Source organism: Brevibacillus sp. FSL K6-2834 (genome assembly GCF_038592925.1).
Classification (GTDB): Bacteria; Bacillota; Bacilli; order Brevibacillales; family Brevibacillaceae; genus Brevibacillus; species Brevibacillus borstelensis.
Map to the genome: position 1 here is coordinate 1,078,701 of NZ_CP151945.1, position 56,889 is coordinate 1,135,589.

Below are 56,889 nucleotides of genomic sequence, written 5' to 3' on the forward strand. Positions count from 1 at the left end.
TTCTATAGCGCGTTTTACGTGTTCATCATGCTGATCGTCGATATGTTGTACAGCGTGATCGATCCGCGAATCCGTCTGGCTTCGGGAGGGGAGTGAGAACATGCAGCAGCAAGAAAAAGCGAGTCTGGACCATTTATTTCGACCCGCCAGCGTCAGCGCGAAAGAACCGGAAAAAATTTCACGGCCCCCTCTCACAGCCTTTCAGGACAGCTTTCGGAGGCTGCGGAAAAACCGGGCGGCCATCGTCAGTCTGATCATCCTGATCCTTTTGGGGGTGCTGGCCATCATCGGGCCGTGGATGACGTCCTATACGTATTACGATACCGACTACAGTGCAGTGTACAAGGCGCCGAACGCCGATCACTGGCTGGGGACGGACAAGTTCGGCCGCGATCAATGGGCCCGCATCTGGGAAGGCACCCGCATTTCGCTGTTGATCGCTGTGCTGGCAGCGGTGCTTGATCTGGTGATCGGTGTCGCGTACGGAGCCATCTCCGCCCTGATCGGCGGCAGAGTGGACAATGTCATGCAGCGGATCGTCGAGATCATCATCGGGATTCCGAGCCTGATCATCATCATTTTGCTGATGATGGTGATGGAGCCGGGGATCATGACGATCATGCTGGCGATGGTCATTACCGGATGGGTAAACATGGCCCGTCTGGTGCGTGCGCAAATCCTCAAGCTGAAGGAGCAGGAATATGTGCTCGCGGCTCGCTCCCTGGGAGCATCCAATACGCAAATTATTTTGAAGCATTTGATTCCCAACACGATCGGGATTATCGTGATCAATACGATGTTTACGATTCCGTCGGCGATCTTTACCGAGGCGTTTTTGAGCTTTATCGGCCTTGGCCTGCAAGAGCCGATGGCTTCACTGGGCGTGCTGATTCACGACGGATATCAGGCGATCAATACGCAGTACCATTTGCTCCTGTATCCGGCTATCGTGATCATCGCCATCATGGTTACCTTTAACATCCTGGGCGACGGTTTGCGGGACGCGCTTGACCCGAGAATGCGCAAATAGCATCATGACGAGGAGCGAAGCGACATGAACAAACTACTGGAAGTCAGGGATTTGGAAGTGTCCTTCTCGACGTATGTCGGGGAAGTGAAGGCGGTGCGCGGCGTCAGCCTGGAGCTTGACAAGGGAGAGACGCTCGCCATCGTGGGCGAATCCGGCTCAGGCAAGTCCGTCACCTCCAAAAGCCTGATGCGTCTTTTGCCCAGCCCGATGGCACGGATCAAGAACGGAGAAATCCTGTTCGAGGGCAGGGATGTGGCCAAGCTGTCGGAAAAGGAGATGCAGGACATTCGCGGCGCGGAAATCTCGATGATTTTCCAGGACCCGATGACCTCGCTCAATCCGACGATGACCGTCGGGAAGCAGATCGACGAAGTCATTTTGAAGCACCAAAAGGTAAGCAAGGCAGAGGCGGCAAAAAGGTCGGTCGAGCTGCTGGCGCTGGTCGGCATCCCGCAGCCGGAGACGCGGTACAAGCAGTATCCCCACCAGATGTCCGGGGGCATGCGGCAGCGTGTGGTGATCGCCATGGCGCTGGCCTGCAACCCGAAAATTCTGATCGCGGACGAGCCGACGACCGCACTCGACGTTACCATCCAGGCGCAAATTCTCGACCTGATGAGAGATTTGCAGGAAAAGACGGGGACGGCCATCATCCTGATTACCCATGATCTGGGGGTCGTCGCCAACATGGCCTCGCGCGTGGCGGTGATGTACGCGGGAAAAATCGTCGAGGTCGGCACGGTGGACGAAATCTTTTACCAGCCAAAGCACCCGTATACGATGGGACTCTTGGCCTCCATGCCCAAGCTGCACATGCAAGAGGAGCAGTTGATGGCGATTCCGGGTACGCCGCCGGACCTCTTGGACCCGCCGAAGGGCTGCGGATTCGCCTCGCGCTGTCCGTACGCGCTGGAGATCTGCCTGTCGTATCAGCCGGAGCACATGCGCTGCTCGGATACGCATCAGGCGGCTTGCTGGCTTTTGGATGAGCGGGCGCCGAAAATGGATGACACGGTCGGCTGGAGAGAACGAAGCTTGACCTGACAGATAAAGGGAACGAGACGGAAAAGGGTGAAGAGCATGGACTGGATGGATGAGGTACAACGGCGAAAAGAGGAGCTGCTGGAGGATTTGGGCGGCCTTTTGCGCATCCCGAGCACGTACGACCTGTCGACGGCAGGACCGGATCAGCCGATGGGGGCCGAGGTGGCGCGGGCGCTGAGCTATATGCTCGAGCTGTCCAGCCGGGAGGGCTTTCGCGTAAAAAATGAGGCGGGCTACTACGGCTACGCCGAGTACGGCCCGGGAGCGCCAGATGACGACTATATCGCCGTCCTCTGCCATCTGGATGTCGTACCGGCGACCGGAGAATGGACAAGCCCGCCGTATGAGCCGTCCATCCGCGACGGAAAGCTGTATGCGCGCGGCACTATCGACGACAAGGGACCGACGCTGGCTGCTTTTTACGCGTTGAAAATCGTCAAGGAGTCCGGGCTTGCCCTCAAGCGGAACATCCGCCTCATTTTCGGGACCAATGAAGAAAATCAGTGCCGCTGCATCGAGCACTACAAGGTGATGGAGAAGAAGCCGCTGACCGGCTTTGCGCCCGATGCGGACTTCCCGATCGTCCATGCGGAGAAAGGGCAGATCAACACGAGAGTGGTTTTGCGGCAAATAGGGGCAAGCGCCTCGGCAAATGAAAACGACCGATCCGGGCTTTTCCTGGCATCGTTTTTTGCAGGCGGCGTTCCCAATATGGTGCCGGAAGCGGCCCGGGCCAGGGTAGCAGGTCCAGAGGAGAGGCTGGAGGCGCTGGCAGAGGAGTTTCGCTCCTATCTGGCTGCTTGCGGCCGCCCCGGACAGGTGCTGCTGGAAGACGGAGAAGCGAGCTTTCATTTGGAGGGCAAATCAGCCCACGGGATGGAGCCCGACCAAGGGATCAACGCGGGCCTTCTGCTGATTCATTTTCTCAAGGACTATTCGTTCCAGGAGGATGCGCAGCGCTTTTTGGCCTGCACGGATGCCTATCTGTTCGAGGATTGGCGGGGCCGGGCGCTGGGAATCGCCAGCGAGGACGAGATTACCGATCCGCTGACAATCAACTCGGGGATCATCCAGTACGAGCCGGAGGGCGAGTCTTTCTTCCATATCAACCTCCGCTTCCCCGTCTGCGACGATGACAGCCGCATCCTGCCGCAGATCGAAAAGAGCGTCGGCAAGTACGGCTTCATCGTTGAGCCGCCGATCATCAAAAAGCCGCACCACGTAGACCGCTTGCATCCGGTCATCCAGGTGCTGCAGCGCGTCTATCGTGACGCCACGGGCGAAGAGCCCAAGCTGCTCTCCACCGGGGGAGGCACATATGCCGCCCACATTCCGAACGGCGTCGCTTTCGGACCGCTGTTCCCGGGCAAAGTGTCGCTTGCCCACCAGCCGGATGAGTTTATCGGGCTGGACGATCTCTTCAAGTCTGCGGCGATGTATGCGAGGGCAATGTATGAGTTGGCTAACGAGGATTTGTAAGTTGAGAGGGAATAGGTAAGGTAGTGAATATTGAAACCTTACTACCATATTGAAACGATAACTACCAAATTGAAATTTTTATTGTTATAGTCAACTTGCTGCAACTTTTTTAAGAATTGCATGTGATGCGACTATCTATCCGTAAAATGAGAGACTGTTCCGCGAGTAGAAATTTTCTATTTCGGAGCGGTCTTTTTTACAAGCATGTTAAATTTGTCATGTTCGTTTTCATCAACTGGTCAAAACCAGCCAAAGCATTTCTGATCCACCGCTCATGTATGGTAAGCTGGTAACAACGATACCTGCAAAAGGAGGAACAAACCATGCATAACAAGGTCATCCTGCTCGCTTCCGACCAATTCGGAAAAGGAGAGCCCGAGCTCGGAGAAATCGTGATGGAGACCTTTCTCGTACACGTCAAACAGGCAGAGCAAAAACCGGCCGCCATCTTCTGCATGAACCGCGGCGTCTTCAACCTGACAGAGCAATCGCTCGCCCATCTTCATTTAAAGGAGCTGGAGAAGCAGGGAGTCCCCGTGTACGGATGCAAGACCTGCGTGGAGCATTACGGGGTGGCGGACAAGCTGAAAGCGGGACAGATCGCGGGCATGAACCTCTTTGTCGAGCTGTCCGGCAAGCATGAAGTGTTCACCATCTCCTGATCGGAGCTATTGTCATGGACATCAAGCAGCTTCAGTACTTCGCCGAGGTGGCGAAGCAGAAAAGCTTTACCCGGGCGGCAGAGGTGCTCCATGTCTCGCAGCCGTCCATCAGCAAAATGCTCAAGAGCCTGGAGACGGAACTGGATGTTATCCTGCTCGACCGGACCGAGCGGAAAATCGAATTGACCGATGCCGGACAGCTCGTCTTTGAGTACGCCCAGCGAGTCCTGCAGATCATGGGCGACTTGACGGCTTCCATCGAAGAGCTGCGCCAGGTGGAGCGGGGATTCGTCAAGCTTGGCTTGCTGCCGACGGTAGGTGCGTTTCTGCTGCCGGCGGCTATTGCCGGCTTCAAAAAGCGCTACCCGCATATCGAGCTTGAAATGAGGGAGTACAGCGCGAGGCCATTGGAAGTACAGGTCGAGCAAGGCCATATCGACATCGGCTTGACCGTGCTGCCCGTGGACGAGGGACGCTTCGAGGCAATCCCGCTGCGGTCCGAGGAGATGGTCGCCATCGTGCACCAGGAGCACTGGCTGTACGGGAGAGAGAGCGTCGATCTGAAGGAGCTTGAAGACGAGTCATTCGTCTTGTTTACAGAGGAGTACGCGATGCATGACGTGGTCCGGCAAGCGTGCTTGCGGGCCGGCTTTGAGCCGAAGGTCGCCTACATGAGCTCGCTGTGGGATTTTGTCGGGGAGATGGTCGCCGCGCAGATGGGCATATCCCTCGTACCGCGGTCCGTGGCCGAGCGCCTGAACAAAGGCCGCCTTCACGTCGTCGCCCTTTCCTGGCCGCCCATCGATTGGACGTATGCGCTGATCTGCCGCAAAGATCGTTATTTGTCCCACGCCGCCCGGGCGTTTATCGGATTTGTCCGCGAGCACGCCTATGTATAACTTTTTTGCATAGATTTGATGATGTTTATATATTGTACGAATAGCAAGAGGGCCCCTTACAATGGTGCTATCAGTTAGCTGGCACCGGGGGTGGTCTCGATGAAAAAATGGCTGACGGCATTGCCGCAGATATTGATTTTATTTGTGTTTGCCTGGCTGGGAAAAGCGGCAGCAGCGTTTTTCCAGCTGCATATACCTGGCAGCCTGATCGGCCTTGGCCTGCTGTTCGCGGCCCTGCAATCGGGCCTGATCCGCCTGAAATGGGTGGAAGCGGGAGCGGCTTTGCTGCTGTCCGAAATGATTCTGTTCTTTATCCCCTCGATTGCGGGCATTGTCCAATACCCGTGGATGCTGGGTGTAAAAGGGCTTCTCGTTTTGGCCGTGGTCGTCAGCGGAACGGCCTTGGTGATGATCTCCACAGGAGTTCTGGCCCAGCGGCTGTTCCGATGGAGCGGGGTGAGCGAGCAGCGTGATTCTGTGGAAAACCTGTAGCGTTGCTGTTACCCTCGCCTTGTATTGGGGAGCCAAGCGCATCAGCGCCAAAAAGGCGGGTCTGCTCTTTTCTCCGGCCATCCTGGCACCGCTGGGAATCGTCTTGCTCGTTTTGCTGTTCGATCTCCCCTTTGCAAGATACAAAGAAGCGACGTCGTTCTTTGCAGACATGCTCGACGTGGTGACGGTCGCCTTCGCGATCCCGCTCTATCGGAACTGGCCGATACTTGCGGCAAATTGGCGGATGATCGTCGGCAGCCTGGCGCTCGGCTCTCTGTCGGCTGTATTGGCCGGGGTGGTGAGCACCTTCTTCCTCGGATTGGGGAGTGAAGCCGCCGTCAGCGTCATTCCTCGCTCGATTACCATGCCGGTAGCGGTCAATCTATCGAAGGCGTTGGGCGGAGAGCCTGAGCTGACTGCAGCATTTGTCATGCTGACCAGCTTTGCCGGTGTCTTTCTCGGACCGAAAATCATCAAGCGCATGCGTCTCCGGCATCCGCTCGCCGTCGGGCTGATGTACGGGATGGGCGCCCATGCGCTCGGCATGGCAAAAGCGTTCGAGCGCGGTGATGTTGAGGGAAGCAGCGCCACGCTGGCGGTCATCGCCGGGGCGATGATCACGGTTGTTTGGGCGTACGTGTTTTTCCCTGTCGTGCAGTCGTGGTTGTTGTGAGGGATGGAAAAAGATAAGAGTAGTTAAGGATAGAGAGGCAAGGGGAAAGTTCTTGCTGCTCTATCTTTTTATTTTTTAGGATTGGAATGATAGTTTTCATTTCTATACTTTTGCTTTACTGAACTTGGGTAATAAAAGAAACCTTCAATTTACAAAACAAATGCACAAATGTTAATATTTGGGTGAAAACTGACTGTTAGAGAAATGGGAACAGTTTATTGGAAGGTGGCAGTCGTGAAGGAAAGTGTACATACACTTGAATTTGCAACCATCGGAGATGTCCTAAAAAAATATAGAAAACAGTCTAACTTAAGTATTTCACAACTAGCTAGATTGACGGGTGTTCACAAAGGAGTCATTGCAAAGATTGAAAACGGAAGTACCAGGCGTCCGGGATTAAAAATAACAATGCCCTTAGCTAAGGTATTGAATATTCCGACTGATAAGATTGTTGAACTCTATATTGAAATCGATAAACGTCCTGAGGTGCTATTTGGACTGCTTAATGAGGCAATTCGGTTGTTCAATGTTCCACTGGCCGCAAGAGTTGCTCAGCGGATTCTTGAGACACCTTATGAGGAAAGCTATTCCTTAATGGAACGACTGTACAACTTTGTTTCCTCTTTATCAGATCTAAGATTTCAGCTGCCGCTATACCACGTAATTATAAAGTATGCCAGAGAACGTGGAATGCAGCGGTTTCTGGCAAAAGGACTATTGAACAAATACCTGATAGAAAGAGATGATTTCAATCGATTAGAAGAGACCTATTACACCGGAGAAGAAATCTTGCACTATGTTGATTTTTTGAGTAATGAGGAAAAGGTAACCATTTATTACAAAATGGCTTTTCATGCTCATGCTATGAAAAAGTATGAAAAATGTATTGAGTTCGGAAAGATGGGACACGCCGCAGATCTTACACACAATGAGCTAAAAGAGCGAGTAGCCTTGGCAATCTGCAATTCATATATGTTCCTTGGAGATTATAGGGCTTTAGAACAACACCTTGATTTATTTGAAAAGCTAAATTACCGATTTATCATTGAACGGATTAAATTTTTTCGCGGGACTGTTTATTCAAGAACAGGCAAATATGAGGAAGCTATTCCCTTGTTAAGGGAATGTCTGGTTGAGACCACAGAAGTTAACCGGATATTTAGACTCACCGAGTTATTTGATGCACTGTGCAAAGTGAGTGACCTTAATTCGATTAAAAGTTTTCTTGAGGAAGAGGAGAAAAAAATTCAGATTTTCGATAACGACCCCTATCAATATTCTGAGTTAGGGAGATTTTACAAGCTAAAAGGTAATTATTTCATGACGAATGGACTTATTGATGAAGGGATGGAAGCCTATATGCAAAGCATCTATTACTTTGAGAAGATCGGTGCCCTGAAATTAATAATGTAAGCATAGTGTTTCCCTATAAAAAATGGATACCCCTCTCGATTAGTGGTCAAGACCCCATTTAGTGGACAGTAAGAAAAAACCCGACCGTTAGACCGACAGCTGACGTCTGAATTCAACAGGCGTCAGCCTTTTTAATTTTCGTTGTGGTCGACTTTGGTTGTAGAATTGAATATATTCCTCAATTCGCCTTTGTGCCTCATCCACACTTCGGATATCATAAGGGTAGAGCCCTTCCGTTTTGAGATGCGAGAAGAAGCTCTCCATCGAGGCATTATCATAACAGTTGCCTCTCCGAGACATGCTGATTTGGGCGCCAACCTTCGGCAACATGTCGTGGTAAGCGTAGGACGTGTACTGGAATCCCTGATCGCTGTGAACGATCAGTCCAGTCACGTCTTTCGTCTTTTTAAAGGCTTTCTCAAAGGTCCGTAGGACCAACTGATTGTCGTTGCGAACTCCAATGTGGTAAGCCACAATCTCATTATTAAACAAATCCTTAATAGCAGACAGGTAGAGCCACGTATCCGCGACACGATACTGTGTGACATCGGTTACCCATTTTCGATTAGGTGCATCCGCTTTGAAATTCCGCTGCATCACATTCTCAGCGACTCGTCCACCTTCGGTTGAAGCATAGTGACCTCGATATTTGCGGCGTATTCGAGAACGGAGCTTCATTTCTTGCATCAGACGTAGTACCTTCTTATGGTTGACCCATACCCCGTGATCTCGTAAGAGAAACAGCTGGGTTTGTCGATACCCATATTTACCATCATACTTCTTATAAACTACTTTGATGAGGTCTTTCACGGGCTTGTCCCGGTCCGCTTGTTGCCGTTTCAAGTATGCATAGTATCCACTTCTTGAGACTCCAAACAGCTTGCAAAGTTCACTAGTCGTATACTCACCAGCTACTTGCTTGATCGCCTCATACTTATGGGCTGCACCTCCCGCATCCAGATTTTCAAACACTTTTTTAGCATCGAGTTCTCTCGTTTTAGCTTTTTAACATATCGATCTTGATCAACATATTCTTCACGTCTACCTCGTTGATCCATCAACCCAAATTCGCCTAACTGTTTATATTTTTTCATCCATACTTTAAGCCGGTGGCGGTCCGGAATCCCCAGATGCTCCATGATTCGACGGTATGTCCATCCTTCTTCGATATGCAGTCGTATGGCTTCCACCTTTAATTCGTGAGAATAACTTCTAAACGTTTGCCCCTTTTTCACCATAAAAAATGCACCCCTTAAATTTCATCGGATTTACCAGGGGTTTAATCCAATGTCCATTCTAAGGGGTGCACTTCAATTAGGAGATGGGGTATTTTTTTATCAATTAGACGAATTTTGTTGAATTTTGTAAAACGTCTATAATTATCCGATTGTTAAATGAATTTTGCGACAGAATTTATAATAAAAACTAAGTATGTCCTAGAACCTATGAGAAGACTCCAATTTTGGGGGAATTGAAATTGGAACAGAATAAACTAATATTCCAAATAGAACAGTTACGAATGCAATTATGCAACCTTGCAAAGGAAAAAGGCATCTCCCATCATTCTGTAATTGAATTAAGTCAAGAACTTGATAACTACATTGTTCAATATGTTCGACAATATGGGGGGAGAAATTCAAAAGCTGGGGAGCAGTCATTATCTCGATCTTCCAGTTTACCGGATTAGATTTCTCTTTCCGTGACTTCTGCCTCTTCAGAATCAAGTTCCCATAGCTCAGAAAATCACGCTAAAAAATAGGAATCAGCTTCTTATTCCTGTATTTGTACATGTCAGGACTCGAGTCTGTCTCTTGACGCACTTCAAAGAAAAGGTCATCGGTTACGCGAACACTATCTGCCCCATGAAGTTGTTTATTCAGGTCAGTAAAAAGCAGATGTCCGTCTTCCATTCTGTACAAGGTTGTATGGAATGAGGTGGTTGCCACAAAAGAACCGATGATGATCTCATCTCCGTCAAGCTTCCCTTCATAAACCGTACCATTGTGATCACCCGAGCCTTATTATGCCGCATCTACGATTAACCAAACGAGCGGAATAAAGTCTAAAGTCCCTTCTATTCCAAACCTTGGCCGATAAGCCGCCAAAATTTGTAGTATAATCATTCAATATTTCAAATCTTCCACCAAGGTGATGAGACGATGGACATTCGTTCTTTCCAGATGACAGACTATGAGGCGGTAGTAGAGCTATGGATGCGTGCAGGGCTGACCCTGTCGCCCTCCGACAGCCGGGAAGCGATCGAAAAAAAACTGCAGCGCGACCCGGAGCTGTTTCTGGTAGCCACCGAGCAAGACCAGTTAATCGGTGCCGTCATGGGTGCTTTCGACGGTCGCCGGGGATGGGTCTATCACCTGGCCGTCGATCCAGAATCCCAGGGCAAACAAATCGGACGCCTGCTTATGAACGAGCTGGAGGAGCGGATGAGGGCAGTCGGCTGCGATAAGATGAATTTATTGGTGGCGCAAGATAACGTGCGAGTCGGAGCGTTCTATCAAAAGCTAGGCTTCACCCGCGATGACGTATTTTTCATGGGAAAGTGGATCAATCGGCTGTCATAAACCTAGAAAACACCAAACGCTGTAGAGATGAAAAAGGGAGAAAACAGCGAAGGTCTTTGGGACACAATCCCAGGCAGGTCAGCCCCATGCGGTGTCCCACCGAACCTGAAGCGTTTTCTCCCTTTTTCATCTCCTCCACTGCAGCCGGAACTACGAACGTTTTTCCCAACGCCGAGCCAGAAAAGTGATAATCCCGCCCAGCCTGCATACAGTGTAGCAATGCGTCAGGAAGGGGGAATATCAGGCGTGATCAGTATCGCAGGAATGCCAGTCGACCCGGCGGCATTGGCCAGCGAATGGCGTTTGAACAGCGTCCAGCGCGAGACTGTCGACAGAATGGCTCGGGCGGGGGAAGTGTTTGACTATCCAAATGCCGAATTGCTCCGCTACGAGCTCAGACTGCGCAATCAAATTGTCGTTTCCTCCCTGCAGCTGTTCCGGAGCGGCCTGGCTTTTGCCACCTTTGAGGAGACGAGATGCAACGAAAGGTTTTGGGTGCGGACGGATTACGGAGGGTGCATGCTCCGGCCCGAGGTGCCTCCGTCCATCGCTATCGAAGACATTTTCCGAAACGGCCATGCCTATGCGTTTGAATGCGCGACCGCAATGGTCATTATTTTGTATCACGCAGTTTTGCAGACGATTCGCAGGGCAGATTTTGACCAATTGTTCAGAGGCATTTTGCTTTATGACTGGAGGTATGATCAGGATCTTCGGCTGACTACAGAGCAAACGCGCACCTTTTTGCCAGGGGATATTCTCTACTTTGAAAATCCCGAGTACCGGCTGGATGAGCCGGAGTGGCAGGGGGAAAATGCCGTCGACTTGGGCAATGGCAGATATTTTGGGCATGGGATCGGTGTCGAAACCGCGGAGGGGATCCTCCATCATCTGAACGGCAAGCGCAGACCCGGAGCGACGAGACGCGCCCAACTGCTGAGCCAGGCGACGCGGCCTGGTTTTGCATACCTGGCTGCTTTTGAGGATACCGGGGGAATCCGCTTCATGTCTGGAAGCACGGAGACAGAAGCCGGGAAAATCAGGGCGGAGATCGGGTCGGCAGTATGGGAGCTGTGATGAAAGCCGTTACGAAAGCCGTTATGAAAGCCGTTATGAAAGCAGGCCGGTAGAGGTTTCTACTCTTCCCGGCCTGTTGTTGTTATGGGGCGCCTACCAGCGGCCGATGGCAAAACGGGACAGGTCATGGACCGCAGTTCCGCTGGTCAACAGCTGACTGGCAGCCTCTCCGACCGCGCTTGCAAACTTGAAGCCATGTCCGGAAAAACCGGCGGCAATGACGATGTGCGGGTACTCTGGATGCTTGTCGATGATGAAATCCTCGTCCGGAGTAAAGGTGTACAAGCATACCTTGCCTTGACGCAACGGCCCGGCTGCCTGCGGCATGAATTTTTCCAGAAACGAGCGGGTATCCGCTTCGTCGGAAGGACACGTCCCAAACGTGCGGTCGAGTTGATCGGGGTGCACCGGTTGGCCGCCGTCATGGCGCCCAATTTTGACACCAGCCCCGTCAAAGCTGGGGAAGCCGTAAAAGATCGAGTCCGGCAAATCAAAAATAAATGCGGGAAACCGGTCGGAACGGTACAGGCTCTCGTCTGCTTCAAACCAGGAGACCGTTTTTCGCGTAGGCGTCAGTGGCAGGGAAAGGCCGAGAGAAGTCAGTACATCCGGGTTCCATGCTCCGGCGCTGATCAGCAGCCTGTCGCAGGCGTAGGTGCCATGTTCGGTTGCGACCACCGCTCCATCCGGCGCCGCAGAAATTTCTTTTACCCGTTCGTTGACCAGAAGCTCTGCACCGTGGAGAAGCGCTTGCTGGCGATAGGCCCGGATGCAGTCTTCGCTGTAAAGGACACCGGAGGTAGGCTCGTAGCACCCGGTGAAATCGTCTGGCATGTGTATCCCCGGCCAACGCTTAGCTGCCTCTTTCGCGCTGAGAACCTCCAGCGGAAGCGAATAGCGCTCTGCACTCTTTTGCACATTTTGCACGAAGCGAGAGTCGCGAGGACCGCCGCTTAGTACGCCTGTCTGTACAAACAGGCGCTTTCCTGATGCCTCCTCCAGCTCCTTCCACAGCTCCATGGCCCGAATCGTCAATGGCACATACAGCTCGCCTTCTCCGTATGCATGACGGATGATGCGCGTGTCGCCGTGGTGGCTTCCCATCTGGTGCGGCGGGTCGCCGGCGTCGATCAGCAAGGTATGGACCCCTTGCCTGGCCAGGTAGTAGCCGGCTGCCATTCCCATGGAACCGGCCCCGACAATAATGACATCATAGTGTTTCACAGTGGCTTCCTCCTCTTCCCACAGTGCTGACTCATACTGTTTTTCAAACTATTATCCTACAGATGCATCGCGAGGTCGAGGCGGCATTGTTGGTACTTTCAGAAAGTTTTCTCCCTCTGGTTTCATTTGTAAAAAAATCGGGAAATACATAGCAAGCTAAACCAAAAAATTTAACCGAACGAAGCGGGTGGTTGCATGAAAATGACCATAGGGAAATAATTAAGCGGGGCTTTTTCGATCTTGCTTGTCATCATGATCCTTTCCGGTTTTTTGGCCGTATACAAAATGCACAAGCTGAACGAGAAGGTTTCGGAGTTTACCGACGGCTGGATGCCCGGTCTGCAGGCGGTGCTGGAAATAAATGCCGCACTCCAGACGATCTACGCCTACGATCAAAGCCTGTATGCCACAGTAAATGCGGCCGACAAAGAGAAAATCGTCAAACAAATCGAAGAGCAGTTTCTCTATGTGGAGGAAAAAACCAAGGATTACGAAAAGACGGTTCAAACCAGTGAAGATGCTGAAATTTTTGGGAACCTGCAAAGAACCCTTGAGGTTTATAAGACGTTCAATAATCGCATTGTCGAGTCCGGGAAGGAAATAGACGTGTCCACCGTGGCTACGCCGGAGGATTTGAAGCGGTTGGAAGAGCTACGCCTGCAAGCCGACATGCTGTTCAAGGAACGGCAGCAATACGTGGATGAATTAAAGAAACGAAACAGCGAGGGGGCCAATCAAGCGGTCGCGGAAAGCTATCAGCTTTATCGGGACGGCATGCGGGATACACTGCTCCTGCTTGTCATCTCGCTCGCTGGCGGGATTCTTCTGGCGGTTGGTTTGACCAGAAATATCCGCAATCCGCTCGTTAAGCTGGTGGCAAACGTAAAAGAGGTGGCGTCTGGAAATTTGCGCGTGGAACCGTTGATCATCAAGAATCGGGACGAGTTTGCCAGCCTGACGCAGTCCTTTAATGAAATGACAGCCAGCTTGCAAACCTTGATCCGTCAGGTGAGCACGTCATCAGAGCAGGTGGCGGCGTCTGCCGAGGAGTTGACGGCAAGCGCGGAACAAACGAGCAAGGCGACAGAACAAATTGCCGTGACCGTTCAGGAGGTAGCAGCAGGAACGGACAGGCAGGTCAGGAGCGTCGATGAAGGCTCCAGAGTGGTTCGTGAAATGACAGCCAGCATCCAGCATATCGCGGCCAATGCGCAGAGTGCGTCTTCTACAGCTGTTCAGGTGGCGGAGCTGGCAGGCGAAGGAAATCAGGCTATTCAAGCCGCGGTACAGCAAATGAGCGCCATTCACGATTCCATACGCAATCTGACGGGGGCTGTAGAAGGACTGGGCAAACATTCCCAAGAGATCGGCCACATTATCGAAGTGATTACGGGAATTGCAGAACAGACCAATCTATTGGCATTGAATGCGGCGATTGAGGCGGCCCGCGCCGGTGAGCACGGAAGAGGCTTTGCCGTCGTAGCGGACGAGGTCCGCAAGCTCGCCGAGCAGTCTTCCCAGTCGGCCGCACAGATTGCCAAGTTGATCAATACGATTCAGGAGGAGACCGTGCGGGCAGTCGATTCCATGCAGGCGGGGAATCGGGAAGTGCAGTCCGGCATCGCGGCCGTTCATCAGGCAGGAGAAACCTTCGGACAAATCCAGTACTCGATCCAGGATGTCACCGAGCAGATCCGGGATGTCTCCGCCGCAGTTCAGCAGGTGTCAGCCCATACCGATCAGGTAGTCGAAGTGATCAGCTTGATCGCCGAAGGATCCGACGTCACGGCAGACGGCACGCAAAATGTCTCGGCCGCTACGGAAGAGCAACTGGCTTCCATGGAGGAGATAGCCGCTTCCGCGACATCGCTGTCCAAGCTGGCGGAGGAGCTGCAGGATACTGTCTCCGCATTTAAAATATAGCGCCAGTCGTTGGTTGAAGAGCTGGATGGATGCAGATTGCTGCATAGAACGCGAATAGTTTGATGAATAGTTTGGTGTAAGGCTGTAGGGCGGTAAGTCTCTACGGCCTTTTTCATGTAAATCCGGATGATAACAGCTTGTTTCAAAAAACAACAGAAGGCGGAGCTCTTGCAGACAGGTACAATCGGCAAGATCTTCAAGTTTTTTTCGCAAACACTTGTAACCGAGAAGACGGAGGCATATAATAAGTTGTAACTGATAATGAAAATCATTGATAACGGCATGAATCAACACAGTGGAAGGATGGAACCGATGGGAACCGATTGGAATACAGCCGTACTTGAGCAGAAATACCGCATCTCGTTTGCCGATGAGATCAATGCTCCGCTTGTCTTTTCAGCCGAAGGTCTGCTTCGAAAAGAGACAAGCATGATGTTTCTGCGGCAGGTAGGAGAACAGATCGGATCTCCCGGCAGCGTTGTGACGGCATCCCTCTTCTTTAAACGGTTCCTCGCTCTGATGACCGGCGCTCTGCATGCCATGTCCCATGATTCGGTGGGCTTGCAGCTTTCTCTTGCCAATGTTGTGTTAACAGGAGAAAAAAGCTGGAGCATTCCGCGATTTGTCCTGCTTGATCAATCCGTCAGCAGACCGGAAGACGGAAGCCGCGCACAGTGGCGGGAGCAGGTCGTCCGCGAACTGTTTGCGGGTACGATCCAGCCATTGATTGCCGCGCTTTGTGCAGCTACTTCTGTTAAAGCCCATGTTCTGTGGGCCCACGCTTCGTACCTTGTGCATTTTTACTACAAGCGCTGGCAGGATGCGGCGGAGTCTGCAGAGCTCAAGAGGCAGATTGCCGACGACTATCACTACCTGACCAAAGCAGCCGATCCGTCCGTGTTTGGCCTGAAAAAAGGCCAGCCCCTCGACACTTCCTATACGATGATTCCCCATCCGTCGGGCAAGGGAGAGCCGATCCAGATCCGGCACCAATGCTGCTTCCAATACCGGCTGGAGGGCGGGCGATGCTGCTATACATGTCCGCACCTCAATGAAACCCAGCGCGTCGAGCAGATTCTCGCGCTCGGCCACTAAGCATTGCCACTACGATCATAAACAGTGCTGTCTGATGACGGCACTGTTTTTAGTTTTGTTCACTGATAGGTCCCCGACATGTATAAAATCGCGATTTCGTCGTATAAGTACAGGGATGGCAGTGCAGGACCTTGGCATATTCGCAAGTTTTTCCACGGACTTGTGCATCCGTGATATGATGTTGGAATCATCGTACTCGGCCCTGGGGGTATATTCATGGAACAACTGGTAGTGGGCAGTTTATTATCTGCATTGGCAACGGGAGCAGGCGCTCTTCCCATTCTTTTCTTTAAACAGGTTACCCATCGCTGGCGGGATATTTTATTGGCGTTTACAGCCGGAATCATGATGGCTGCTTCTACGTTCAGCCTGATCCCGCAGGCATTGGCAAATGAACGCTTGATCGTCGTCTGTCTCGGGGTGTTGACGGGAACCATCCTCTTGACGCTGCTTGAGAGCGTCATTCCGCACATCGATCTCGAACACACGCGGGCGAATATCTCGATGGACTCGCAGTCATTGCTCATTTTGTCGGCCATTACGCTGCATAACATTCCGGAGGGACTCTCCGTCGGCGTCAGTTATTCATCCGAACAGAGCGGCCTGGGCGGCCTGATCGCCTTTGCCATCGGCGTCCAGAATGCGCCGGAGGGCTTCCTCGTAGCCTTGTTTTTGATCAATCAGCGGGTCAGCCGCTTTAAAGCCTTTTTGCTCGCGACTCTGACGGGATCAGTCGAGATTGTGTCTTCGTTTGCCGGGTATTACCTGACGTCCTTCGTAGAGGGATTGGTGTCTTACGGACTGGCGTTTGCGGCCGGAGCGATGCTGTTTATCGTGTACAAGGAACTGATTCCCGAAAGCCACGGAGACGGCCATGAGCGCTCCGCTACCTTTTCCTTTATCGTCGGACTGCTCGTGATGATTTGCCTGATCAGATGGTTTGGATGAGGTTTTTCACAAAACTGTCCCGATTTTCCGCAACTTTCTCTCACAACCGACGGCAGAATTACCGAAACCATATATAGAGATATTTTTCGAACACGGTAGTTAGGGAGTGTCACAATGGAAAAATCGACCTTGCTCGGTATTGTATTAGGGATTATTGCAGTTGTCGTCGGGATGATCTTGAAACACGCGAGTCCGAGTGCCTTGCTGAATCCGGCAGCCTTCATGATTATTATCGTCGGTACGGTTGCGGCTCTGATGAACGCGTTTCCCCTTTCGGAAATCAAACGGATTCCTGCACTCTTCAAAATTTTGTTCACCGAACAGAAGCTGCCGTCCAAGCGGGAGCTGATCGACCAGTTTATGAACTGGGCTTCCATCGCTCGCCGCGAAGGCCTGCTGGCGCTGGAAAACACCTCGGACGAGATCGAGGACCCGTTTCTGAAAAACGGCATGAAAATGATCATCGACGGCGGAGAGCCGGAGTTTGTCCGGGACGTCTTGAATGAAGAGATTTACGCCATCGAAGAGCGGCACCAGTCCGGCGCACTGATCTTCAGCCAGGCGGGAAGCTACGCGCCGACGCTCGGGGTATTGGGTGCGGTAGTCGGCTTGATCGCCGCCCTGGGGAACCTGAGCGATATCGATGCTCTCGGCGTGTCGATTGCGGCGGCATTCGTGGCGACGCTGCTGGGGATTTTCACCGGGTACGTTTTGTGGCACCCGTTCGCGACCAAGCTGAAGCGCAAATCCAAGCGCGAGATCGAGATCAAAAAAATTATGGTGGAAGGACTCCTTTCCATTCAAGCGGGTGTTTCCCCTGCGGCTATCGAGCAGAAGCTCCTTGTCTACATTCCTTTGCAGGAACGTGCAGCAGTGAAGGAGGAGAAGAAGGAGGAGGAGGCCGCAGTAAATGGCTAAGCATTCCAAACGTCACGGCAATCATGAAGAGCACACGGATGAATCCTGGCTGATTCCTTACGCGGACCTGCTGACCTTGCTGCTGGCCCTGTTTATCGTATTGTTTGCCTCCAGCAAGATGGACGCGAAAAAATTCGACCAAATGGTTCGTTCCTTTGATGTGGCGCTGAATGGCGGGATCGGCGTGTTTAACCAGCCGAGCCCCGTGCCGCTCGACCCGTCGCTGCCCCAGCAGACCTTGCATATGGGCAAGGAGACGGACGACAAGGAAAAGACCGAGGAAGAAAAGAAGATGGAAGAGGCCATCCGCAAAGAGACGGAGGATCTGAAGAAGCTTCAGCAGCGCATGGAAGACTACATCAAGGCAAACAATCTGGGAGACAAGCTGCAGACTCAGCTGACGGACGAAGGCCTGCTGATTACGATTTTGGACAATGCCCTGTTCGATTCCGGAAAAGCAGACCTCAAGCCGGAGGCCCGCAAATTGGCCGCAGAGATGGCTTCCATGCTGGTGCCGCATCCGAAAAAGGTGACGGTTACCGGCCATACGGACAACGTTCCGATCCATCGTGCCGAATTTCCGTCCAACTGGGATCTCAGCGTGAAGCGCTCCGTCAACTTTTTGAAGGTCCTGCTCGAAAACAGCAATTTGGACCCGTCCAAGTTCAGCGCGACGGGAATGGGCGAGTACCATCCGGTGGCATCCAATGCGACACCGGAGGGAAGAGCGAAAAACAGGCGCGTAGAGGTGGCGATCCTGCGTGATCTGGCATCGCCGCCAAAGAGCAGCCCTCCGCCGGCGACCGAGTAGATGAAAACAAAAGACCAACTGGCTAAAGGACAGCGGTTTTTCGCCGCTGTTCTTTTTTCTTGAAGGGCTTGGCTGACCAGGCAGGAAGCCTTGACAATCAAAGAGGAAAAAGGAATAATACAGATGTATAACAAAGTAAATTAATCGGAATACTTTTAATAAAGAGGGGGAGTTCAGGTGAGATATGTAGAACGGTCGGTTCGGATTCCTTTTGACCAATATGAGCTGGCTGCCACTATTCATGAGCCTGAGCTGGTACGGAAAGACGACAGCCTTGCTGATACAACATTGTTGATATGTCACGGATTTGTGGGCAACCGGATTGGGGTGGACCGGCTCTTCGTCAAAGCGGCCCGCGATCTGGCAGTGTCTGGTCTGACAGTGGTCCGATTTGACTACGGCGGATGCGGGGAAAGCGAAGGAGATTACGGTGCCGGAGGACTGGAGCTTTTGGTCAGACAGACTCGTGAGGTGCTTGCTTATGTACGCTGCCGTGAGCAGGGCCGTGCTGCCCGCAGAGTTATTCTGCTGGGACACAGTTTGGGCGGAGCCGTTTCTGTCATTACGGCTTCATTGGAGCAGAACATCGACGGCTTGATCCTCTGGGCCCCTGTCCCGCGTCCGTTTGAGGATATTGTGCGGATTGTGGGCGAGCAAGGGTACGAGGAGGCTGTGCAATACGGCCGGACCGATCACCGGGGGTACTCCTTGCAGGAGACATTCTTCCAGTCGCTCCATGCCTACGACCCGTTGCAGCAAGCGGGTCAATTTGACGGTGATGTCCTGCTGCTTCACGGAAACAGGGACGAAGTCATCCCGCTGGACTCTCTCTTTCACTATGAACGCGAATTTCGTCTCCGCAAGAGCGGACACTGCGAGACGGAGATTATCGTACGGGGGGATCATACTTTTTCGGCGCAAGACGCCTACCAGCGGCTGGTCGGGAGAACGAGCAGCTGGCTGAGCGTATTTGCCGGAAGCGAAACCGTGGCGATATAAGCAAAGGGCCAGGGGTTTGGCTGAAGAGATTCTGCCTTGGCACAAAAGATTTTGGTACAAAAGAGGTTGACACAAAAGAGAAAGAGACAAAGATCGCAGGGAACGGTCTTTGTCTCTTTGTTTATAATCCTCTTTGTCTTCAGTACCAATCTGGAAAGAGCTTCTCTCTCGAGTGAGGTTACTCTTGTTTTTGTTCGAGCAGACCAAGCGCTCTCTGAGCCATCTCCATGTGTTCTTCTTTGCCCGTGTGCAAGGCGAACATGCCGATCAGCACCGGATAGGCGGCCCATTGCTCGGCGATATGCTCGCGCATGCGGGGCCACACTCGGCCGCCAAAAGCCTGGTACTGGTTCAACAAGACATCAAGTCCGCTTTCTCCAAACAGCGCGTAATAAATGGTGAAATCCGTTCCGGGGTTCGTTACTTCTGCTTCTGTCCAATCCAGAAGTCCCGTCACCTGATTACCCTCGTTTATCAGAATGTGCGGCGGGTGCAGGTCGCCATGAACCAGCACGGAATGCTGAGGCCAGTAGCTATCGTCAGCTATCCATCTTTGCCACCTGTCCCACAGCGTATCAGACACTCCGATCTTGCGCTTGATGTCATCCATATTTTTAGCGAAGGTCTCTCGTGCTTCGGCTGGACTCTTCACGCGGATACCGGCAGAAGCCGCCAGATCATGGTCAACCCCATGCAGGGTGGCGAGTGCCTGGGCCAGAGAGCTGACAAAAGCGGCGGGCAGCGGGTCGTGCTCCATTTTCCAAGCGTATCCATTGGACACCGGATCTACCGTTGCAGCGGGAGTTCCCTCCAGCAACGGATAGGCGATCAGCTCAGACGTGTATACACGCCAGTTCGGAACGGCAACAGCCAGATGACGTTGGAGTAGCTGCAGAACCTTGTATTCATTATCCGCTCTGTCCATTACGTCGGGCCGTCTTGGCTTGCGTAAAACCCAAGGCTTGCCGTCTTCATCGGTTACGAATGCGACTTGAAAGTCCATGCCGGACTCATTGATCTCTACGCGACTCGGATCAATCCGAAGACCGTTGTTTTTGGCGATACGCAGCATATCAGCGACAACTGTTTCATGATTTGTTGGTTGAATGGGGTTCATAAGGGCGAGTCCTCCTTTTATTTTGCTCTTGTCTGGCAGTAAAACTTGCTCTCTTGGCTGCCCGAGAACTGCGCCAAAACGAAAAAACACAGGCTGCTGCTGCCTGTGTTTGGGATAATCGGAAGGGATGGGACAGCTACAGGAGGAGTCGCTTGTTTACGGAAAGCGAAAAACACTCCTGACGGCTGACTGATTGGCCGAGATCAAATGAAATGAACAGTAACCACCGACAAGTGCGGTATGTTGACAGGCACGATTCCTCTGACGTCCACACCATCCCTACTGCGATGCGAGGTGCAAAAAAGCGATGAGGACACAAAGCGGCCTTCAAGACCAAAACCTGGAATTGTTCAATTATTCGATCATGCGTGTAGAAACAATGAGTACAAAGAGGAGGCTGCAAGGCCATCTCATTTTGCAACTTAGTTAGATTAGGTTACGAAAAATAGGCAGACCAATCCCGATTACCCTGCACACAGGCAGAGCCTTTGAGCACTATGATTTTTTAGTGGCGCAAAGTTCGCAAGCGGGAAAAATGGTCTAACACACGTAACCCTCCGTTCCTGTAAGATTGTTTAATTCTAACAGATTTTCGTTCCAGTTGCAATACTTGGAAAATGACGTCCATTATGTTCGTGCATAGGGAAAATATCATACAATTTTACTTGTGCATTGAGGAAGGCGGTGAGGTCATGTATGACAGGCTGACAGCTTGATCTCCTCGATGGAAGAGATGGAAAAGATCAAAAAAGGCCAGGAGCCCGTATTGGATCAATATATGCACTGCCGGTCCTGATATGATCGGGAGAAAGAAGCAGTACGCATTCCTTTTACTGACACAGGGTACAGATTTAATCCGTTACATGGAGGCATTTCGCAATCTGAAGCCGCTCGTAAATGTGATGTCTGGAGCTCAAGACCTGGACGTTGTTTTAGATGGTGTTTCAGAGGAAGAAATGACGGGGTTAGCCGCTGAAGTAGCCTTCCTTCTCCAGCCGTTCAGCCAATGGATAGATATGCTTGCGGAAAATGTATCCGTAAGCGGCCAAGATGATGCCGTAGGTCAGCCAGCTTCCGAGGGATAGCGCCGATAGGTACACGCCGTAGCCCTCGATGCCGAACCGGCTGATGAGCAGCGCCCGGATCCCGGCTTTGACAAAGACCGGTAGTCCCATAAGGAAGGTAAGCAACAAAAACCAGCGATATGCCTCCGGGTGTCGAAATAACCGCAGGCTGCTCTGAACGGGATAGCCTATGGAAGCAGCGACATCAACAGAAAAGAGCATAGCGGCGGGTTCTTTTTACTGCAATCGACAGAAAAAAGAACAGGCCGAGTGCTGCATCGGTGTATATATTGTTCCGCAGCAGCCATTCAGGGGAATCGGAAAGTAGGTCGAGGAAACGGGGGATAAGCAGTGTCGCGAGCAAAAAGACACCCGTAAACGTGAAGCGCCGGTCTTTGAACAGCACGTAAAGGCCATAGCAAAAGCCTGGCAGCCCTGACAAGAGAATCGCGCTGTAGTCCCCGAGGACAGGCCTGCCGTAAGACCACACGAGGAGAGGCAGCGCCAGAAAAAAAGCAGCTTCCAAAAAGACTCTTTTCATCTGTAACACTCCACTCCCGAAAAACAGCCTTGAAGCTACAGGATTTACCACATGATTATAGACAAGAAGCGATACCTATGCCAAGTGAAATCTCTCACTTAGCCGGGGTTTCGCTCTTTTTGATTTCCTCCAATAACCCCCGGCATCCAGCTTCCACTAGCTGATATACATACTCAAACCGTCCGGTATAATACGGGTCCTCGACGTCTCTCTCCGGCAAATGTGCGGCAAAGTCCATCAAGCGGTGGACATGCACTCCTGGAGGGGCCATCCGCTTTAGAGCGGCCAGATTTTCTTCATCCATGCAGACGATGTAGTCAAAGGTGGAAAAGTCGTCTTGGGTGATCTGACGAGCTTTCAGGCTTTCGTGGGCGATTCCTTTCCCGGACAGAACCTTGCGCGTACCGCTGTGGGGTGGCTCACCGGCGTGCCAGCCCCCGATACCCGCCGAGTCGATGGAGATCTGGCCGCTCATCCCTTCCGACGCGACCATATGGCGAAAAACGGCTTCGGCCATCGGAGAGCGGCAGATGTTGCCCAGGCAAACAAATAGGACATGTGTCATGGCTGTTGCTCCTTTCCTTGCAAAACGTTCTCGAAACTTCTGTATGATAGAATACCATAGAGAGGGACAAAAAGAGAGGGACGGGAAGGTTATTGTGAAGTCATATGTGTACCGCATCCGCTTTATCGTGTCCGTCATCGCCGTTACCGTTCTGCCCATCATCGTGACAGGAGTTGTGCTGTTGAAAGCGGCGGAGCAGGCGCTCTTGCAGGAGAAGGAGAAAAAGCTGCTGGCGATCACAGAGCAGCTTGATTTTGCCCTGTCGCAAGATTTTGAAAACGTATTGCGTGAAGAGGGGCTGCAGAACGCCTCGCGCGAGCAGCAGATCGCAGCGCTGAACCGGAAGCTTGAGCAGCTAACCGATCAGATCGCAACCGCTCATCCGGGCATCGGTGTCGGCTATTATGCGAGGCGGCTGGACGCGATCATTACATACGGCCCCAGCCGGGAAATGGGCCAGCATGTGGGCATGCCCATCGCGCCGGATCATCCGGGAAGACAGGTGATGAGCCGGCGGTCAGCCGATGTTGTCGTCGGTCCGCAGGTGCGCGGCGAAATTATGAATGCGATGTATCCGATCGAACGGAACGGAGAGGTGATCGGCTACGCATGGGCAAATGAACTGATGCAAAGCATTGATATACAGCTCGCCGGAATGCGCCAAGGCATCTACTCCATCGTAGGGATTGGCTGTGTGATTGCAGCCGTAGCCAGCGGACTGATGATACACAGAGGCGAGATTATTTTGCAGGAAATCAAAGAAGGCTTGCGGCGGCTCAGTCTCGACCTTTCCTTTCGGATGAAACCGGCGAAGGGCGAACCGGGCGAGATATTCGAGGCGATCAACAAAATGGCAGGCGACCTGCAGGCGAGCCGCAGCCATACGGAAACGATCATTCACAGCATGGAGAGCGGTGTCATCGCACTGGACCACCGCGGCCGCGTCACGGCATGGAATGAAGCGGCGACCCGCATTACAGGGGTCAGTCTGGAACAGGCGATGGGCCGGGACTACGAGGATGTGTTTCGCGGAGAAGAGGAGATTTTGAAAGCGCTGTCCGATGCGCTTGGCGAGGGAAAAACGACACGGGATGCGGAATGGAGCCCTCGGGGCGCGGGCAGAGCCAGACTGTTCGTAAAAATCGGCACGTTTATCTGGAAGAGTCCGATGGAGCAGGTGCTTGGCGCGATCATTGTGATGGATGACCGAACCGAATGGAAACGGATGGAGTCGAGTCTGGCTCAGGCCAAAAGGCTGGCGGTGATCGGGGAGCTGGCGGCCAGCATTGCTCATGAAGTCCGCAACCCGCTCACCTCGATCAAGGCTTTTGCGCAAATCATCGAGGAGGAGCTGCCTGCTGGGCATGACAGTCGGGAATACACGGGGATCATCGTCGACGAGGTGGAACGGCTGAATCGGTTTGCCGATGAGCTGCTGCTCTTTTCCCGGCCCAATGAAGAGCATCATGTGCCCTCGCGTGTCGGAGAGGTGCTCGATCAGACGCTGCTGCTCATCGAGCGCCGCGCCGTCAGCCAAGGAGTCTTCTTGCAAAAGGTGTATCGGGATGCGCCTGCAACTGTTCTGGCTTCACCCGAGCTGCTCAAGCAGGTATTTCTCAATATTTTGATCAATGCCCTGCAAGCATTGAGGGACGGGGGACTGCTGCTGGTGGAGACAGAGGCAGTGGATGGACATGTTTGCATTCAGATCACCAACGAAGGACCGCCTATCGCGGAAGAGCATCTGTTGACCGTGTTTGAGCCGTTTTTTACGACCAAAAAGTCGGGAACCGGGCTCGGCCTTGCCATATCGCAACGGATCGTGCAGGCGTACGGCGGGCAAATTTTCGCCCGCAATGTGGACATGGGCGTGCAGTTCACTGTGGTGCTGCCCGCCAATAAGGAGGAGGCATTGCGATGAAAAAACGAGTGCTGCTGGTCGATGACGAAATCAATGTCCGAAAAGCGCTGACCACGGCGCTTCGGAAGGTGGGATATGAGACGAAAGAAGCATCCAGCGGAAGAGAAGCGCTGGAGCTTTTGAAAGACTTCCGCCCTGAAGTCATGCTGCTCGATTTGCGCATGCCGGAGCAGGACGGAATGGAGACATTACGGCGGCTCAGAGACATGCAGCAGATGGAAGACGCTTGTCCCAGCGTAGTGATGATGACGGCCTACGGCACGGCCAAGGACGTGATGGAAGCGATCAAGCTGGGCGCATTCGACTACGTGCAAAAGCCGTTCGATCTTGGACGGGTCAAACAAGTAGTGGCACAGGCGCTCCGCCAGCGGGAAAGCGACCAGGCCAACCGGCTGAGCGAGGCATCTCTCGACGAGCCGTGGGAGGGCCCCGGTCTGGTCGGTCTCAGCCCGGCCATGCAAGAGGTATACAAACTGGTCGGACGGGTGAGTATGACAAAGTCGACGGTCCTGATCCAGGGCGAGAGCGGCACAGGAAAAGAGCTGATTGCCCGAGCGATTCACAGCAACAGTCCGCGGGCAGGAAAGCCGCTGATCGCCGTCAATTGCGGCGCGATTCCGGAAAATTTGCTGGAGAGCGAGCTGTTTGGGTACGAGCGCGGCGCTTTTACAGGAGCGACGGGGCAGAAGCCGGGCATGGTCGAGCTGGCGGATGGCGGGACGCTGTTTTTGGATGAGGTCGGCGAGCTCAGTCCAAGCCTGCAGGTAAAACTGCTCAGAGTGCTCCAGGAGCGCACCTTCGTCAGGCTGGGCGGCATAGAGCCGGTATCCGTAGATGTGAGAATTATTGCTGCGACCAATCGCGATTTGCAGGAGCGTATCCGCCAGGGGCTGTTTCGTGAGGATTTGTACTACCGGCTGAATGTCGTTCCGATCCACATGCCTCCGCTGCGGGAGCGAAAAGAAGATATACCGCTGCTTGCTGAGCACTTTTTAGCCAAATACGGGCGGGAGATGGGCAAGGGGCCGTGCTATCTGTCAAAGGCTGCGATGGAGTCGCTGCTGTCCTATCATTGGCCGGGCAATGTCCGCCAATTGGAGAATACGATTGAGCGGGCATTGGTCATCGCGGGCGGCTCCGCTATTTTGCCTGAGCACGTCGAGGGTCCTTTGCAGGAAACAGAAACGGCAGAGACGGGCAGGATGGGGAGCATGCTCCGTTGGGAGGATCGGACGATGCGGGAAATTATCCAGGAGGTAGAGCGGGAGGCGATTGTCAGAGCGCTGCAAAAGGAGGGGGGAAACAAGCTGCAAACGGCGAAACGGCTGGGGATTTCCAGACGGGCGCTGTTGTACAAGCTGGAGATGTACGGATTGAACGGGACAGACGGTGTGCAAAATGGAGGCGAAGTGCGCAAAAAGTAGCCAGTTCGTTGTCAGATGCTTTATGAAAGCGCATACATGGCGTGGGGTTGGCTCTCTGAAAAGACTGGCACGCCAGTTGCATTCTCCTGACAAAGAAGTCATCAATCTTTTTTGGAGAGGAGAATGCCTTGTGTTTCAAGCGTTGACCAACGCCTCCGTCCGGATGGTGCAGCGTTATTTGCCTGACGCCTTTTTATTCGCGGTCATTCTTACTTTTCTCGTTTTTGTGGCAGGTATTGTCGTCAACGGGAAATCGCCTCTGGAAATGGTCAGCTTCTGGGGAGACGGCTTCTGGGGACTGCTCAGCTTCACCATGCAGATGGTGCTGATTCTGGTCACCGGACATACACTGGCCGAGACAGACATTTGCAAAAAGGGCCTGCGGGCAGTCGCTTCCATGGCCCAGACTCCGGGACGGGCGATTGTTCTCGTCACGCTGGTTTCCTGTATCGCCAACTGGATCAACTGGGGCTTCGGACTTGTCGTCAGCGCTCTGTTGGCCCGCGAGATCGCCAAGCGTGTGGAGAAAGTCGACTACCGCCTGCTGGTAGCCAGCGCATACGGCGGATTTGTCGTCTGGCATGGCGGCCTTGCCGGCTCGGTTCCGCTCACGGTAGCGACGGAAAAGCACAGCCTTCAGGATGTGATCGGCGTCATTCCTACGTCCGAAACGATGTTTTCCGCGATGAACCTGACCATTGTAATCGCGATCATGGTGATTTTGCCGCTGGTCAACCGACTGATGCTGCCAGCCGAGAAGGACAGAATCGTCTTCAAGGGCGCAGACCTGGGGCGTGAGGAAACGGCTGCCACTGCCGCTCCGGCAGCGGATGAAAACAGCCCGGCAGTAAAGATGGAGAACAGCCGCATCATTTCCTATCTGATTTCGGCCATCGGCTTTGTGTATCTGATCTCTTATTTTGTGGAAAAGGGCTTCAAGCTCAATCTCGACATCGTCAGCCTCGCCTTTTTGTTCCTGGGAATTTTCCTGCACGGGACGCCGCGCAAATTCCTCGATGCGATGGGAGAGGCGATCAAGACCACGACCGGGATTGTCGTGCAGTTTCCGTTTTACGCCGGCATTATCGGGATGATGACCGCTTCGGGACTGGCTGCAAGCATTTCCCAATGGTTCATCAGCATTTCGACTCCGACCACGTTCCCGCTCTTTACCTTCTGGAGCGCCGGTCTACTGAACGTGTTTATTCCTTCGGGCGGCGGCCAGTGGGCTGTACAAGGGCCGATCATGATGCCCGTAGCGACGGAGCTGGGCGTATCGCATGCCAAGGTAGCCATGGCCATCGCCTGGGGCGATGCATGGACCAACCTGATCCAGCCGTTCTGGGCGCTGCCCGTCCTCGCTCTGGCAGGACTCGGGGCAAGGGATATTATGGGTTATTGTCTGATGATGCTCTTCGTCACAGGAGCCATCATCAGCCTCGGATTTTTGCTATTCTAGTATCAACGTTTGAAAGAAAAATGCCGCAGGCGGCTGGAAGCTGAGCGATGCTCGTTTCCGCCGCCTGTTTTTTGAAGACAAGCCGTCTATTTGGTCAAAGTTCAATCGTCTTCGTCGCTATTGTTTTGCAAAATTCACTGTCGTGCTCCACAAACAGAATGGTAGGCGCGTATTCAAGCAGCAGCTCCTCGATTTGCATGCGGGAGATGACGTCGATAAAATTAAGCGGCTCATCCCAAATGTGCAAATGGACGTTCTCGGAAAGGCTTTTGGCGATCAGCACTTTCTTCTTTTGGCCGCCGCTGAAGGCTGCCATATCCTTTTCAAATTGATCCCGGGAAAAATCAAGCTTTCGCAGCAGGGATTTAAACAAGCTTTCGTCTATCCCGTTCATTCGGGCATAGTCCTTTAAATTGCCCTGCAAATGCGAGGTATCCTGGGAAACATAGGAGATTTTCAACTGGCTTCCCTTGTTGAACGTCCCCGTATAGTCGATGTTCTCGCCGCAAAGCAGTTTGAGAATGCTTGTTTTGCCGGAGCCGTTCTTGCCTGACAGGGCAATTCGCTCCCCTTGCTCAATCGTAAAGCTGACATCGCTGCACACCAGCTTTTTGCCATAGTATATCGAAACGTCTTTGAGCTCGGCAAGCTGGTTTTTATGATAGGGCAGCTGCGTTATTTTCAAGCTGTCTGCGGTCTCGATATTTTTCAGGAGCCTGCTCCTTTCCTCGATCGCAGCTTGCTGCCTCTGCTCAATTGCTTTTGAGCGTTTCATCATTTTGGCTGCCTTGTGGCCGATATACCCTTTATCCACCTTTGAACCGGAATTCCTAGTGCCGTTTTTCGTCTTTTCCACTTCATGGGACCAGATGCTCGTTCGTCTGGCGGCGTCGGACAAGCGCTTGATGTCTTTTTTCAGCTTTTCGTTTTCTGCAAGCTCAAAGTGATCCTGTCTCTTTTTATTTTCCCACCAATCGGAGAAGTTGCCTTTTTGAATATCGATGTTAGTCTTGTTGATGGAAAGGATGTGATCCACGCAGTTATCGAGAAATGCCCGGTCGTGGGACACCAGAATAAAACCGCTCTTTGTACCCAAATAGTCGCTGACCAGTTTTCTTGCAGCCATGTCCAGATGGTTGGTTGGTTCATCAATCAGCAAAAAGCTGTTTTCCTTGAGAAACAGAGCAGCCAATAGCACCTTCGTCTGTTCCCCGTTGGACAATGTGGCAAAGGGCCGGTACAATACATCCTCTGAAACCTGCAAAAGTGAAAGCTCGCGCATGAGCTGCCAGTTCTGATAGTCGGGAATCATCTCGTTGATGACATCGAGCGTATGATGTTCCTTGTTGTCGACGTGGAAAGGAAAGTATTCAAAGCTGACAGCGGCGGAAATGGTTCCGCTGTATTCATATTTTCCGAGCAGCAAGTTGAGAAAGGTCGTCTTGCCTCTGCCGTTTCTTCCCGTAAATCCCAATTTCCAATCGGTATCGATTTGGAAGCTTACGTTTTCAAATATGTGATCGAAGCTGCCGTCATGGGCAAACGTCAGGTTTGCCACTTTGATCAATGACATGAACATATCCCCCTGTATGGAAAATAGAAAAGCCGCAAGAAAGTTACCTTCTTGCAGCTCAAAAAACATACAGCAAATCCAACCCGCTTCGGAGTCGGATGAGGATATATGATTTGAGTGAAAAGATATCGTAACTTTCTTGCACATACGAAATAAAACATGCGAAACATGATTCGCTTTATTGTTTTCATTTCATAAGCAAGAAAAATTACATTCTTTTCAACTCCATATCAGTAAATTACATGTATCATATCATGCGTTTCTTTTCATTTCAACAAAAACGAAAGGGGTGATCGAGGCCGCCGTCCGGCACGCACAGCTCCCAACAGGAGTTATCCTCCAAATCAGCAAGTTGAAACGTCTGTTTTGTCTCCGCCAACAAAATATGCTCGGACCGGAAAATTTGTTGGATGAATCTGGATGGTCTGCTAATATACATAGAGAGACGGCAAACATAGGCGTACGGACATGGAATCAAATGATGGGGGTACAAAACCATGAGCCCTAGTGCAAAACCGCGGGTATTTGTCGGCTCCTCGGTCGAGGGGTTACCTCTGGCGCAAGCGATCCAGGCCAATCTCTCATACGTTGCACAGGTTACACTCTGGTCACAGGGCGTATTTGCCCTGAATCAAACGGCGCTTGCCAGTCTGCTGGAACATTTGGAATCAACCGATTTTGCCGTGTTTGTCTTTTCCCCCGACGATCAGGTTCGTCTGCGCGGAGAGGAGTGGACAACGGCTCGCGATAATGTATTGTTTGAGCTCGGGCTGTCCATGGGCAAGCTGGGACCGAACCGGGCCTTTTTTGTAAAGCCTCGCGGGATGACGATGTTCCGCATTCCCACCGATCTGTTCGGCATCCAGGCAGGAGACTACGAGGCCGACCGGGATGACGGGAATCTTTCTGCCGCGCTGGGCGTTTTCACGGGCGAGCTGGCCCGGATTATCAAAAAATGGGGACGCAGGCAAGAGATTCGTGATATTATTGAAAGAAAAGAGAGACTAGAGGCACAATTGCACTTTTTGTATTCACTGATTAAGTACAGCAAGCATACCGTGGAGACGAGAAATCATGTCAACCGGATTCTGGATAAAATGCTCGGCTCCTGTCACATCCCGGAGACGTTCAGTCCTTCGGCAGCCACGCTGTTTTCTCTGGTCGACCGTGAGCTTGTTCAGATCGGTCATGCCCGGGACGTCGATGAAGACCACCGCTTTCGCCTGGATCACAATGAACTCTTCCCGCAGAACCAGAACTGGATGGTAGCCGCATTTTTGTCCAATGAGTCAGTGATGGGCTGCAAGGGACAGTTTGGTCTGCTTGGCGAATACGAGTACATCATCTCCATCCCCATTGCGAAAACATACGTGATCACGTTCCATCTCGTAACACACACGCAGATAGCCGAGTCCGAGTACGATCACTTTCTCGAACAGTTTACGACAGTGAATAAGCCACTTCTTGATACATTCAATGTATTTCTGGAGAGGGGGGTGGAATTGTATGCTAGCCAACAACCATCCACGCAAAAGAGGTAAAACCATGCGATTGACATTGACAGGACACCCGTTTGGTCCAGACGAGACGGATGTGACATGGAAGCGCAAGAAAACAGTAGAGATCGCCGAAGTCGCTCGCGAGCAGTACGCCCAGGAGGCGGAGACCCTGCTGGACGAAGTGTTTCCGGAGGGACCGAGCGTCTTGAAATCAGCGGAAGGCGTACGGATTGTAGCGACGCGGAGAATCAACTTTGACGAACCGACTTTCGGCTGAGGACGAGGGAGCTCCCCTCGTTTTTTGTTGGCTGAAAGGCATGAATCCATCGCGGGTGCACGGTCATTGCGTGGTCTCGGAAAAAGAGAGACAGAATATACGGAAAGACAGAGAAAAAGCCGACAGCCCCAGAGGAGGCGTCGGCTTTTTCAGCAATGTTGAATGATTGGCACTTATTTTATATGGTAACGCGATTGAACCATATCGTGGTCGCTGTTACACAGCGCTCATTTCCGGTTCTTCCTGTTTTTCGGCCTGCGGGCGGACCAGTTGTTTGATCGTGACCCGGGTGACGCGGTGGTTATCCATTTGAGCGACTGTGAACACGTGATCCTCAAGCTCGACGGACGCTCCGACGGCGATATCCTCTTCCAACTGGCTGTAGAGCCATCCTCCGACAGTATCGACGTCTTCGGAAACGAGCTCAAACGGCAAGTGGTCATTGAGTTCGCTCAGGAGCATTTTGCCGGCGACAGACAGGCCGTTTTCCAGCTTCTCAAGCTCAGGGCGTTCGTCGGTATCGAATTCGTCTTGAATGTCGCCGACGATTTCCTCCAAAATGTCCTCCATCGTCAACAGGCCGGCAGTGCCACCGTATTCATCGATGACGATCGCCATCTGCGAACGTTTTTTCTGCATCAGACGGAGCACATGGCTGATTTCCATCGATTCGGGAACAGTCAGCAAGGGACGAAGCATATCCTCCAGACGAGCGGTTTCATCCTGCAGGGCAGACAAGTAAAAGTCGGTCGCATGCACGAAACCGATCAGATTGTCCTTGTCCTCTGCGGCCACAGGGAAGCGGGTGTGACGCTCCGTGCTGATAATCTCCAGGTTTTCTTCAAACGTATTCGTCGTATATAGACACACCATATCGATCCGGGGGATCATGATCTCCCGTGCGAGGGTTTCCGAAAAATCAAATACGTGCTCCACGAGCGACAATTCTGTCTGATCGATATGGCCGCTCTGGTGGCTCTGGTTGACCAGCAAGCGAATCTCTTCTTCCGTATGGGCCGCTTCATGTTCGGATACCGGTTCCAGGCCTACCCATTTGAGCAGTCTGTTGGCGGTTCCGTTCAGCACCCAAATAGCCGGGTAAAGCAATTTATAGAAAAGCATCAATGGTGCAGCAACCCACAGCGAAGTTGTTTCTGCTTTTTGAATAGCGAGTGATTTCGGAGCGAGCTCACCGAGCACGATGTGCAGGAAGGTGATGATCGCAAACGCCACGCCGAAGGAAATCGTCGACACAAGGTAGGAAGGCAGCTGGTACGAACCGAGCAGCGGCTCCACGATCATGTGAGCGATCGCGGGTTCACCCACCCATCCGAGACCAAGCGATGCGAGCGTAATCCCTACCTGACAGGCAGACAAGTACGCGTCCAGCTTTTGTGTAACCTTCTGGGCAAAAGCGGCTCGCTTGTTCCCCTCGTTTACGAGCTGAGTCAAGCGTGTCTGCCGTACTTTGACGAGTGCGAATTCGGCGGCTACGAAAAAGCCATTCAACACAACCAGAAACAATACAAGCAGCAGGTTAAGCACTATCGGAATACTGTCCAAGCAAGAAGTCATCCTCTCTGGAATTATTTTGAATGTATACTACTATGGTACAGCCTTTTCCCTATTTGCTCAAAGGCGATTTCCGTCCATTGTGAGCAATTCACCCCCATTCCGACCGAAAAACGGCAGTAGGGTGTCCGGCTCACACGTTTTTGAGCGCTGGGGTGGCCAGAGAGGTCAAAACAGAGTTCTTTAGCCTCATCGAATCTGAAGCAGCTGCTGCGCGTAAACGAAAAAGACCGACAGAACGGCTGCCAATCCGAGATAGGCGGCCAGTACCTTCCACTTGGTAGAAGCGGGCGCCTCGTAATAGGTCGTCAGACGGTGCAGGAGCTCATCGATCTGGGCAATCCGTTCCCGGGCCTGTTTTTCGGCCTCGGTCAGCAGGCGGGAGGGAACAGGCTGCGTCCGTTCGTAGTCGTAGAATTCCATCGGTTCCCGCTCCCATTTGCGGAACAGCTCCCAGGTTTGTTCCGCGAACAATTTGTCCAGGCGTACCCGATCCTTGGCAAACCGTTTTTCGTCCTGCAAAAAGGGAATGGCAAAGCCTTCCGGTGCTTTCTTTTTAGCAGCCTCCAGATGTTTGGCGTTCAGGCTTTCCCGCGTTTCCCATGTCGATTCAAGCTGCGGCCAGCCGGCCATCGTCTCCAGCAGGGTGTGGAGCTTCTCTTTTTCGTATGCCAGCACCTGTTTTTTATACCCTTCCCGGGCGCGGTTCCACCAGGTAACCAGGCCGAGGATAAAGATAAAGACCATGATCGGTCCCGGTCTTGCAAACAGCATGGCTCCCAGTCCGATCAGTCCGATCAGCCAGATTTTTGTCGACAAGACGGAGACGATGCGTCCGCCGTCCAGCGGGGAGACCGGAAGCAGGTTGAACAGGTTCAACAGCGCCCCCAAATAAATCACCAATGCCCAAAACGGATCCTGTGTCCACCAGTACAGCGGCAGAGCGGGAAGAAAGGCTAGCATGCCTGCCAACGGCCCGCCGTAGGCCAGATACGCTTCGGTGCTCGCGTCCCGCGGATGATCCTTCATCGCAATAAAGGCACCGGCAAACGGAATAAAGACGGCCGGTGAGGTAGCAATTCCTTTTTGTCTCGCGGCAATCACATGGCCCATCTCATGGACAAAGATGAGGTAGACCAGCGCAGCGGCAAACTTCCAGCCGTAAAACATCGCATAAGCGCCGAGGCTGAGAGCCATCGACAAAAGCGTGGTTCCAAATTTGGAGAATTTCAACAAACCCAATACCCACTTGAGGTTGGTCAAGAGAAAAGCGCCGATGGCCAGCAGCGCCGACCTGGTTTTATTCATGCCATTTCCTCCTGTACGGTTTTCAAAGCTGCCCTCCGGGAAAAACGTGCATGTGCAAAAAGGAGGATAAGCAAAGTGCCGATCATCCTTTTCATACGTACAGAGCAGCGGAAAGTTTCCTATTCGTCCAGCAGACGAGGGTTGACAAAGGAGAAGCCGTACTCCCCGTATCTTCTGTCGTAGCGCAGCTCGCCGCCGTCAAAATACCAAAAATCGTTCGGGCGAATGACGAACCGCATCCCTTCTACTTCGAAAACAGCGTCGCCTGGCTCGACCTCGTCCTTTTCAATCGCGAAAAACAGGCCTCCTGTTCCCGGGCCTCCGGTGCGTACGTACAGCCGAAGTGTGTCTCCGGGACGAAAGTCGGCGTATTGCTGATAGGCGAGGGCGAATGCCGGTTGAATTTGCAGGTGAATACTCATGACGAGACTCCTCTCAAACATCTGTCTATCCGTCTAGTTTACCATTAGAAAACGCGGTTCCGCCAATTTCCGCCTGGAAAAAGGGAAAAACGCCGCTGGTGGTGGCGGCGTTTTCTTTGGTCCACGTTTGGACAGCTTCAAACGAATTCCTAATCTTTACCTTTGCTTACATCCAGTGTCGGGTGCATGAATCGGGCCCGATTGGGCGGAACGTCCTCAAGCAGCTCCCTGTTCTCCGTCGTGTTCCACCCGATGTCGTTGGTCGGATGGACCCAGCCGTCCCCAGCCATGACGGATGGGTCCGTGTCTGTGCTCCACTGGTTGAGCGGAGAATCCTCGGAGTTGTAGTAGCTGTCCCCGATGACCACACCGTGCTCGTTTACAAATGGCTTTTGCATGGTGCGGGAAGAGTCCTTGTAGTCGGGGGAGCTGATTTGATGGGGGAGCGTGCCGTCAAGGGACACGTCTTTTACCTCTTTGGAAGTATGATCAGCCATGCAGGTGCCCTCCTTGGTGGAGTTACCGGTTTTCTTTTAGTCTCTCTTGTGGTTCACTATTGATGGAGCCATCAGAACGAACGGCCTCCGACTGGGCTTTGGGACCGCGAATCTCGGCAGTTTTCCCGAAATCCTTAGCTTTGTTTCGTACCATTGTCTGCCCTCCTCTATTGTCACATGGGCTTAGTATGGCCCAATCGGGCAGATTCGATCATAGCATTGTGAAAGGAGCACGTATGTATGGCAAAGAAACAGCGCAAGCAAGAACGCCAGGCGCCGAAATTCGCCAAGGCGGAAACCCCTGAAAAAAACGGTGTGAACGTAAAGGAAATGTTGAGTGACGACGCGCTTGGAAAATTGAAGCAGCTGGAGCGCCAGATGAAGGAAGAACTGGAAAAAGCGGAGCAGGCAGCCGCCGAACGGAAGCGGCGTGAGCAAGAGGAGCGGGAGCGAAACAAAAGCTTTGGCGAGCTCCTGGAAGAGTATGAGAAAAAAGGCGGAGGCAAGTACAGCTGATGACCGAGGAAAAAAATCAGCGTGAAGGCCGGCCCGACACGTCAAAAAACGGCATGCTGAAGCGCCGGGAGCTTCACGTCAAGGACGATGCCGTCAAGGAGCGGGGCAGAGCAATCCTCTCCCGTCTGGGGAAGAAGAAAACATAAACAGGGATTTTTACTCCTCTTTTCCCATATAGCTAGTAGAAGGGGAAAGGGGGAATGACCGTGGGGACCATCCTGCTCTTTGTCAGTGTCATCTGTGTAACGGTGGGTACCTGGCGGTTGCTTCGCATCTACAAAGCGGGCAGACCCGGTGGAAAAGTGTTGTGGTGGGCGGTAGCCAGCTTCGGCATTACGCTGTTCTTTGTCCTGAAGCTCGTGGCGGATACCCCGACCTTGTCATGAGAAAGCTTTGATGGCCGATCCAGTCTTTGTGCCGGTTGAACGATGATACAGGTTGGCAGACGTAAAAAAGCAGCTGCTCAATCGTGAGGTGATTGATCAGCTGCTTTTCATGTTTGCAAGTAAAGTTAAAGTTTACTCGTAGCGCAGCGCCTCGATCGGATCAAGCTTGGCCGCTTTGTTTGCGGGGTACAATCCGAAAAAGATCCCGATGGCGCTGGAAAAGCCAAATGCGATGAAGATGCTGTTCCAGGACAACAGCGGCGGGAGCTGGGCGAAGTAAGAAACCAGCGCTGCGGCTCCGAGCCCGAGCAGTACCCCGATCAGGCCGCCGATCAGACAGACGATCAGCGATTCGATCAAAAACTGCATCAGGATATCCCGGCGGCGGGCCCCCAGTGCTTTGCGAATGCCGATTTCCCGCGTTCGTTCTGTAACGGAGACGAGCATGATGTTCATGACGCCGACTCCCCCTACGACCAGGGAAATGCCGGCGATGACGCTGAAAATAATCGTCAGCGTTCCGGTCAGTTGATTGAACTGATTGACCTGCTCCTGCATGCTAAAGGAGCGGTAATGATTCTCCTTTTGATGCTTGCGGGACAAATATTGGGTAGCCTGCTTCATCGCGGCTTCGACCGACTCCTTGTCTTTTGCCTTTCCGATCAGCGTGCTGACAAAAGGCTCCTCTTGAAAACTCAGGTCGTAGCGGATCGGGATATAGGCGCCGCACGTTTGACTCATGTCAAAGCGGAACTTTTCTTCCTTGTAGGTGCCGATTACGACAAGCGAGTTGTCTCCCATCCGTACCCGCTGGCCGAGCGGGTTCATTTGTCCGAACAGCTTCTTTGCCAATTCATCCTCAAGCACGATGACGGCTCGCAGCTCCTTGTCGTCAGCTTCACTGAAGAAGCGTCCCTTGCTTATTTTTACCGTTGGTTGAATCTCCAGGTAGTGAGCGGTTGTCGAATAAACATTCACCCGCTCTTCCTTTTTCGGACCCTTCACGATCGAGTTGGATTGATTGTACGGGACGAGCCGCTCGATGTAGGGACTGATACGGCTCAAGGTTTCGGCGTCTTCCACCGTCAGGTCGTCATTGGAGTGCTCTTCCTTGCTCTCATAATCGGTATAGATGTTAAAGCTGTTTTGCCCGAATTTCTCCATCTCGCTGGTGATGGCCCTCTGTCCGCCTTCGCCAAGCGTGTTGACGGCGATGACGGATGTGATCCCGATAATGATGCCGAGCATGGTCAGTCCGGAGCGCATTTTGTTGGCCCAGATGCCATCGATGGCGGTACGCAGCGCTTCCAAAAAATTCATGTCAGAATCACCTCATCGGACGGGACGGCGGTCAGGCGCTCTTCCACGCGCTCGTCCTTCATAATGACACCGTCCTTGAAGGTGACGATGCGCTCTGCATGCTGGGCGATATCCAGCTCGTGGGTAACGAGAATGATCGTTACACCCTGCTCATGCAGCTCCTGAAACATGGCCATGATCTCCGTACCGGAGCGGCTGTCCAGATTTCCCGTAGGTTCGTCTGCAAGCAAAATGGCTGGCCGGTTTACGAGCGCACGGGCAATTGCCACCCGCTGCTTCTGTCCGCCGGAGAGCTGTGTCGGCCTGTGGTTCATCCGCTCGCCCAACCCGACTCGCTTCAATGCTTCCATCGCCCGCTTTCTTCGTTCGGAGCGGCTGATGCCCGCGTACATCATCGGCAGTTCGACATTATGCAAGGAAGTGGAGCGAGGCAGCAGATTGAACGATTGAAACACAAAGCCGATTTTCTGGTTGCGGACGAGAGCAAGCTGCTGGTCGTTCTGCTTGCTGACCTCGATGCCGTCCAGCACGTAGGTTCCTGAATCCGGCCGGTCGAGACATCCGAGCATGTTCATGAAGGTTGATTTTCCGGAGCCGGACGGTCCCATGATGGCGACAAATTCCCCTTTTTCCACGGAGAGGTTTACCCCTCGCAATATGGGCAGTTCCGAATCGCCCGTCCTATATGTTTTCGTCAGGCCTTCCACGTAAAGCATGGGCCGACCTCCTTTTTTGCAAAGTAGTTACATTCCTGCCATGGGGGACGGGGTGACCGGCGCATTCTCCTGGATCGCATCCAGAGGACTCAGGATGATTTGCTCATTGCCGGTTAGTCCCGACTTGATCTGGGAGGAAAGCTCATTTTCCATGCCGACCTCGACGTTTACCTTCTTGGCCGTGCCATTGTCGGCTACCCAGACAAATGTGCTGCCGTCCGCCTCCTGTTGAATCGCTTCGATCGGCACCTGCATGGCATTGTCGATTTTCTCCGTCAGGATATTGATGTCGACGTGAAACCCGGGCTTGAGAGCCGAGACGTCGCCATCAGGCTGGAGAGTGACTTTGACGCGTGTTTTTTCACCTTGCCCGGAGCTGTTTTGCGTGGTTACGGCAATCGGGGAGATTCGCACCACTTTGGCATTCAGCTTCTGCTTTCCAAGAGAGCTGCCCTCGATGACTGCCGATTGACCGAGCTTTATTTTGCTTACGTCGGACTCGCTGATATCGGCCTGGATGAGCAGGTTGTTCAGGTTCGCGAGTGTAAAGATCTCCGTTCCTTTGTTTACGTACTGGCCGTTGTCTGCAGCCAGGCTGATGACGGTGCCGTTTTCGGGAGCGACCAACACGCTTTGGGTGCGCTCCTTCTCCAGTTGCGCCTTCTCCACCTGAAGCTTGTTGATTTGCGCTTGCAGAGAAGCGAGCTCCTCTTTGCGCGGTCCCTTTTGCTTCAATGCCAGCTGCTGCTTGGAGACGTTCAGTGACGAGAGCGTAGAATCGAGCTGGCTTTTTGCCTTGTCCACCTCTTGCTGCGTAGTGGCCCCGGATGCGAACAGCTGCTGCAGCCGATCGTATTCCTTTTGAGCGGCATCGTGCTCGCGCTGGGCTTGGGCGACCCGTTCTTTTTCCTGTGCCAGCTCTTCCGGTTCATTTCCTGCTTGCGCTTTGGACAGATTCGCTCGTGCCAGTTCAATCTGTGCGTCCAGCTCCAGGAGTCGGCTCTCTACGTCAGAGGTGTCAATCTTCCCGATAACCTGCCCTTTTTTAACGAGATCGCCTTCTTTGACGGAGAATTCACGCAGCGTCCCGTTCACATTTGCGTACACCCTGTATTTATCCTCCACGACTACACTGCCGGAGGTCAGGATGCGGCTTTCCAGCGCAGATGTGGCTACTGTCCCGATCTGGACAGGCATGCCCATCGCCTGACCGGGACTCAAAAGATTTACGCTAACGGTTCCGATCACCAGTACGGCGGCGACGGACCCGATCATCCACCATCGTTTTTTCATGTCTTCTAATCCCCTTGCCAAATAATGTATACCTTCTTTACGAAACTGTTTTACGGGGGGCAAGTAAAAAAGTAACAAGGTAACCTTTTTGTTCATGGAATGTTCACAATTTCACAAAACCATGGGAGCAGGGAGAAGTGAAGGAAAAATGGGGCGCTGTCTTTGTCGAACCCTTGCCCGGCCGAAGCGATAAGATGTAGGGAGCATAGCAGGATTTCCAAGGGAGGGAGCTATGAACCAGACGCTTCGTTTTGACTACTCCCATGCGTGCAAATTTTTCGAGCAGACAGATTTAGACCAGCTAGCTCCTGAAGTATTGCGCTCGCACATACAGCTCCATCAGGGGACGGGAGCAGGGAGCGAGCTTCGCGGCTGGCTGGACTTGCCGATCAAATGCGAGAAAAGTGAACGGGAACGTATCGTCCAGGCAGCGACGAGAATCCAGGAGAATTCGGATGTGCTCTTGGTCATCGGCATTGGCGGGTCGTATCTTGGAGCCAAGGCAGCGCTGGAGATGCTCGGGCATCACTTCACCAATCTTCTGCCTGCGGGCAAACGACGGGTACCGGAGATTTATTTTGTCGGCAACAACATCAGTCCGGTCTACCTCGCTCATCTTCTGGAGCTGCTGGAGGGAAAAGAAGTCTCTTTGAATGTCATTTCCAAATCGGGAACGACAATGGAACCGGCTATCGCTTTTCGCCTGTTTCGGAGCTGGATGGAGAAAAAGTACGGACGACCAAAAGCCCGCAGCCGGATTTACGCTACGACAGACAGAGCGAAGGGAGCGCTCCGCCAGCTTGCCGAGAGCGAGGGGTATGAGACCTTTGTCATTCCCGAGGATGTGGGCGGACGCTTTTCGATTCTTACTCCCGTCGGTCTTTTGCCGATCGCTGTCGGCGGAATCGATATGGATGAGCTGATGCAAGGAGCGGCAGATGCCAGAGAGCGGTTTTTGTCGCCGGTGCTGGCAGACAATCCTTGCTACCAATATGCCGCTGTCCGCAATATTCTGTATCGAAGGGGCAAGCTGATTGAAGTGCTGGTCGGCTACGAACCCCGGTTCCGTTTTTTCGCGGAATGGTGGAAGCAGCTCTTTGCCGAGTCGGAAGGGAAGGACAACAAGGGGATTTTTCCTGTATCCGCAGAGTATTCAACCGATCTCCACTCCATCGGCCAATATCTGCAAAGCGGAACACGGCACTTGTTTGAAACCGTCTTGACCGTGCATAAATCTGACGTTGACGTCACCATCGGAGACGACCCGGCCAATCTGGACGGCTTGCAGTATCTCTCTGGAAAAGGGATGGATTTCGTCCGCCAAAAGGTGCTGCAGGGAGCGATGCTGGCCCACGTAGATGGGGGTGTTCCGAATCTCGTAGTGGAAATTCCCCGGCTGACAGCGTATCATTTTGGTGAGCTGGTGTATTTTTTTGAAAAAGCCTGTGCGATCAGCGGCTACCTCTTGGGGGTCAATCCGTTTGACCAGCCCGGGGTAGAGGCCTACAAAGCCAACATGTTTGCATTGCTCGGGCGGCCCGGCTTTGAAAAAATGAAAGAAGAATTGGAAGCGAGAATTCGTGGAGACGACTAAAACCTACCTGACTGTAGCCGAAACATCCGAGTATCTGGAATTGCCGGAGACGTTCATTCTGGAAAAAATCCGCGAAGGGCGAATCCGTGCCGTTCACAACGGGGAAGAGTATCTGATCAACAAGGAGCAGTTTCAGCATCATCTGGAACAGATCCGAAAGCTCCGGGAGTTTGAGGATGAACAGAAGCATGAGCCGATCCCGGAGAGCTACGACGTGAAGGACGAAGATTAAGTTCAGCCCTTGTCAGATTTGCGGCCAGAGGACTATACTGAAGAAGACAACTGATAGAATGAAAAGTAACTGGGGGAGTCCATCTTGCTGGGCTGAGAGGACGGAAGCGATGACCGTCGACCCTTTGCACCTGATCCAGATCATGCTGGCGCAGGGAAGTGGTTACAGGCGGATATTTTTTCGCCCGTTGATGCGTTGGATGCGTGTTGTGCCCACCTTTTCCTGCCGGAGAGGGTGGGCTTTTCCATTTGATAAGGAGAGGAAGCAGCATGACCGACTGTTTACTTGTTGGCGGAGGCATCATCGGACTCAGTCTCGCCTATGAATTGTCCTGTAGAGGAATGGCCGTGACTGTAGTGGAGCAAGGAGAATGGGGAGGCCAGGCTTCATCGGCAGCAGCGGGAATGCTGGCGCCGCTGAAGGAATTTTCGCAGCCAGGGCCGATGCTGGAGCTGGGCATGAAGTCGCTGGAGCTCTATCCGAAATGGGCAGAGGAGCTGGAAGCGAGGACAGGCATTGACGTGCAGGCGTGCAAATCCGGACTGCTGACAGTAGCTCTTACCGAGCCGGAGTCGGGCGAGTTGCTGGAAAAATACAAGTGGCAAAAGGCATCGGGCTATGCGGTTGAGTGGATGACAGGGGAAGAGATGCGGAGAGTCGAGCCGCTCTTGACCGAGCAGGCGATCGCGGGGATCTACTCGCCTGAAGAAGGGCACATCAACAACCGCATGCTGCTGAATGCTCTGGTAGCCGCTTGCAAAAAAATGGGAGCGACGCTTCTTTCCGGCTCTGTTGTAACCGGAATGGCAAAAGAAGGGGGCAGGATCGTCGGTGTAGAAACGACCACGGGGCCTCTGCGAGCCGGGCATACCGTGATCGCATCTGGCGCATGGGCCGGGATTATGGCCGAATGGCTCCATTTTGCTGTGCCCGTCAGACCGGTACGCGGGCAGGTGGCATCGGTATCGTCCAGCGGAATCCCTTTGCGTACCGTCATCTTCGGCACATCCGGGTACATCACGCCCAAGCTGGATGGGAAGATCGTCCTTGGAGCGACCGAGGATGAAGCGGGCTTTCAGCGGCATGTCACGCTGAGCGGTCTTGCGAAAGTATTGGACGGTGTGATGCCGTATGTGCCCGCTCTGCATTCAGCAGCCTTCCAGCAGGCGTGGGCAGGCTTGCGTCCCGCTACAGCAGACAGCATGCCGCTGCTTGGACCCGTACCGGGATGGCAGGGCGTTTCCATTGCGGGCGGCCACTTTCGGAACGGCATTTTGCTTTCTCCGGTCACAGCAAAGGTGATGGCGGATTATGTGGAGAGCGGACGCGAAGATGCGCTGCAACCCTTTTTGCCATCCCGGTTCCTCGGGTCGACAACAAACAGATAAGGCTCATGGGTACGGCCTGATCGGAAAATGGGCTGGTCCCCTCTGGAAAATAGACACCTCCCCATAGGCTGGCGTATATGGTAATAAAGAAACACCAGAGGGGAGGAGTCAAATAGATGGAGGAGTCTAAGAAGCAATTGTTTCATGTTGACACTGCCGCTGTCAGCATGATCAAGGATATCCGCCATACGGTCCAAAACGTTTGCCAGGAGCATGCCCGGCAAAAGGTTCGGATCGAAGCGCTGGATGGACAGATATACGAAGGAGAGATCGTAGACTGGGACAACGACCACGTCTATCTGGAAGTCGAAGAAGAGGTGGATGACGACGAGGCGGAGGAAGTAGACTGGGATGGCTATGAGCTGGATGTAGAGCAAGTGTCCTACAGTTCCCCGTACGACCCGGCCGATCCCAATATGCGTCCGCCCTTTACAGCGGTCAGCCCATTTGCGAGCGGAGGGCCGAACGCCCGTCCGTATCCCGGAGTCAGCCCGTATACAGCAGTCAGTCCATATGCAACGGGACCCAATTCCCGACCGCATCCGGGGGTTAGTCCATATACAGCAGTCAGTCCATATGCAACGGGGCCCAACGCCCGACCGTATCCAGGGGTTAGCCCGTATACGGCGGTAAGCCCGTATGAAACAGGGCCCAACAGTCGTCCTTATCCTGGCGTAAGTCCGTATACAGCAGTCAGTCCATTCGCGACGGGACCGAACGCCCGTCCGTATCCCGGAATGATGCCTTATTCTGAGGTCAGCCCCTACACAGCGGTTTCTCCGGAAAGTGTCACAAGACCATTCCCTTTTGTACAGTCCTTTGTACAGTCTTTCATACAGCCGCCTGTACAGCCTTATTGCATACCGTGCGTTCCCTTGGTGGCGCCATTAGAAAGACCGACACGGGTAAGTCCGGCGGAAACGGAAAAACCGAAAGATCAAAGGGTCAGTCCGGCCGAGGATGTCCGCCCGGGTGTCAGTCCTTTCCCGCCATATCCACCGTACCCTCCGTACCCATTTCCTCCGTATCCGCCATTTCCGCCGTACAGACCGATCGCACCAGCTCCGCCGCCACCGCCGCCACCCGTACCATGTCCGCCCGTCGTAAAAACGTTGGAATCATCCTGCGTGGCACCGATTCCACGTCGCCGCTGCCGGAAAAGAGTCATTCCTTTGACGCTGTTCTCTCTGCTGTCCATCGCGCTGATCTAGGCGAGTGTACAGGTGTGGGCATCCAAGTGCAAAAAGCCTCCAGGCAAAGCCGCCTTGAGGCTTTTTTTGGTCCAACTGAGGCTGCGCCATAAAGCCTGGCAAAGCCAGGTTTTCCAAACGTCCTTCAATGACTACTTCTCCCCCATTTGTCACACACTAACGGCAAAATGTCGGAAAGGCAGGGATTGGATGCAAACCATTCAAAGCAGTTTGCCGGGAACGAGAGGGACGTATGGTTTTTTTCGGGAAGCTCTGGAGCCGGACGGCTTTACCTTGGCAAACTGGGATTACAATGCGGGTTATTTGGATAAAAAGCTGGACGAAGCGGGCATGGTCTTTCTGCGGATTCCCGTTCAGGTGCAGGAGGGCGAGCTGGACAGCGAAGACGCCTGGCTGGAGCTCGGAACGCCGTTTGTCCTGAAGCACGTCTACCGAGAGGGGATTGAATCGGACATCGGCTACTACTCTGCCGTTGCGTCTGCGGCCATGAATCAATTTCAGGAGCCGGTAGACAAGGATGCCGCAGTCGATGAGCACTGGATGCGAAAAGCGGAAGCCATGGTAAGGGAATTGGAAAGAAGATTTGCGTGAATCGCAGACATGCGGCGGGCCATCGACACGATTGGCCCGTTTTCTTGTTCGATGTGACGATTTCTCCAAGGGCCCGACGTTTTTTGTTGCTTCTGTCCGCATAGCAGGGAGAAGAAAGGTAATGTAAAATGGTGACAGATGAAAGCAAGTTTTCAAAGACAGGGAGTGTGGAGGACCGTGGCATGGTATCATTCGCTGCTTAGATGGTACTGGCGTCTCAGAAAGCCTCTGACACTGGGAGTGCGCATCATCGTGACAGACAGGGACAAGGGTGTACTGCTGGTTCGCCACACCTATGTCCAGGGATGGTACTTGCCAGGGGGAGGTGTCGAGCGAGGGGAATCATTTGCCGATGCGGCGAGACGCGAGCTGTGGGAAGAGTGCCGCGCAGAAGCAGAGTCGCTGTCGCTATGCCATTTGTATTACAGCGAAAGAGAAGGAAAACGGGATTACATTGCCCTTTTTCATGTCGGGGAATACCGTTTGCACGAACGCGACACGAGTGACCCCGAGGTAGAGGAAATGCGCTTTTTTACGTGGGATGGGCTTCCCGAGGAGCTGACGCCGGCGACAAAACGGCGGCTTCAGGAATTTTGCCGACAGCAATACACGACAGACCGATGGTAAAGCTGGAAAGAACATGCATCCCGGCATCAGCTGTGATATAGTGATAGCGAGCGTAGGCTAGTAACGACAAATCAAGATGAGGATATCCAAAGGGCCTTTTTGAAGAGGCTTTTTGTTCTATGTAAAGCGAGGGTTTGCACCATGAAAATAGCTACCGTACTGCGGAAAGATGATTATACAAGGGAAGTTTGCCGTCAATTGCGGGAAAAATTGCTGCAGCCGGACTGTCCATTTCGTTTCGTCGAAAGTCCCGAAGAAAAACCGGATATGGTGTTGTCCATCGGGGGTGACGGAACGCTTCTGGAGGCCGTCCACCAATACGGCTTTGAACCGGCCTATGTCGGCATTCATACCGGTCATTTGGGCTTTTACGCGGATTGGCACCCCGATGAGCTGGACGAATTCGTACAGGTGCTGACACAGCGTACGGAGCCGGTTATCGTCGAATATCCGACGGTTCAATGCCGGATTCATACCAAACAGGGCATCACCTATGACAAATGGGCGCTGAACGAATTGGTGATCCGCAATGCCTCGCTCTCTACGTTGGTTGCCTGTGTGTACATAAACGGGGATGAGTTTGAGACCTTTCGCGGAGACGGCCTGATCGTCTCGTCTCCGTCAGGCAGTACCGCCTACAACAAAGCAGTCAACGGGGCGCTGGTGCATCCTTCTATCGAGGCTATTCAGTTATCGGAGATTGCTTCTATCAACAATCAGGCTTATCGGACGGTAAACAGCTCGCTCGTCCTGCCCAATCATCACGAAGTAGAATTGATTGTCATGAACCCGGAGATCATGATTGGGCTGGACAGGGAGCAAGGGGTATGGAAAGACGTCCGCTCGATTACTTGTCGGGTAGGGGGAGAGAAAGTGAAGTTTGCCAGGTATAAGAAGCTCACCTTCTGGAGTCGGGTGAGAAAATCGTTTATCACCGGATAAAAAAAGAACGCTTGTGGGGAGGAGTATGGGGATGAAGAGAGTCGGGGCAGTAACGAACATTTTCCGTCATCCTGTCAAGGCGATGAAAGGCGAGCAGCTTCAGACCAGCCTGGTGGACAGATTCGGCTTGTACGGTGACAGAGGATATGCTTTTCTGGACGAATCCCGCAACGGAAAATACTTGAGTGCGGATATCATCCCCGGATTGCTCGGGTATTCAGCACGTCTGCTGGGCGAGTCTGGTGAAGACGCCTATCCCGAGGTGCGGATTCAAACGCCGAATGGGGCGGAGTACGGCTGGGAGGAAGCGCTGTTCGCTGATGTCGCGCGTACTGCCAATCGCCAGATCACGCCGTTGATGAGCACGCCGCAAGAAGGCGGGAAGAACTGGGAAGACCATATCCTGCTGGTGACGGACGCTTCCCTGAGGGAAATCGCCAGACTGATCGGCTGGGAAAGTATCGATCCGAGACGGTTCCGGGCCAATCTGGTAGTCGCATTGGACGAAGACCGTCCGTTTGCCGAGGACGAATGGATCGGCAAGCACTTGCAGATCAACGATGTTGTCCTGCAGGTAAACAAGCACTGTGAGCGCTGCCATTATGTCAACATCGATCCGGATACGCTCCAGATGAATCCGGCTGTATTAAAAACTTGCGTAAAACGGCATGACAATCATTTCGGGGTGTATGCGTCTGTCGTTCGACCGGGGCAAGTGACCGAAGGGGATGTTGTATTTTATGTCTAATCCATTGGAACGCGTGTCCCGTTTTGTAAAACAATATGATCCCGCTATCGAACCTCTGATCTTTCAGGAGAAGCTGAACACAACGGAGGAAGCAGCCCAGGCATTGGGTGTGGAGGCAGGCCAGATTGCCAAATCCATCCTGTTCCGCTGCAGTGACCGCTACGGACTGTTTGTGGCGGCAGGCGACGTGAGAATTCACCCCAAGCGGGTAAAAAAGTGTCTGGAAGGCGGTCAGCCGAAGATGGCTTCGCCTGATGAAGTAGCAGAGATAACCGGTTTTCAGGTGGGGGCGGTCTGCCCGTTTGCATTGCAAACAGAGGTGCCGGTGTTCGTCGACTCCTCTCTGGAGCGGTTTCCGGTCGTCTATACGGCTGCCGGGATTGCGGAATCGCTGCTGCCGGTCTCTTTTCAAGCTCTCGTCGAGATGACGGGAGCCCGGGTCATTGACGCTCAGTCTGCCGAGTAACAAGTGTATGTTTTAAGACGTTGAAAAGCAGAGGGACCTTCTCTCGTGTCTGGGTGTGAGACGAGAGCGGTCCCTCTTTTTAGCGCAATGCTTCATAGACCTGCCGCAAATCCGTATATCCGTTTTGGCGGGCTAGCGACAAGTAGATTCCCCAGAGCGAGGCTGCAGCGAACGCATCGCAGTAAGCATGATGCCGCCGGGAGATAACAATATTGTGTCTGGCGCATAAAGCGTCCAGCGATCCGTTGCCAATCACCTCGCCCGACAGCCGGATGAGCAGCATCGTGTCCAGCAAGCGATGGGTAAACTTCCGCCTGCTCGTCTTCCAGAGCGCCGCCCGCAAAAAATTGCGTTCGTGGCGAGAGTGATGGGCGACCAGCGGCCGGTCGCCGACGAATTGGAAGAAGCGAGTCAGCACGGTAGCCAAATCGGGTGCCGAACGCACCATCTCCTCGCGAATGCCGGTAAGCGAGGAGACGTGCGGCGGGATAGGACGGCAAGGGTCGATCAGACTGTAAAAAGAATCGCCCAGTACAAGCCGGTCACCTCGCATGGCAACGGCGCCGATAGACAAGATCGCATCACCGCGGTCAGGATCATAGCCAGTCGTCTCCAGATCCACCACGACGACCTCCAGATTGGCAAGCGGCAGATCAATACATTTGCGAGCGTGCTCTTGTTCTCTTTCCAAAAAACGCAGAAAGGCATGTGCCCCCAGATCTCCGCTGTTTTCCCACCAGGAAGCAACTCCCTTTCCCCAGGTTCGGCCGCTCAGGTGCCACAAGCGGCCGAGGCCATTCCATTTTGCCATGCAGGTGCCCCCCTATTGACGATAGACATCGAGCAGATTCTTCGTCTTCCCGTGCAGCTTCAAGGCCAGCTTCATCGCCCGGCGCAGCATCGCCAAAGTGTCCTGGGACAGCTCCCCCAATTTGACATAGCTGTTGCTGCCGTATTGCCCGTCTCTCCAATGCAAGGGGGTGATCAGCCGAAGTCCCATCAACAAGCGGAAGTGCTGTTCGACATCCCGGCAAAACGCTTCTGGCCAAATCCTGCGCGTACGCAGCGCAAGCAGTCTTTCCAGCGTTGAGGTGACGTAAATTCCATGGGCGAGGGAGAAATGGCGGACGCAATTGACGAAAGGCAGATAGACGCCCTCCTTTACATTGACGGCCCCCTGATACCGTCCGCTCTGATCAGGCGCCAGCCGTCCAAGCCAGGTGAGCGGGATGCGATGGTACAGCGTATTGCTCACCAGCCTTTCGATCAGAAGAGGATTGTTGGTAAGCAGGGTCCGGTAATAACCGGCAACGGTGGCGAAGGCGGAAGGCTCCCCCCAAATGACGCGCGCATCGCTGAAAAGAAGGAGATAGCGGGAATGTTCCCAGGTAGGGTGAGAGGCCCAGTGCTCCAGGCGCTCCATCCATTGCTCCGTACTTCCGCGCCAGCGGGCGGAGACACATGTGACATTCCCGTGGCAGGGGGGATAGCCTACCTGCTCCAGCCCCTGTACAATGACGGCTCCCAGAAGATGAAAATAGCCTTCGATATTTTCCCGTTCTTTTGTCGATAAGCCATGCGGCAATTGATAAACGAGTCCATTGTCCTGATCGCTTGCGACTGCCTGTTCACACCGGCCGCCGCTGCCGAATTGCAGGTAGGCAAAGGGGACGGGCGGGGTACCTACGCCCATTTTTGCCAGCTGTCGGACGGCGAGGAGAACACCCTGCCGGATCAGACGCTCGTGGATGAGATTGACGAGTACGGCAAACGGAGCCAGCTCGGCAGCTCTCCGGATGCCCTCCAGCCGCGACGTTTCCAGCAGCTCCCCGCACAGGAGGGCAAGCTCGCGAAAAGTAGAGGCTTCGCTGATCCGGTGGACATCATCGGGTGAGAGAATGAGAGCCGTTTCGTTTGAAGGAGGAGATATGTTCTGCGGGAAGCAGCTCGGGATATCCGTATCCCCCGTGTTCGCTAAGGTCAAGACCGATCACCTCTTCTTCCTCGGTTACTCGCAGGCCGATAGTCGCTTTTAAGGCTGCCAGAATGACATACGAAACGATAAAGACGTACAAGAGGGACCCGACCAGACCAAGCGCCTGAACGCCGAGCTGGTGCCAGCCGCCGCCGTAAAACAGGCCGGGAGCGCCTACGCCTGCCTGTTCGACTAATTCGGGAGTGGCAAAGAATCCAGTGGACAATGTCCCCCAGATACCCGCCACGCCATGGACGGAAAAGGCGTAAACCGGATCGTCAATTCCTTTTCTGTCAAACCAGATTGCAGTAAAGTATGTCAGAATACCTGACACAGAACCGATGACTACGGCGGCCCAAGGCTCCACAAATGCGCAGGAAGCAGTAATCGCTACGAGTGCGGCGATGACGCCGTTCAGCATGGTCGGAATATCCGCCTTGCCCGTGACGGACCAGGCGATCGCCATGGCGGCAACAGCCCCGGCGGCAGCCCCGAGATTGGTCGTCAATGCGACATACGCAAAAAAGCCCGAGGTGCTGCCCAGTGTCGAGCCGGCGTTGAATCCAAACCAGCCGATCCAGAGGAGAATCACGCCAAGTACGGTGTACACCTGGTTGTGTCCGGGGATCGGGTTGGAGCTGCCGTCTCGGTTGTATTTGCCGATCCGCGGTTTCAGCAGGATGGTGGCCGCCAGAGCCGCAACGGCACCCTGGAGATGAACAACGGTAGACCCGGCAAAGTCCTGCATGCCGAGTTCTGCCAGCCAGCCGCCGCCCCATACCCAGTGGCCGATGACCGGATAAATGACAATGGTAAACAAAAAACTGAAAATGACGTAAATGGAGAGCTTTGCCCGCTCGGCAAAGCCGCCCCAGGCGATGGCCAGCGACACGGCTGCGAAAGCGAGCTGGAACAGAAAAAAGAGGGAGATGGGAATGTCGGCGGCAAAGGCATTGCTGAAGGAATCAGCAGCGTTTTCGCCGGAGGGATCGAAGAAAAATCCGCCAAGCCCGATAAATTCATTGCCGTTTCCGAAGGTAAGTCCAAAACCGAGGGCCCAAAACGCAAGCGTGCAAAGTCCGAAGGTGAGCACGGTTTTTCCTGCTACGTGGCCGGCATTTTTCATCCGGGTCGAGCCTGCCTCCAAAAGGGCGAAGCCGGCTTGCATCAAGATTACCAGTATGGCTGCGACCATGACCCATGTAGCATCAATCGCAGAGGCAAGAGAAGCGAATGTCGGTTCCATCCTTTCCACTCCTTTTATGTCAGTTTATCTGACATTGTATATTTGTGTCAGATTATATGACATAAGAAAAAAGAATGCAATCCGTTTTTTCTGAAAACTGCAAAAAGAAAACACCAGCCCCCGGCTCATGCCGAGAATGACTGGTGTTTGTCCTGTCTGGCCTTCCGCTCAAGTGCCAATCCGAGCGCACACATAATGGCCAGGAACAATCCGCTTGCGAAAAATAGCTCTTTGACGGGCCATGTTCCGAGCCACAGGGCCCCCATGCTGCTGGAGAGCATGGAAAATCCGGTGAACATCAGCATATTCAGCGCATAGATTTTGCCGGTGTTGGAATCGGCCGCCTTTGTTTGGATGGCGGTAACGGTGGGGATTCCGATCAAAGGTCCGCCAACGCCCGCGATGGCGGCTGCCAAAAAAGCGAGCCAATGGAGGGCGAGCCCCTGCGTCAGCAGAAGAAATCCGACCGCCTGAACAAGCCAACCGGCGATGATGACCAGCAGGTGGCGCTGATACTGGAGGCGGGCCATAAAGAGACTGCCCAGCAGATTTCCTATCCCGTAGAAGCCGATCAGGACTGCGAGCATACTGCTGTCGCCTTGCCCCATCTCGTTTGCGAGAAAAGGAAATCCTACGTTCCAGCACACCTGCCAGACGAGGAAGCCCATATTGCTGAATAGCAGGATAACGAACAACAAGCGATTGGTTTGAAGCTCTTTTAAGCCATATCCGATGTCGCGAATGTACTGCCCCGCAGATAAACGGCTCGTCACCGTTTCCTGACCGCTTCGCGGGATTTTCCCCAGGGCATAGAGGAAGCATGCGGACAGCAGATAAGCAAACGCATTGATAAAAAACAGGGTGGACAAGGGCACCCACGCTGCAATTACACCGATCGTCATTGGCGCGGCGATACGCACGGTCGGAAGGTGGTATCCAGGATGGCGTTGGAACGGCTTAACTGTTCAATAGGGACGATTGCCTTCAATGCGACCGTACGAGCTGGGTGGAACAGGCTGGAGAAAACACCGATCAAAAATTGGGCGGCCAGGAAAAAAGCGAACTGCTTGACGCCGAGTGCTGTCATGATTCCAACGAGGACAGCGACACTGATGCGGGCCAGGTCAGCTCCGACCATGAGCGAACGAGGATTGTATCTGTCCGCCAGTACGCCTCCGATTAAATAGAACAACAAGCCCGCTGTCATTTCAGGGATGGCCAGCAGACTCAGCGCTGTCCCTGATTGGGTGGCTTGCAAGAGATACCACAGCAAGGCAAAGCTGTAGCACTGGTCGCCGATATTGGCAGTCAGCTGAGCCAGCCACAGCAGCAGAAACGAACGGTTTTTCCACAATGCTGACGATTCCACACCCATCTCTCCGTCCTGCGAATATTCAGACAAAATATTTTTACCAGATCAGAATAGCAGGCAGCCTAGATAAAGTAAAGGAATATCCGCAGACGCTGCTCATCGCTTTTTATTCACGGTTCGCTTGCTGGGCATAGGTGGGTGAAGCCGCGTCTATACGGCGGTAATTTATGAAAAAGCAAAGGAGCCTGTTTGATAGCAGGCTTCTTTGCTTATGATCGGTTTATTCAGGTTCCGTCAGGCTCCTTCAGCCAGCAGTCCCTGCTACATGGGACGATTATCGTTTGTACGATCCGCTTGATTATGCGCTTTGGAATGGCCCTGATTGTCTTCTGTATGCGTGTCGTCAGCTACTGTGCTGCTCGTCAAGCCCGTGACTGCCAAGCCTTTTTGGTTCAGGTTTTTCGCGCTTTTCCACTTTGCCATGTGGCACTCATTCCTTTCCGGGGTTCATCTCACTGTTACGTTTCCATCCCGATCACCTCGTTACTCAGCCACTTTTTGCCGCAATATCGCTCCCGCTTTACACAAGTAAGGTATACTAAGTCTATAAAATAACTTGTGGAACAACCGGGAAAGGAGGCCTCCGGGATGGATCACGAACGGGCTATTATCGTCGAGGGAAAAACAGACCGGGAAAGGCTCCGAAAAGTATTGGCGGAGCCGGTCCTGATCGTCTGTACGTACGGGTCATACAGCGCCGAAAAAGCTGCCCATCTGGAAGAGCAATTGGAAGAGGAAGAAGAGATCTACATCTTTACGGACGAGGATGACAGCGGCAAGAAATTGCGCTCCCAGTTGCAGGAGGATTTTCCGAATGCCACTCACCTGCATACCCAGGCACTTTACGCCCAGGTGGCGCACACTCCGCTGGACGTGCTGGCAAACATCCTCGAGCGGGCGGGCTTTTCGGTGGTTGGGGGAAATGAGGAAAGTGATTATGGGCGGGGATAACTTCAGTCGGGAACGGCAATAACAACAAGAGATGCTCTTGTTGGAGGTGTCGTAGTTTGCACAGCCTGGCGTCCTTTATAAACCGAATGAATGTGTTCGTCTGGTTGATCGGCATCTTTGCCGCTCACGCACTGCTGTATCTGTTTCTGGGAACGGCGACCTGGCTCGCTACCTCGCTGTTAGCCACGGCGTTTTACGGGATTGTCCTGCTTGTAGCCAAACTGGTCGCCAGCCGTTATGACGACAGGGAAGAAAGCAAATGAAGGAGTCGGTCGGCTTAGGGCCGGCTTTTTTCATGCCGTTTCGAGGCCGTTTTGATGCCGTTTTTCAGGCCGCTTGATGCGGTTTCGATCCGTTGCAAGGCTGTGTGGCGGCGCTGCATGGCGGTCGGACAGACAGGTCGGACCCTGTTACACGGCCACCTGTCTGTCCGATCAATGTCCCATGAATTGCATGGCAAGGATGACGGCTCCCAGTATCCATACGTAGACGGCGAAGCCCTTCATCGAACCGTTGCTGATAATTTTCAGCATCCAGCGAATGGCTACATAGCCGGCAATTGCAGCAAATCCCGTTCCTACAATCATCGGTATGAGATCGATTGTTTCCAGTGGAGTTTTTATCAGCTTCACCGTTTGCAAACCCGATGCCCCCAAAATAGCCGGGAGCGACAGGAGAAACGAAAAACGGGCCGCATCCGCACGGGCAATCCCGCGCATCAGTGATCCTGCGATAGTCAGTCCGGAACGGGAGATGGCAGGCAAAATGGCGGCACCCTGCAGCGTTCCGATTATCAGGGCGTCGGCGTAGGTGATTTGTTCAAAGGTGCGGGTTCCTCTGCGCATGGATTCTACCGCCCACAGGATCGCTCCAGTAGCGAGGAACTCCCAGCCGATCGTCAAACCAGTCCGTGATATTTCTTCAAAGAAGTCCTCAAAAAGAAGACCGATGGCGGCCGTAGGAATCGTTCCGACGAACAGCAATCGTGCCAGCTTGCCGGTCGGATTCAATAAAACGTGTCGAACCTCGGACCAAAAGACGATCACCACCGCGATGAGGGTGCCAAAGTGAAGCATGGTATCAAACAGCAGCCCGGCTTCCTGCATATCAAACAGCATCCGGAACAAAACCAGGTGGCCTGTACTGGAAATCGGCAAAAATTCGGTTAAGCCCTGTACGATTCCGAGAAAAATATGCTCAAGCAAAACCAACATCGTCTGTTCGCTCCCATCCTTTACATGTACATTGTTGTTAGGGGGAAAAGGACAAAATACTGCCCCCTTGTACACCATATGTATGTGGGAAAAAGGGAGACTTGCCTCTTTTCACTGGATCGTGCTTGTCTGTTGTAAAAAGTTGTGGAATTTACCAAAGGAAAATAGGTATAGTTAGGGTGCACATGCACGGAAGCGAGGATAAACGAAAATGAACCAACGAAACCCAAGGAATCAAAGGAATCGTCCAGACCAGCGGAGTCAACGAAATAAACGGCCGCTGCGCGATTTGAGCGGCAGGCTGATCAGCTCAGCGGCAAAAAAGAAGGCCTACACGCCTCCCGCCGGATTGCAGGCAGGGATGCTCTTGACCATGACCGTGGAAAGGGAGATCGAGCCGGGTTACTTTCTGCGAGCCGGAGAAGATGAAGTGTTCCTCCACCGCAGAGAAGCGGAAGGAAGGCTCTCCATAGGCGACACAGCAGAGGTTTTTCTGTATCATGACCACGAGAATCGGCTGGCGGCCACCATGGACATGCCCTATGTAGGCTTGAATGAATACGGCTGGCTGGAAGTAGTGGATATTATGCCGCGGATGGGCGTATTTTTGGACAACGGCATCGAAAAGCACTTGCTCCTGTTCACAGATGATCTGCCCAAGCTGAAGGCGGAGTGGCCGCGGATCGGCGACAGGCTGCTGGTCACATTGAAGCGGGACAAGCTGGGGCGCCTTTTGGCCAAGCCGGTCACAGAGGAAGAAATCACCAAAATCTCGGTACCAGCGACGAGCGAGATGCACAATCAGTGGGTCGAGGGAACAGTCTACAAAGTAATTGCGGCCGGGGCGTTTTTATTCACCGAGGAAGAGCACGTCATGTTCATTCACAGGGACGAAATGACAGAACCCCTCCGCTTGGGCCAGTCCATCCGCTGCCGAGTCAGCTACGTTCGCGAAGACGGACGGATCAACGGATCGATGCGCGTTCGCAAAGAAGTGCAGTACGGAGAAGATGCCGACAAGCTGCTTCAGTATTTGAGCAATCGGGATGGCGCTATGCCGTACACAGATGATACGCCTGCCGATGTCATCAAGGAGAAGTTTGGCATGAGCAAATCCGCCTTCAAACGAGCGCTGGGAAAATTGATGAAAGAGCGGAGAGTAGAGCAGGCAAATGGATGGACGAGACTGGTGGACATCCCCACACCGCCTCATTCTTGAAAAACATATCTCACACGATACGGGCCCCCTTTCTAAAAGAGGAGCCCGTTTTCTTTTGGAATCGCGGCGTTGCCTATTGCTGTATTTGCCAAGTCTCGATAGCTGAATCTGGACATAATAATGGTCCCGATTTCAAAAGCTAGGCATGGAGGAGTGGTGGTCGTACGCATGATTATCTTTCAGCTGGCGATTATTTTGCTCGCATCGAAAATAGCCGGTGATCTCGCTGCCAGAATCGGACAGCCATCGGTTCTCGGAAAGCTTCTGATCGGGATTATCCTCGGCCCTGCTGTTTTGGGCATCATTACAAGCACAGAAATTATCGATGAGCTCAGCGAAATCGGCGTTATTTTGCTTATGTTCCTCGCTGGCCTCGAGACGGATATTGACGAGTTCAAGCGGACTGGCAAGGCATCCGCCTATGTGGGGATTATCGGAATCATCGTCCCTCTGTCGCTGGGGTACGCAACCGGACTGTTTCTGGATATGTCGACATTCGAAGCGATCTTTCTCGGACTGCTGCTCTCAGCGACAAGTGTCAGCATTTCCGTGCAAGCCCTTAAAGAGATGGACAAATTAAAGTCCAGGGAAGGCATGACCATTCTGGGTGCCGCTGTAATCGATGACGTTCTGGTCATTATCATCCTGGCGTTTCTCATGAGTGCGGCGGGCGGCGAAGTGAACCTGGGCATGCTGATTGCCAAAAAAGCAGGTTTTTTTGTGGTCGCCATTTTATTGGGCTGGATCGCCGTTCCCTGGCTGCTAAGAAGATTTGCCCCTCTCCGCGTGACAGAAGCGGTGATTTCGGCAGGCCTGATCATCTGTTTTCTCTATGCCGCATTGGCGGAATACGCAGGTGTCGCAGATATTATTGGAGCTTATATCGCGGGAGTGGCGATCAGCTTGACCGATTACAAGCATGAAGTGTTCGAAAAGGTGGAAACGATTGGTTACTCGGTATTCGTACCTGTTTTTTTTACGTCTATCGGGATCGCGGTCGAAGGACTTGGCAGCTACATATGGGTCATTGCAGCGCTCAGCCTTTTGGCGATATTGACAAAGCTGCTTGGCTCGGCTGTCGGCGCCTTTTTTGCCGGATTTGACTGGAGAAGCTCATTTGGCATAGGCTCGGCGATGGTCTCCAGAGGCGAGGTGGCATTGATCATTGCCGCAATCGGATTGGAAAGCGGGCTATTGGCGGAGCAGTTGTTTCCGGTCATCGTGATCGTTGTGTTAGTAACAACGGTGGTAACCCCGCCGATGATGAAGGCGTTTTTCAAGGCATGAGAAAGTGAAGGCCGTAGAGAATGAAGCCCTGAGAGAATGCCGGGGTGATAAAAAACGGCTGCTGATGATCAAGCTTTGCCAGACCTGATCATTTATGCTCAACTTGATACGAAAAACGGGCCCCCTTTCTAAAAGAGGAGCCCGCTTTTCGTAAACATGCAGTTGGTTTATTCGCTTTTTAGGCAGATGCAGTAACCTGCTTTTCTTTACGCCCTTTGTAAATGGAATAAGCGAAGACTGCTGCCAGAAGAGCGAGACCGGCAATGTCCGTGGTCAATCCAGGAATGACAGCCAGAATGCCGCCGGCTGCTGCCAGGATGCGCTCCAACGGATTCAATTTGGACATCCAGAAACCGATAATTCCGGCACCGACACCAATCATGCCGAGTACAGAAGTAATCATTACCCAGAGCGATTCCATAAAGGTGGTATCAATCAACAGCAATTGCGGTGAGACGACGAAAATGTACGGAGCCATAAAGGCGGCGATCGCCAGCTTTGTCGATTGTACCCCGGTCTGCATCGGCTTTGATTTGGCTAAGCCGGCGGCGGCGAAGGCCGCTAAGGCGACAGGCGGCGTAATGTCCGCAACGATACCGAAGTAGAACGTAAACATGTGAGCGGCGAGATCGGGAACACCCATCTGGATCAAGGCAGGTGCTGCGATCGTCGACGTAATGATGTAGTTGGCTGTCGTTGGCGTACCCATACCGAGAATCAGCGAAGCGATCATCGTGAAGAACAGGGTCAGGAAGAGAATGCCGCCTGCCATATCAATCAGACCGTTTGCCAGTTTGAGACCGATACCGGTAAGGGTGACTGTACCTACGATGATTCCCGCACAAGCGGTAGCGGCAACTACCCCCAACGCCGTCCGGGCGCCGGAAGCGAAGGCTTCCAGAATATCGGAAATAGACATGCGTGTCTCTTTGCGGAAGGCGCCTACGACAACCGTAGAAGCAATCCCGATAATGGCGGACATCTCAGGTGAAACACCGCTCATCAAGGTAAAGATGATCACAAAAATCGGCAAAAGCAGGTAAATCCGTTTCAATACTTCTTTTTTATCGGGCAATTCCTCTTTTTTCAG

General features: G+C 53.1%; 62 protein-coding genes, 1 pseudogene and 1 riboswitch (2 of these 64 running past the window's edge). Of the genes and pseudogenes, 39 read left to right on the forward strand and 24 right to left on the reverse strand.

What is annotated here, in order from left to right; genetic code table 11:
• From NST96_RS05405 to NST96_RS05445, 9 genes are all read left to right on the forward strand, one after another.
• On the forward strand, positions 1–96 hold the end of the coding sequence (locus NST96_RS05405) for an ABC transporter permease (RefSeq protein WP_342405680.1). 840 nt of this gene lie to the left of the window's left edge; 96 of the gene's 936 nt are visible here — the last part of the coding sequence; its start codon lies off the left edge, out of view; it ends in the stop codon at positions 94–96.
• 4 nt (positions 97–100) lie between these two features.
• Positions 101–1,030 (forward strand): ABC transporter permease, encoded by a 930-nt coding sequence (locus tag NST96_RS05410; protein WP_003389253.1) that lies wholly within the window; start codon positions 101–103, stop codon positions 1,028–1,030.
• 24 nt (positions 1,031–1,054) lie between these two features.
• A complete protein-coding gene (locus tag NST96_RS05415) occupies positions 1,055–2,074 on the forward strand; it encodes an ABC transporter ATP-binding protein (RefSeq protein WP_003389251.1) in 1,020 nt (339 codons plus the stop codon).
• A gap of 36 nt (positions 2,075–2,110) precedes the next feature.
• Positions 2,111–3,553 (forward strand): dipeptidase PepV, encoded by a 1,443-nt coding sequence (pepV, locus tag NST96_RS05420; RefSeq protein ID WP_342405681.1) that lies wholly within the window; start codon positions 2,111–2,113, stop codon positions 3,551–3,553.
• 323 nt (positions 3,554–3,876) lie between these two features.
• Positions 3,877–4,215, forward strand: a complete 339-nt coding sequence (locus tag NST96_RS05425) for a DsrE family protein (protein WP_342405682.1) — start codon at positions 3,877–3,879, stop codon at positions 4,213–4,215.
• Between the two features lie 14 nt (positions 4,216–4,229).
• The gene (locus NST96_RS05430; RefSeq protein ID WP_024985382.1) at positions 4,230–5,114 is read left to right on the forward strand and encodes a LysR family transcriptional regulator; all 885 of its coding nucleotides are present in this window, start codon (positions 4,230–4,232) and stop codon (positions 5,112–5,114) included.
• A gap of 99 nt (positions 5,115–5,213) precedes the next feature.
• Positions 5,214–5,606 (forward strand): CidA/LrgA family protein, encoded by a 393-nt coding sequence (locus NST96_RS05435; protein ID WP_031932111.1) that lies wholly within the window; start codon positions 5,214–5,216, stop codon positions 5,604–5,606.
• Positions 5,584–6,279: an LrgB family protein gene (locus NST96_RS05440; protein ID WP_251237644.1), complete on the forward strand. Its 696-nt coding sequence runs from the start codon at positions 5,584–5,586 to the stop codon at positions 6,277–6,279. Before NST96_RS05435 ends, NST96_RS05440 begins: the two co-directional genes overlap by 23 nt.
• A 234-nt stretch (positions 6,280–6,513) precedes the next feature.
• On the forward strand, positions 6,514–7,692 hold the full coding sequence (locus NST96_RS05445; RefSeq protein ID WP_122959017.1) for a helix-turn-helix transcriptional regulator: 1,179 nt from the start codon (positions 6,514–6,516) through the stop codon (positions 7,690–7,692).
• 87 nt (positions 7,693–7,779) lie between these two features.
• Here the strand turns inward: NST96_RS05445 and NST96_RS05450 are convergent, their stop codons facing one another.
• The gene (locus tag NST96_RS05450) at positions 7,780–8,664 is read right to left on the reverse strand and encodes an IS3 family transposase (protein ID WP_155808033.1); all 885 of its coding nucleotides are present in this window, start codon (positions 8,662–8,664) and stop codon (positions 7,780–7,782) included.
• On the reverse strand, positions 8,604–8,930 hold the full coding sequence (locus NST96_RS05455) for a helix-turn-helix domain-containing protein (RefSeq protein WP_024985204.1): 327 nt from the start codon (positions 8,928–8,930) through the stop codon (positions 8,604–8,606). Before NST96_RS05455 ends, NST96_RS05450 begins: the two co-directional genes overlap by 61 nt.
• A 239-nt stretch (positions 8,931–9,169) precedes the next feature.
• Between NST96_RS05455 and NST96_RS05460 the strand changes: the two genes are divergently transcribed.
• From NST96_RS05460 to NST96_RS05470, 3 genes are all read left to right on the forward strand, one after another.
• On the forward strand, positions 9,170–9,379 hold the full coding sequence (locus NST96_RS05460; protein WP_227277798.1) for an aspartyl-phosphate phosphatase Spo0E family protein: 210 nt from the start codon (positions 9,170–9,172) through the stop codon (positions 9,377–9,379).
• Positions 9,380–9,851: 472 nt separating this feature from the next.
• Complete coding sequence (locus tag NST96_RS05465) at positions 9,852–10,271, forward strand: GNAT family acetyltransferase (RefSeq protein WP_003390968.1); 420 nt, start codon at positions 9,852–9,854, stop codon at positions 10,269–10,271.
• 246 nt (positions 10,272–10,517) lie between these two features.
• Positions 10,518–11,348 (forward strand): protein-glutamine gamma-glutamyltransferase, encoded by an 831-nt coding sequence (locus NST96_RS05470; RefSeq protein WP_003390971.1) that lies wholly within the window; start codon positions 10,518–10,520, stop codon positions 11,346–11,348.
• Between the two features lie 93 nt (positions 11,349–11,441).
• Here NST96_RS05470 and solA read toward each other — a convergent pair whose 3' ends face one another.
• Positions 11,442–12,572: an N-methyl-L-tryptophan oxidase gene (solA, locus tag NST96_RS05475; protein WP_003390975.1), complete on the reverse strand. Its 1,131-nt coding sequence runs from the start codon at positions 12,570–12,572 to the stop codon at positions 11,442–11,444.
• Positions 12,573–12,803: 231 nt separating this feature from the next.
• Here solA and NST96_RS05480 point away from each other — a divergent pair.
• The 6 genes and pseudogenes from NST96_RS05480 to NST96_RS05505 all read left to right on the forward strand — a co-directional run.
• Positions 12,804–14,495, forward strand: a pseudogene (locus tag NST96_RS05480) (methyl-accepting chemotaxis protein); the annotation flags it as partial.
• Between the two features lie 312 nt (positions 14,496–14,807).
• Positions 14,808–15,590: an IucA/IucC family C-terminal-domain containing protein gene (locus NST96_RS05485; protein WP_003390977.1), complete on the forward strand. Its 783-nt coding sequence runs from the start codon at positions 14,808–14,810 to the stop codon at positions 15,588–15,590.
• Between the two features lie 216 nt (positions 15,591–15,806).
• Positions 15,807–16,538, forward strand: coding sequence for a ZIP family metal transporter (locus tag NST96_RS05490; protein ID WP_003390979.1), 732 nt, complete (start codon positions 15,807–15,809; stop codon positions 16,536–16,538).
• Between the two features lie 114 nt (positions 16,539–16,652).
• Positions 16,653–17,456, forward strand: coding sequence for a flagellar motor stator protein MotA (motA, locus tag NST96_RS05495; protein ID WP_003390981.1), 804 nt, complete (start codon positions 16,653–16,655; stop codon positions 17,454–17,456).
• Entirely contained in the window at positions 17,449–18,267 is an 819-nt protein-coding gene (gene motB, locus NST96_RS05500) for a flagellar motor protein MotB (protein ID WP_122958446.1), read from the forward strand. Before motA ends, motB begins: the two co-directional genes overlap by 8 nt.
• A gap of 177 nt (positions 18,268–18,444) precedes the next feature.
• Entirely contained in the window at positions 18,445–19,266 is an 822-nt protein-coding gene (locus NST96_RS05505; RefSeq protein WP_051925403.1) for an alpha/beta fold hydrolase, read from the forward strand.
• Positions 19,267–19,444: 178 nt separating this feature from the next.
• Here the strand turns inward: NST96_RS05505 and NST96_RS05510 are convergent, their stop codons facing one another.
• The 4 genes from NST96_RS05510 to NST96_RS05525 form a co-directional block, all read right to left on the reverse strand.
• Positions 19,445–20,383: a macrolide 2'-phosphotransferase gene (locus NST96_RS05510; protein ID WP_279041784.1), complete on the reverse strand. Its 939-nt coding sequence runs from the start codon at positions 20,381–20,383 to the stop codon at positions 19,445–19,447.
• Positions 20,384–21,348: 965 nt separating this feature from the next.
• Positions 21,349–21,576 carry a hypothetical protein gene (locus NST96_RS05515; RefSeq protein ID WP_141334231.1) on the reverse strand — a complete coding sequence of 76 codons (228 nt, stop codon included), beginning with the start codon at positions 21,574–21,576 and terminating at the stop codon, positions 21,349–21,351.
• Positions 21,577–21,652: 76 nt separating this feature from the next.
• On the reverse strand, positions 21,653–21,988 hold the full coding sequence (locus NST96_RS05520; protein ID WP_122958445.1) for a VC0807 family protein: 336 nt from the start codon (positions 21,986–21,988) through the stop codon (positions 21,653–21,655).
• A 94-nt stretch (positions 21,989–22,082) separates the two neighbouring features.
• Entirely contained in the window at positions 22,083–22,553 is a 471-nt protein-coding gene (locus NST96_RS05525) for a low molecular weight protein-tyrosine-phosphatase (RefSeq protein ID WP_039069999.1), read from the reverse strand.
• 94 nt (positions 22,554–22,647) lie between these two features.
• Between NST96_RS05525 and atoS the strand changes: the two genes are divergently transcribed.
• The 3 genes from atoS to NST96_RS05540 all read left to right on the forward strand — a co-directional run bounded on the left by atoS (position 22,648) and on the right by NST96_RS05540 (position 27,357).
• Positions 22,648–24,474 (forward strand): two-component system sensor histidine kinase AtoS, encoded by a 1,827-nt coding sequence (atoS, locus tag NST96_RS05530; protein WP_031932119.1) that lies wholly within the window; start codon positions 22,648–22,650, stop codon positions 24,472–24,474.
• Positions 24,471–25,898, forward strand: a complete 1,428-nt coding sequence (locus tag NST96_RS05535) for a sigma-54 dependent transcriptional regulator (RefSeq protein WP_039069997.1) — start codon at positions 24,471–24,473, stop codon at positions 25,896–25,898. Before atoS ends, NST96_RS05535 begins: the two co-directional genes overlap by 4 nt.
• Positions 25,899–26,028: 130 nt before the next feature.
• Entirely contained in the window at positions 26,029–27,357 is a 1,329-nt protein-coding gene (locus NST96_RS05540) for a short-chain fatty acid transporter (protein WP_003390998.1), read from the forward strand.
• Positions 27,358–27,451: 94 nt separating this feature from the next.
• On the opposite strand, the gene NST96_RS05545 is transcribed toward NST96_RS05540, so the two are convergent.
• Positions 27,452–28,930 carry an Lsa family ABC-F type ribosomal protection protein gene (locus tag NST96_RS05545; RefSeq protein WP_003391000.1) on the reverse strand — a complete coding sequence of 493 codons (1,479 nt, stop codon included), beginning with the start codon at positions 28,928–28,930 and terminating at the stop codon, positions 27,452–27,454.
• A gap of 497 nt (positions 28,931–29,427) precedes the next feature.
• On the opposite strand from NST96_RS05545, the gene NST96_RS05550 reads away from it, so the two are divergent.
• Together NST96_RS05550 and NST96_RS05555 are read left to right on the forward strand one after the other, a co-directional pair.
• Positions 29,428–30,471, forward strand: a complete 1,044-nt coding sequence (locus NST96_RS05550) for a nucleotide-binding protein (protein WP_003391003.1) — start codon at positions 29,428–29,430, stop codon at positions 30,469–30,471.
• A 4-nt stretch (positions 30,472–30,475) separates the two neighbouring features.
• Positions 30,476–30,706: a hypothetical protein gene (locus tag NST96_RS05555; protein ID WP_003391004.1), complete on the forward strand. Its 231-nt coding sequence runs from the start codon at positions 30,476–30,478 to the stop codon at positions 30,704–30,706.
• A gap of 216 nt (positions 30,707–30,922) precedes the next feature.
• Here the strand turns inward: NST96_RS05555 and NST96_RS05560 are convergent, their stop codons facing one another.
• The 5 genes from NST96_RS05560 to sspK all read right to left on the reverse strand — a co-directional run bounded on the left by NST96_RS05560 (position 30,923) and on the right by sspK (position 34,659).
• The gene (locus tag NST96_RS05560; protein WP_003391007.1) at positions 30,923–32,269 is read right to left on the reverse strand and encodes a hemolysin family protein; all 1,347 of its coding nucleotides are present in this window, start codon (positions 32,267–32,269) and stop codon (positions 30,923–30,925) included.
• A gap of 198 nt (positions 32,270–32,467) precedes the next feature.
• Complete coding sequence (locus tag NST96_RS05565; RefSeq protein WP_031932121.1) at positions 32,468–33,586, reverse strand: site-2 protease family protein; 1,119 nt, start codon at positions 33,584–33,586, stop codon at positions 32,468–32,470.
• A 119-nt stretch (positions 33,587–33,705) separates the two neighbouring features.
• Positions 33,706–34,008 (reverse strand): iron-sulfur cluster biosynthesis family protein, encoded by a 303-nt coding sequence (locus NST96_RS05570; protein WP_003391010.1) that lies wholly within the window; start codon positions 34,006–34,008, stop codon positions 33,706–33,708.
• 149 nt (positions 34,009–34,157) lie between these two features.
• Complete coding sequence (locus tag NST96_RS05575) at positions 34,158–34,505, reverse strand: DUF3905 domain-containing protein (RefSeq protein WP_003391012.1); 348 nt, start codon at positions 34,503–34,505, stop codon at positions 34,158–34,160.
• A gap of 22 nt (positions 34,506–34,527) precedes the next feature.
• Positions 34,528–34,659 (reverse strand): small acid-soluble spore protein K, encoded by a 132-nt coding sequence (sspK, locus tag NST96_RS05580; RefSeq protein WP_003391014.1) that lies wholly within the window; start codon positions 34,657–34,659, stop codon positions 34,528–34,530.
• An 86-nt stretch (positions 34,660–34,745) separates the two neighbouring features.
• Between sspK and NST96_RS05585 the strand changes: the two genes are divergently transcribed.
• Genes NST96_RS05585 through NST96_RS05595 form a run of 3 tightly spaced genes read left to right on the forward strand, consistent with a single transcriptional unit; the run spans position 34,746 to position 35,407 of the window.
• Entirely contained in the window at positions 34,746–35,021 is a 276-nt protein-coding gene (locus NST96_RS05585; RefSeq protein ID WP_003391016.1) for a YqkE family protein, read from the forward strand.
• Positions 35,021–35,167 carry a hypothetical protein gene (locus NST96_RS05590; protein ID WP_003391018.1) on the forward strand — a complete coding sequence of 49 codons (147 nt, stop codon included), beginning with the start codon at positions 35,021–35,023 and terminating at the stop codon, positions 35,165–35,167. Before NST96_RS05585 ends, NST96_RS05590 begins: the two co-directional genes overlap by 1 nt.
• Positions 35,168–35,227: 60 nt before the next feature.
• Positions 35,228–35,407: a hypothetical protein gene (locus tag NST96_RS05595; protein ID WP_035990244.1), complete on the forward strand. Its 180-nt coding sequence runs from the start codon at positions 35,228–35,230 to the stop codon at positions 35,405–35,407.
• Between the two features lie 132 nt (positions 35,408–35,539).
• On the opposite strand, the gene NST96_RS05600 is transcribed toward NST96_RS05595, so the two are convergent.
• Genes NST96_RS05600 through NST96_RS05610 form a run of 3 tightly spaced genes read right to left on the reverse strand, consistent with a single transcriptional unit; the run spans position 35,540 to position 38,736 of the window.
• Entirely contained in the window at positions 35,540–36,727 is a 1,188-nt protein-coding gene (locus NST96_RS05600) for an ABC transporter permease (protein WP_342405707.1), read from the reverse strand.
• Positions 36,724–37,443: an ABC transporter ATP-binding protein gene (locus NST96_RS05605; RefSeq protein ID WP_024985396.1), complete on the reverse strand. Its 720-nt coding sequence runs from the start codon at positions 37,441–37,443 to the stop codon at positions 36,724–36,726. The genes NST96_RS05600 and NST96_RS05605 overlap by 4 nt, the downstream gene beginning before the upstream one ends.
• Before the next feature lie 27 nt (positions 37,444–37,470).
• Positions 37,471–38,736: an efflux RND transporter periplasmic adaptor subunit gene (locus NST96_RS05610; RefSeq protein ID WP_031932122.1), complete on the reverse strand. Its 1,266-nt coding sequence runs from the start codon at positions 38,734–38,736 to the stop codon at positions 37,471–37,473.
• Between the two features lie 232 nt (positions 38,737–38,968).
• On the opposite strand from NST96_RS05610, the gene NST96_RS05615 reads away from it, so the two are divergent.
• The 9 genes from NST96_RS05615 to NST96_RS05655 all read left to right on the forward strand — a co-directional run bounded on the left by NST96_RS05615 (position 38,969) and on the right by NST96_RS05655 (position 46,535).
• Positions 38,969–40,330: a glucose-6-phosphate isomerase gene (locus NST96_RS05615; protein ID WP_003391031.1), complete on the forward strand. Its 1,362-nt coding sequence runs from the start codon at positions 38,969–38,971 to the stop codon at positions 40,328–40,330.
• Complete coding sequence (locus NST96_RS05620; RefSeq protein WP_003391033.1) at positions 40,317–40,562, forward strand: excisionase family DNA-binding protein; 246 nt, start codon at positions 40,317–40,319, stop codon at positions 40,560–40,562. Before NST96_RS05615 ends, NST96_RS05620 begins: the two co-directional genes overlap by 14 nt.
• A gap of 61 nt (positions 40,563–40,623) precedes the next feature.
• A riboswitch (TPP riboswitch) is annotated at positions 40,624–40,736 on the forward strand.
• A 95-nt stretch (positions 40,737–40,831) separates the two neighbouring features.
• On the forward strand, positions 40,832–41,950 hold the full coding sequence (gene thiO, locus NST96_RS05625; protein ID WP_342405711.1) for a glycine oxidase ThiO: 1,119 nt from the start codon (positions 40,832–40,834) through the stop codon (positions 41,948–41,950).
• Positions 41,951–42,066: 116 nt separating this feature from the next.
• Positions 42,067–43,161, forward strand: coding sequence for a hypothetical protein (locus NST96_RS05630; protein WP_024985399.1), 1,095 nt, complete (start codon positions 42,067–42,069; stop codon positions 43,159–43,161).
• Between the two features lie 189 nt (positions 43,162–43,350).
• Positions 43,351–43,752, forward strand: coding sequence for a YugN family protein (locus tag NST96_RS05635; RefSeq protein WP_024985402.1), 402 nt, complete (start codon positions 43,351–43,353; stop codon positions 43,750–43,752).
• Positions 43,753–43,929: 177 nt separating this feature from the next.
• Positions 43,930–44,379, forward strand: coding sequence for an NUDIX domain-containing protein (locus tag NST96_RS05640; RefSeq protein WP_003391040.1), 450 nt, complete (start codon positions 43,930–43,932; stop codon positions 44,377–44,379).
• Between the two features lie 141 nt (positions 44,380–44,520).
• Positions 44,521–45,321, forward strand: coding sequence for an NAD kinase (locus NST96_RS05645; RefSeq protein WP_003391042.1), 801 nt, complete (start codon positions 44,521–44,523; stop codon positions 45,319–45,321).
• 31 nt (positions 45,322–45,352) lie between these two features.
• A complete protein-coding gene (locus NST96_RS05650) occupies positions 45,353–46,069 on the forward strand; it encodes an MOSC domain-containing protein (protein ID WP_024985404.1) in 717 nt (238 codons plus the stop codon).
• Positions 46,062–46,535, forward strand: coding sequence for a YbaK/EbsC family protein (locus NST96_RS05655; protein WP_003391046.1), 474 nt, complete (start codon positions 46,062–46,064; stop codon positions 46,533–46,535). Before NST96_RS05650 ends, NST96_RS05655 begins: the two co-directional genes overlap by 8 nt.
• Before the next feature lie 79 nt (positions 46,536–46,614).
• On the opposite strand, the gene NST96_RS05660 is transcribed toward NST96_RS05655, so the two are convergent.
• From NST96_RS05660 to NST96_RS05685, 6 genes are all read right to left on the reverse strand, one after another.
• Positions 46,615–47,346, reverse strand: coding sequence for an exonuclease domain-containing protein (locus NST96_RS05660; protein WP_024985405.1), 732 nt, complete (start codon positions 47,344–47,346; stop codon positions 46,615–46,617).
• Positions 47,347–47,358: 12 nt separating this feature from the next.
• A complete protein-coding gene (locus NST96_RS05665; protein ID WP_003391050.1) occupies positions 47,359–48,519 on the reverse strand; it encodes a DUF294 nucleotidyltransferase-like domain-containing protein in 1,161 nt (386 codons plus the stop codon).
• The gene (locus NST96_RS05670; RefSeq protein WP_031932125.1) at positions 48,419–49,756 is read right to left on the reverse strand and encodes an ammonium transporter; all 1,338 of its coding nucleotides are present in this window, start codon (positions 49,754–49,756) and stop codon (positions 48,419–48,421) included. Before NST96_RS05670 ends, NST96_RS05665 begins: the two co-directional genes overlap by 101 nt.
• A 125-nt stretch (positions 49,757–49,881) precedes the next feature.
• On the reverse strand, positions 49,882–50,676 hold the full coding sequence (locus NST96_RS05675) for a hypothetical protein (RefSeq protein WP_342405716.1): 795 nt from the start codon (positions 50,674–50,676) through the stop codon (positions 49,882–49,884).
• Complete coding sequence (locus NST96_RS05680; protein WP_342405718.1) at positions 50,655–51,125, reverse strand: MFS transporter; 471 nt, start codon at positions 51,123–51,125, stop codon at positions 50,655–50,657. Before NST96_RS05680 ends, NST96_RS05675 begins: the two co-directional genes overlap by 22 nt.
• A 264-nt stretch (positions 51,126–51,389) precedes the next feature.
• Positions 51,390–51,551: a hypothetical protein gene (locus NST96_RS05685; RefSeq protein ID WP_003391057.1), complete on the reverse strand. Its 162-nt coding sequence runs from the start codon at positions 51,549–51,551 to the stop codon at positions 51,390–51,392.
• Between the two features lie 165 nt (positions 51,552–51,716).
• Here NST96_RS05685 and NST96_RS05690 point away from each other — a divergent pair, with 165 nt between their 5' ends.
• Positions 51,717–52,079: a toprim domain-containing protein gene (locus tag NST96_RS05690; RefSeq protein ID WP_024985408.1), complete on the forward strand. Its 363-nt coding sequence runs from the start codon at positions 51,717–51,719 to the stop codon at positions 52,077–52,079.
• Positions 52,080–52,135: 56 nt separating this feature from the next.
• Complete coding sequence (locus NST96_RS05695) at positions 52,136–52,342, forward strand: hypothetical protein (RefSeq protein WP_003391063.1); 207 nt, start codon at positions 52,136–52,138, stop codon at positions 52,340–52,342.
• A 171-nt stretch (positions 52,343–52,513) separates the two neighbouring features.
• Here the strand turns inward: NST96_RS05695 and NST96_RS05700 are convergent, their stop codons facing one another.
• The gene (locus NST96_RS05700; protein ID WP_003391064.1) at positions 52,514–53,293 is read right to left on the reverse strand and encodes an undecaprenyl-diphosphate phosphatase; all 780 of its coding nucleotides are present in this window, start codon (positions 53,291–53,293) and stop codon (positions 52,514–52,516) included.
• Positions 53,294–53,654: 361 nt separating this feature from the next.
• Between NST96_RS05700 and NST96_RS05705 the strand changes: the two genes are divergently transcribed.
• Entirely contained in the window at positions 53,655–54,512 is an 858-nt protein-coding gene (locus NST96_RS05705; RefSeq protein ID WP_228006766.1) for a S1-like domain-containing RNA-binding protein, read from the forward strand.
• Positions 54,513–54,680: 168 nt separating this feature from the next.
• On the forward strand, positions 54,681–55,799 hold the full coding sequence (locus tag NST96_RS05710) for a cation:proton antiporter (protein ID WP_342405723.1): 1,119 nt from the start codon (positions 54,681–54,683) through the stop codon (positions 55,797–55,799).
• A 178-nt stretch (positions 55,800–55,977) separates the two neighbouring features.
• Here the strand turns inward: NST96_RS05710 and NST96_RS05715 are convergent, their stop codons facing one another.
• A protein-coding gene (locus NST96_RS05715) for a TRAP transporter permease (RefSeq protein ID WP_171505729.1) crosses the window boundary here: on the reverse strand, positions 55,978–56,889 show its final stretch. The gene runs 1,050 nt beyond the window's last position; the window shows 912 of its 1,962 coding nt (coding positions 1,051–1,962); its start codon lies off the right edge, out of view — the gene reads right to left on this strand; the stop codon is at positions 55,978–55,980.

Coding starts and splice junctions, on each gene's coding strand:
- NST96_RS05410 (WP_003389253.1), top strand. CDS start 101: ATGCAGCAGCAAGAAAAAGCGAGTCTGGACCATTTATTTCGACCCGCC.
- NST96_RS05415 (WP_003389251.1), top strand. CDS start 1,055: ATGAACAAACTACTGGAAGTCAGGGATTTGGAAGTGTCCTTCTCGACG.
- pepV (WP_342405681.1), top strand. CDS start 2,111: ATGGACTGGATGGATGAGGTACAACGGCGAAAAGAGGAGCTGCTGGAG.
- NST96_RS05425 (WP_342405682.1), top strand. CDS start 3,877: ATGCATAACAAGGTCATCCTGCTCGCTTCCGACCAATTCGGAAAAGGA.
- NST96_RS05430 (WP_024985382.1), top strand. CDS start 4,230: ATGGACATCAAGCAGCTTCAGTACTTCGCCGAGGTGGCGAAGCAGAAA.
- NST96_RS05435 (WP_031932111.1), top strand. CDS start 5,214: ATGAAAAAATGGCTGACGGCATTGCCGCAGATATTGATTTTATTTGTG.
- NST96_RS05455 (WP_024985204.1), bottom strand. CDS start 8,930: ATGGTGAAAAAGGGGCAAACGTTTAGAAGTTATTCTCACGAATTAAAG.
- NST96_RS05465 (WP_003390968.1), top strand. CDS start 9,852: ATGGACATTCGTTCTTTCCAGATGACAGACTATGAGGCGGTAGTAGAG.
- NST96_RS05485 (WP_003390977.1), top strand. CDS start 14,808: ATGGGAACCGATTGGAATACAGCCGTACTTGAGCAGAAATACCGCATC.
- NST96_RS05490 (WP_003390979.1), top strand. CDS start 15,807: ATGGAACAACTGGTAGTGGGCAGTTTATTATCTGCATTGGCAACGGGA.
- motA (WP_003390981.1), top strand. CDS start 16,653: ATGGAAAAATCGACCTTGCTCGGTATTGTATTAGGGATTATTGCAGTT.
- motB (WP_122958446.1), top strand. CDS start 17,449: ATGGCTAAGCATTCCAAACGTCACGGCAATCATGAAGAGCACACGGAT.
- NST96_RS05510 (WP_279041784.1), bottom strand. CDS start 20,383: ATGAACCCCATTCAACCAACAAATCATGAAACAGTTGTCGCTGATATG.
- NST96_RS05520 (WP_122958445.1), bottom strand. CDS start 21,988: ATGAAAAGAGTCTTTTTGGAAGCTGCTTTTTTTCTGGCGCTGCCTCTC.
- NST96_RS05525 (WP_039069999.1), bottom strand. CDS start 22,553: ATGACACATGTCCTATTTGTTTGCCTGGGCAACATCTGCCGCTCTCCG.
- NST96_RS05535 (WP_039069997.1), top strand. CDS start 24,471: ATGAAAAAACGAGTGCTGCTGGTCGATGACGAAATCAATGTCCGAAAA.
- NST96_RS05545 (WP_003391000.1), bottom strand. CDS start 28,930: ATGTCATTGATCAAAGTGGCAAACCTGACGTTTGCCCATGACGGCAGC.
- NST96_RS05550 (WP_003391003.1), top strand. CDS start 29,428: ATGAGCCCTAGTGCAAAACCGCGGGTATTTGTCGGCTCCTCGGTCGAG.
- NST96_RS05555 (WP_003391004.1), top strand. CDS start 30,476: ATGCGATTGACATTGACAGGACACCCGTTTGGTCCAGACGAGACGGAT.
- NST96_RS05565 (WP_031932121.1), bottom strand. CDS start 33,586: ATGAATAAAACCAGGTCGGCGCTGCTGGCCATCGGCGCTTTTCTCTTG.
- NST96_RS05570 (WP_003391010.1), bottom strand. CDS start 34,008: ATGAGTATTCACCTGCAAATTCAACCGGCATTCGCCCTCGCCTATCAG.
- NST96_RS05575 (WP_003391012.1), bottom strand. CDS start 34,505: ATGGCTGATCATACTTCCAAAGAGGTAAAAGACGTGTCCCTTGACGGC.
- sspK (WP_003391014.1), bottom strand. CDS start 34,659: ATGGTACGAAACAAAGCTAAGGATTTCGGGAAAACTGCCGAGATTCGC.
- NST96_RS05585 (WP_003391016.1), top strand. CDS start 34,746: ATGGCAAAGAAACAGCGCAAGCAAGAACGCCAGGCGCCGAAATTCGCC.
- NST96_RS05590 (WP_003391018.1), top strand. CDS start 35,021: ATGACCGAGGAAAAAAATCAGCGTGAAGGCCGGCCCGACACGTCAAAA.
- NST96_RS05600 (WP_342405707.1), bottom strand. CDS start 36,727: ATGAATTTTTTGGAAGCGCTGCGTACCGCCATCGATGGCATCTGGGCC.
- NST96_RS05605 (WP_024985396.1), bottom strand. CDS start 37,443: ATGCTTTACGTGGAAGGCCTGACGAAAACATATAGGACGGGCGATTCG.
- NST96_RS05610 (WP_031932122.1), bottom strand. CDS start 38,736: ATGAAAAAACGATGGTGGATGATCGGGTCCGTCGCCGCCGTACTGGTG.
- NST96_RS05615 (WP_003391031.1), top strand. CDS start 38,969: ATGAACCAGACGCTTCGTTTTGACTACTCCCATGCGTGCAAATTTTTC.
- thiO (WP_342405711.1), top strand. CDS start 40,832: ATGACCGACTGTTTACTTGTTGGCGGAGGCATCATCGGACTCAGTCTC.
- NST96_RS05630 (WP_024985399.1), top strand. CDS start 42,067: ATGGAGGAGTCTAAGAAGCAATTGTTTCATGTTGACACTGCCGCTGTC.
- NST96_RS05635 (WP_024985402.1), top strand. CDS start 43,351: ATGCAAACCATTCAAAGCAGTTTGCCGGGAACGAGAGGGACGTATGGT.
- NST96_RS05645 (WP_003391042.1), top strand. CDS start 44,521: ATGAAAATAGCTACCGTACTGCGGAAAGATGATTATACAAGGGAAGTT.
- NST96_RS05650 (WP_024985404.1), top strand. CDS start 45,353: ATGAAGAGAGTCGGGGCAGTAACGAACATTTTCCGTCATCCTGTCAAG.
- NST96_RS05655 (WP_003391046.1), top strand. CDS start 46,062: ATGTCTAATCCATTGGAACGCGTGTCCCGTTTTGTAAAACAATATGAT.
- NST96_RS05660 (WP_024985405.1), bottom strand. CDS start 47,346: ATGGCAAAATGGAATGGCCTCGGCCGCTTGTGGCACCTGAGCGGCCGA.
- NST96_RS05670 (WP_031932125.1), bottom strand. CDS start 49,756: ATGGAACCGACATTCGCTTCTCTTGCCTCTGCGATTGATGCTACATGG.
- NST96_RS05685 (WP_003391057.1), bottom strand. CDS start 51,551: ATGGCAAAGTGGAAAAGCGCGAAAAACCTGAACCAAAAAGGCTTGGCA.
- NST96_RS05690 (WP_024985408.1), top strand. CDS start 51,717: ATGGATCACGAACGGGCTATTATCGTCGAGGGAAAAACAGACCGGGAA.
- NST96_RS05700 (WP_003391064.1), bottom strand. CDS start 53,293: ATGTTGGTTTTGCTTGAGCATATTTTTCTCGGAATCGTACAGGGCTTA.
- NST96_RS05705 (WP_228006766.1), top strand. CDS start 53,655: ATGCTCTTGACCATGACCGTGGAAAGGGAGATCGAGCCGGGTTACTTT.
- NST96_RS05710 (WP_342405723.1), top strand. CDS start 54,681: ATGATTATCTTTCAGCTGGCGATTATTTTGCTCGCATCGAAAATAGCC.